Annotated in this window: 42 protein-coding genes and 2 pseudogenes (1 of these 44 running past the window's edge); 13 read left to right on the top strand and 31 right to left on the bottom strand. The window is 62.7% G+C overall.

All coding sequences use genetic code 11. The annotated features are described in order from the left end of the window. From BM416_RS23555 to gspG, 9 genes are all read right to left on the bottom strand, one after another. Positions 1–11097 carry the 5' portion of a filamentous hemagglutinin family protein gene (locus tag BM416_RS23555; RefSeq protein WP_092489626.1) on the bottom strand. 1152 nt of this gene lie to the left of the window's left edge, so the window shows 11097 of its 12249 coding nt (coding positions 1–11097); it begins with the start codon at positions 11095–11097; the stop codon falls past the left edge of the window. Between the two features lie 205 nt (positions 11098–11302). After that, entirely contained in the window at positions 11303–12487 is a 1185-nt protein-coding gene (locus BM416_RS23550; RefSeq protein ID WP_027607538.1) for a substrate-binding domain-containing protein, read from the bottom strand. Between the two features lie 489 nt (positions 12488–12976). Beyond that, positions 12977–14188, bottom strand: a complete 1212-nt coding sequence (gene gspF / locus BM416_RS23545) for a type II secretion system inner membrane protein GspF (RefSeq protein ID WP_092489625.1) — start codon at positions 14186–14188, stop codon at positions 12977–12979. Then, positions 14188–15606, bottom strand: coding sequence for a type II secretion system ATPase GspE (gspE, locus tag BM416_RS23540; protein WP_092489624.1), 1419 nt, complete (start codon positions 15604–15606; stop codon positions 14188–14190). Before gspE ends, gspF begins: the two co-directional genes overlap by 1 nt. 172 nt (positions 15607–15778) lie before the next feature. Then, complete coding sequence (gspD, locus tag BM416_RS23535) at positions 15779–18103, bottom strand: type II secretion system secretin GspD (protein ID WP_092489623.1); 2325 nt, start codon at positions 18101–18103, stop codon at positions 15779–15781. Beyond that, a complete protein-coding gene (gspM, locus tag BM416_RS23530) occupies positions 18100–18612 on the bottom strand; it encodes a type II secretion system protein GspM (protein ID WP_092489622.1) in 513 nt (170 codons plus the stop codon). Before gspM ends, gspD begins: the two co-directional genes overlap by 4 nt. Further along, positions 18605–19675 carry a type II secretion system protein GspL gene (gene gspL / locus BM416_RS23525; RefSeq protein ID WP_092489621.1) on the bottom strand — a complete coding sequence of 357 codons (1071 nt, stop codon included), beginning with the start codon at positions 19673–19675 and terminating at the stop codon, positions 18605–18607. Before gspL ends, gspM begins: the two co-directional genes overlap by 8 nt. Further along, positions 19672–20550, bottom strand: coding sequence for a type II secretion system minor pseudopilin GspK (gspK, locus tag BM416_RS23520; protein WP_175539093.1), 879 nt, complete (start codon positions 20548–20550; stop codon positions 19672–19674). Before gspK ends, gspL begins: the two co-directional genes overlap by 4 nt. Positions 20551–20558: 8 nt before the next feature. Further along, positions 20559–21008: a type II secretion system major pseudopilin GspG gene (gene gspG / locus BM416_RS23515; protein ID WP_053140795.1), complete on the bottom strand. Its 450-nt coding sequence runs from the start codon at positions 21006–21008 to the stop codon at positions 20559–20561. 148 nt (positions 21009–21156) lie between these two features. On the opposite strand from gspG, the gene gspI reads away from it, so the two are divergent. Further along, entirely contained in the window at positions 21157–21522 is a 366-nt protein-coding gene (gspI, locus tag BM416_RS23510; protein ID WP_092489620.1) for a type II secretion system minor pseudopilin GspI, read from the top strand. Here the strand turns inward: gspI and BM416_RS23505 are convergent. Further along, complete coding sequence (locus tag BM416_RS23505) at positions 21509–21940, bottom strand: type II secretion system protein N (RefSeq protein WP_027607547.1); 432 nt, start codon at positions 21938–21940, stop codon at positions 21509–21511. The genes gspI and BM416_RS23505 overlap by 14 nt on opposite strands. A gap of 93 nt (positions 21941–22033) precedes the next feature. Here BM416_RS23505 and gspH point away from each other — a divergent pair, with 93 nt between their 5' ends. Both gspH and BM416_RS23495 read left to right on the top strand, forming a co-directional pair. Next, positions 22034–22486, top strand: coding sequence for a type II secretion system minor pseudopilin GspH (gene gspH, locus BM416_RS23500; protein WP_092489619.1), 453 nt, complete (start codon positions 22034–22036; stop codon positions 22484–22486). Continuing rightward, on the top strand, positions 22483–23094 hold the full coding sequence (locus BM416_RS23495; protein ID WP_092489618.1) for a type II secretion system protein GspJ: 612 nt from the start codon (positions 22483–22485) through the stop codon (positions 23092–23094). Before gspH ends, BM416_RS23495 begins: the two co-directional genes overlap by 4 nt. Before the next feature lie 1458 nt (positions 23095–24552). On the opposite strand, the gene BM416_RS23485 is transcribed toward BM416_RS23495, so the two are convergent. From BM416_RS23485 to BM416_RS23450, 9 genes are all read right to left on the bottom strand, one after another. Next, complete coding sequence (locus tag BM416_RS23485) at positions 24553–25083, bottom strand: SMI1/KNR4 family protein (RefSeq protein WP_092489617.1); 531 nt, start codon at positions 25081–25083, stop codon at positions 24553–24555. Positions 25084–25409: 326 nt separating this feature from the next. Continuing rightward, positions 25410–25706: a DNA/RNA non-specific endonuclease gene (locus tag BM416_RS31255; protein WP_371856065.1), complete on the bottom strand. Its 297-nt coding sequence runs from the start codon at positions 25704–25706 to the stop codon at positions 25410–25412. A gap of 87 nt (positions 25707–25793) precedes the next feature. Beyond that, positions 25794–26153: a hypothetical protein gene (locus BM416_RS30455; protein WP_137213091.1), complete on the bottom strand. Its 360-nt coding sequence runs from the start codon at positions 26151–26153 to the stop codon at positions 25794–25796. A gap of 470 nt (positions 26154–26623) precedes the next feature. Continuing rightward, positions 26624–27415, bottom strand: a complete 792-nt coding sequence (locus tag BM416_RS23475; protein ID WP_092359756.1) for a hypothetical protein — start codon at positions 27413–27415, stop codon at positions 26624–26626. Positions 27416–27424: 9 nt separating this feature from the next. Beyond that, complete coding sequence (locus BM416_RS23470) at positions 27425–33613, bottom strand: two-partner secretion domain-containing protein (RefSeq protein ID WP_092489616.1); 6189 nt, start codon at positions 33611–33613, stop codon at positions 27425–27427. A gap of 21 nt (positions 33614–33634) precedes the next feature. After that, positions 33635–35329 carry a ShlB/FhaC/HecB family hemolysin secretion/activation protein gene (locus BM416_RS23465; protein WP_092489615.1) on the bottom strand — a complete coding sequence of 565 codons (1695 nt, stop codon included), beginning with the start codon at positions 35327–35329 and terminating at the stop codon, positions 33635–33637. Between the two features lie 423 nt (positions 35330–35752). Beyond that, entirely contained in the window at positions 35753–36679 is a 927-nt protein-coding gene (locus tag BM416_RS23460) for a FecR family protein (RefSeq protein WP_092489614.1), read from the bottom strand. Positions 36680–36716: 37 nt separating this feature from the next. Next, positions 36717–37262, bottom strand: coding sequence for an RNA polymerase sigma factor (locus BM416_RS23455; RefSeq protein WP_027607555.1), 546 nt, complete (start codon positions 37260–37262; stop codon positions 36717–36719). After that, positions 37259–37903: a secretin and TonB N-terminal domain-containing protein gene (locus BM416_RS23450; RefSeq protein ID WP_092489613.1), complete on the bottom strand. Its 645-nt coding sequence runs from the start codon at positions 37901–37903 to the stop codon at positions 37259–37261. The genes BM416_RS23455 and BM416_RS23450 overlap by 4 nt, the downstream gene beginning before the upstream one ends. Positions 37904–38119: 216 nt before the next feature. Here BM416_RS23450 and BM416_RS23445 point away from each other — a divergent pair, with 216 nt between their 5' ends. Next, positions 38120–38419: a hypothetical protein gene (locus BM416_RS23445; RefSeq protein ID WP_074846122.1), complete on the top strand. Its 300-nt coding sequence runs from the start codon at positions 38120–38122 to the stop codon at positions 38417–38419. 371 nt (positions 38420–38790) lie between these two features. Here the strand turns inward: BM416_RS23445 and BM416_RS23440 are convergent. After that, positions 38791–39000 (bottom strand): annotated as a pseudogene (locus tag BM416_RS23440) (NAD(P)-dependent alcohol dehydrogenase); the annotation flags it as partial. 213 nt (positions 39001–39213) lie between these two features. Between BM416_RS23440 and BM416_RS23435 the strand changes: the two are divergent. The 3 genes from BM416_RS23435 to BM416_RS23425 all read left to right on the top strand — a co-directional run bounded on the left by BM416_RS23435 (position 39214) and on the right by BM416_RS23425 (position 42406). Beyond that, positions 39214–40110 carry a VOC family protein gene (locus tag BM416_RS23435; RefSeq protein WP_092489612.1) on the top strand — a complete coding sequence of 299 codons (897 nt, stop codon included), beginning with the start codon at positions 39214–39216 and terminating at the stop codon, positions 40108–40110. Further along, positions 40107–41498, top strand: coding sequence for an alginate export family protein (locus BM416_RS23430; RefSeq protein WP_092489611.1), 1392 nt, complete (start codon positions 40107–40109; stop codon positions 41496–41498). The genes BM416_RS23435 and BM416_RS23430 overlap by 4 nt, the downstream gene beginning before the upstream one ends. An 89-nt stretch (positions 41499–41587) precedes the next feature. Then, a complete protein-coding gene (locus BM416_RS23425; RefSeq protein ID WP_092489610.1) occupies positions 41588–42406 on the top strand; it encodes an alpha/beta fold hydrolase in 819 nt (272 codons plus the stop codon). A 46-nt stretch (positions 42407–42452) separates the two neighbouring features. Here the strand turns inward: BM416_RS23425 and BM416_RS23420 are convergent, their stop codons facing one another. Beyond that, the gene (locus tag BM416_RS23420; protein WP_092489609.1) at positions 42453–42839 is read right to left on the bottom strand and encodes a DoxX family protein; all 387 of its coding nucleotides are present in this window, start codon (positions 42837–42839) and stop codon (positions 42453–42455) included. A gap of 79 nt (positions 42840–42918) precedes the next feature. After that, positions 42919–43794, bottom strand: coding sequence for a LysR family transcriptional regulator (locus BM416_RS23415; RefSeq protein WP_092489608.1), 876 nt, complete (start codon positions 43792–43794; stop codon positions 42919–42921). Between the two features lie 112 nt (positions 43795–43906). On the opposite strand from BM416_RS23415, the gene BM416_RS23410 reads away from it, so the two are divergent. Together BM416_RS23410 and BM416_RS23405 are read left to right on the top strand one after the other, a co-directional pair. After that, complete coding sequence (locus tag BM416_RS23410) at positions 43907–45139, top strand: YbfB/YjiJ family MFS transporter (protein WP_092489607.1); 1233 nt, start codon at positions 43907–43909, stop codon at positions 45137–45139. Beyond that, positions 45136–46134, top strand: a complete 999-nt coding sequence (locus BM416_RS23405) for an NAD(P)H-quinone oxidoreductase (protein ID WP_092489606.1) — start codon at positions 45136–45138, stop codon at positions 46132–46134. Before BM416_RS23410 ends, BM416_RS23405 begins: the two co-directional genes overlap by 4 nt. A 260-nt stretch (positions 46135–46394) precedes the next feature. On the opposite strand, the gene BM416_RS23400 is transcribed toward BM416_RS23405, so the two are convergent. The 3 genes and pseudogenes from BM416_RS23400 to BM416_RS23390 all read right to left on the bottom strand — a co-directional run bounded on the left by BM416_RS23400 (position 46395) and on the right by BM416_RS23390 (position 48899). Beyond that, positions 46395–47519 carry an alkene reductase gene (locus tag BM416_RS23400; protein ID WP_092489605.1) on the bottom strand — a complete coding sequence of 375 codons (1125 nt, stop codon included), beginning with the start codon at positions 47517–47519 and terminating at the stop codon, positions 46395–46397. Positions 47520–47597: 78 nt separating this feature from the next. Continuing rightward, the gene (locus BM416_RS23395) at positions 47598–48275 is read right to left on the bottom strand and encodes a type 1 glutamine amidotransferase domain-containing protein (RefSeq protein ID WP_027607567.1); all 678 of its coding nucleotides are present in this window, start codon (positions 48273–48275) and stop codon (positions 47598–47600) included. Next, a pseudogene (locus BM416_RS23390) lies at positions 48272–48899 on the bottom strand (TetR/AcrR family transcriptional regulator). The gene BM416_RS23395 and the pseudogene BM416_RS23390 overlap by 4 nt, the downstream one beginning before the upstream one ends. A 172-nt stretch (positions 48900–49071) precedes the next feature. Here BM416_RS23390 and BM416_RS23385 point away from each other — a divergent pair. After that, positions 49072–50016 (top strand): GlxA family transcriptional regulator, encoded by a 945-nt coding sequence (locus tag BM416_RS23385; RefSeq protein WP_027607569.1) that lies wholly within the window; start codon positions 49072–49074, stop codon positions 50014–50016. Here BM416_RS23385 and BM416_RS23380 read toward each other — a convergent pair. Then, entirely contained in the window at positions 49994–50500 is a 507-nt protein-coding gene (locus tag BM416_RS23380; protein WP_092489663.1) for a GNAT family N-acetyltransferase, read from the bottom strand. The two genes, BM416_RS23385 and BM416_RS23380, sit on opposite strands and share 23 nt — an antisense overlap. Positions 50501–50677: 177 nt before the next feature. Between BM416_RS23380 and BM416_RS23375 the strand changes: the two genes are divergently transcribed. Further along, on the top strand, positions 50678–51550 hold the full coding sequence (locus BM416_RS23375) for an undecaprenyl-diphosphate phosphatase (protein WP_027607571.1): 873 nt from the start codon (positions 50678–50680) through the stop codon (positions 51548–51550). A 128-nt stretch (positions 51551–51678) separates the two neighbouring features. Here BM416_RS23375 and BM416_RS23370 read toward each other — a convergent pair whose 3' ends face one another. The 5 genes from BM416_RS23370 to BM416_RS23350 are packed head-to-tail and all read right to left on the bottom strand — an operon-like array spanning position 51679 to position 56156. After that, positions 51679–52641: a Dyp-type peroxidase gene (locus tag BM416_RS23370; protein WP_092489603.1), complete on the bottom strand. Its 963-nt coding sequence runs from the start codon at positions 52639–52641 to the stop codon at positions 51679–51681. A 49-nt stretch (positions 52642–52690) separates the two neighbouring features. Next, the gene (locus BM416_RS23365) at positions 52691–53509 is read right to left on the bottom strand and encodes a sugar phosphate isomerase/epimerase family protein (protein ID WP_092489602.1); all 819 of its coding nucleotides are present in this window, start codon (positions 53507–53509) and stop codon (positions 52691–52693) included. 1 nt (position 53510) lies between these two features. Next, complete coding sequence (locus BM416_RS23360) at positions 53511–54710, bottom strand: NAD(P)/FAD-dependent oxidoreductase (RefSeq protein WP_092489601.1); 1200 nt, start codon at positions 54708–54710, stop codon at positions 53511–53513. A gap of 2 nt (positions 54711–54712) precedes the next feature. Then, a complete protein-coding gene (locus BM416_RS23355) occupies positions 54713–55033 on the bottom strand; it encodes a MocE family 2Fe-2S type ferredoxin (protein WP_092489600.1) in 321 nt (106 codons plus the stop codon). Between the two features lie 28 nt (positions 55034–55061). Beyond that, a complete protein-coding gene (locus BM416_RS23350; RefSeq protein WP_092489599.1) occupies positions 55062–56156 on the bottom strand; it encodes a fatty acid desaturase family protein in 1095 nt (364 codons plus the stop codon). Positions 56157–56318: 162 nt separating this feature from the next. Between BM416_RS23350 and BM416_RS23345 the strand changes: the two genes are divergently transcribed. Further along, positions 56319–57368, top strand: coding sequence for a LacI family DNA-binding transcriptional regulator (locus BM416_RS23345; protein WP_092489598.1), 1050 nt, complete (start codon positions 56319–56321; stop codon positions 57366–57368). 119 nt (positions 57369–57487) lie between these two features. Beyond that, positions 57488–57671, top strand: a 184-nt coding sequence (locus BM416_RS23340) for a helix-turn-helix domain-containing protein (RefSeq protein ID WP_092489597.1), incomplete at its 3' end; no start/stop codon positions are given.

Raw genomic sequence — 57671 nt, 5'->3', positions numbered from 1 at the left:
CAGGTTGGCGGGGTTCAGGTAGGCCTCGACGAAGCCGCGGTAATCCGGGCCATTGGGGCCCATGCCGGCTTGCATGACGATGCTTGCGCCAGGGCGGCTGTCGCCCGCCGCCACAGCACCCAGGCTGTTCACCGCGACTTTGTCTTCCATCTGGATGTTGCGCCCCGCCGTCAGCTCCAGGGTACCGGGGCCGGCAACGTTAAAGCTGCTGTAGAGGATGTCGCGGCCAGCGCTGGCGATGGAGATATCGGTGGGGCTGTTGTGCACGAACAGGTTGCCGGTAAAGGTGTATTGACCCGTATCCGTGACACCTGCGCTGGCACCGCTCAAGCGCGTGCCGCTGCCGACAATATCGCGTCCGGCTTGCATCCATACCGGGCCTGCGCCTTCGTAAAAGGTTTGCCCGAACCGAGCGTCACCCACCCCCGTGATCGTGAGGGCGCGCCCACTATTGACGCCCAGCAGGTCCCCGTTCAGCGCATAGAAACGCGCGGGCTCCAGGGCATCACCCCAGGCCATGCTGGCGGTGTTGGGGCCAAAGGCAAACAGCGGGGAAACCGTCAAGGTTGCAATGTTGCCATCGCTGGAAAGATTGCCACTGCCCACTATTGCCGTTTTTTGATCCGTCAGGAAACCGGCGAAGGCCGGACGCAGAATAGTCGCCAGGCTATTGGGTGCCGCACTGGAGCGGCTGATCGTCAGATCGCCGCCGGAGATCGAATCACCGGCCAGCAATTCCAGTTGCCCATTGGACGAAGGTGCGAGTACCAACGCCCTGAGCGGCTGCACGGTGCCAGGATTACTGGTCGAGGCGCTGCCGTAATAGAGACTGCCGTTAGCGGCAACCGCACGCAATGTCGCGGGATAGACCGCCGCCATATCGGTTTCCAGGGTCTGGGTCAGCGGCGTGAGGTTGCCCCCGGCAGAGAACAGGTCCACTGCTGTGCGGTCGGTCCACAAGCTGAACCAGCTTTGTCCGATCCCGTTGACCCCCTTATTGACGAAGGTCAAGGCGTTCATCTGCGGCGCGCGCCCAGGGTCGGCGACGTCCTGCAACACCAGGTCGCCACGGGTGGACAGGCTGAAAGTGGCGTCGCCCGGCAACAGGCTCAAACCACCCGAGGCCATGGCCGAAGTGGAACGCAAAGGATCGTAGGCGCGCACTTCGCTGGGGCTCTGGTCTGTGAACCGGTTGCCATAACGCAGCGTCAGGCTGCCCAGGGCGCCACCGGTCAATTGCACGTGCCCACGCAGGTTCACCAGCGCACCATTGAGGTGGTCTGCGAAGGTCTGGCTGGCGGGGTTAACCGCTCCGCCGACCCGCAGGTTCAGATCACCGCCACCCGTCAGTTGCACACTGCCATCGGCCCCGACCCGACCGGTGCTGCCGACTGCCAGTACCAGGCCTTGGCTGCGGCGACTGACGTTCAGAGCTGTTGACGAGACAGGGCTGATGAGTCCTGCATCGCCACCCACATCAACATTCAGGTTGCCGCCTCCCAGGGTGCCAAACCCGGTGAACCCGACCATCTGGTCCGAACGGTCGCTGGCAACGTAGGAACCAAAGTTGATCCACCAGGCGGTGGCTTGTGCCTGGCTCCCACTGAGCCCATTGCCCTGACGCCACAGCCAGTTGCCGACGTTGGCTGAATCCTGACCCTGGTCGCTGGGTACCGGACGACCAACGCCATTCTGCGCCGGGCTGGTGATATTGCCCGTCAGGTTGCCGCCCACTTTAAGCAGCAAGTTGCCGCCAGTGTCCGGATACCAGGCACGGTACAGGCTGCCCGTTCCCCCATCGACCAGCTTCTCGTTGCCCCCCGCGTTACCCAGCACCTTGTTGTTGCTGCCCACGGCGCGCTTGAGGTTATAAGGATCGTTGGCCGAGGTGCCGGTGGACGAACTGCCCGCGGTATAGACCCCGAACAGCGACTCCATGCTCAGGTTGCCGGCGGCCAGCAGGTCAAGGTCTGCAGCGCCGGTGCGGATTACGCTGAAGCGAGTGCTGCCGCCCACCAGCAGCGTGTAGGCCTCACCACTGATAGCGCAGTATTCCGGGAGATCGTCACAGAGGCCCGGGTAGTCTATTGCGACGAAGTCAATCGGTTGGCCCACCATGCTGTCATCGCCGAACCACCCCATGGAGCCCTCCTCGGTCCAGACCTGGGCTCCTTTCCCGAACGTCCCATAGTGACTGTCCGCCAAGCGCAGATTGCCGCTTACCGGATGCGGTTGCAGCAGGCGACTGTCGGCTGCCTCGGTATCGGCCCCCGCGACCAGGCGAATCGACCACGACTGCGCACCCTCCTCCAGCATGGGTGCAATGGCCCAGTTCTTGCCCGGATGGCCGGCGTCACGCAACGTCACCGACTCCACGCCGCCCGGCAGCTTCACGTCTGTCCCCGACGGCAACAGGGCGCCCCGGGGCAGCACTTGGCTGGCGGCCAGGGTCACCTTGGTGGCCAATGGCACGCCCTTGGGCCAGATCAAGCCGTCGACACTGGCTGACGTGCTCAACAGGCTGCCGGCATCCAGGACACTGCCGATGGCGACGGTCTGGCTCTGAGTCAGCAACGTGCCCGCCGCGAACAGCACATTGCCCGAGGCATCCCGAACAGCCGCCGCCAACACCGTACCCGCCGGGAGTACCAACGGTTGTTTGAGCGTAGCCGCGACGGGCAATCGGGTGCCCGGCGGCAGAAACAGGGGGTTGGTCAGTACATCGAAATTAAGCGCAGCGCCCGCGGGGAACACGGTGCCCACCTCCAGGGTCACGCCGCTGCCCGGCACCACCACGGTGCCGCCGGTGTAGTCGATACCGGCGCGCAGCACCCAGCCACTGTCATCGTCGGTGGGCGGTGGCGTGGCAAAGCCGTCGTTGATGCTGCCATAGATATTCAGGTCGCCACCGGCGCGCAGGGTCAGGCTGCCGGACTCCGTCTTGGCCGTTGATTTGAGGCTGGCGTAGCGATAGCCGGAGAGGTCCAGATCGCCCTGCACTACAAGGTCGCCATCCGGGGTTTTGCTGATGATCTCTACGCCGGGGCGCAGGTGGAACACATCGCCGTACGTGGCGTTGTTCAAGCCGGCGAGTTTGCGCAGCAAGTTGTCGTTAACGCGCGCAGCGTCGATGAATATCGTATTCGCGTCATTGACGCCCTGGAGGTAGGTCTGATCAATCACTTGGTACGGGCGCCCATTGGGCGTTTCATCGGTGTTGGTCGGGGCATCGTCGTAGGTTCTCATGCCATTGAGCGCAATCGAACGCGCGCCCTGGATAGTCAACGGCCCACGGGCGTCGATGGCGATGTCATTGCCGCCCACGCGCGGCGCGTTGAGTTCCAGCGTGCCACGGCTGCGCCCGTCATTGCCGGTCGCGGCCTCGGTGCCATGGCGCAGGTCGATGCGCGCCCCCTCGGCCAGGGTCAACTGGCCCTGGCCAGAGCCGAGGACCACGATGGCGCGGTTAGGCGAATCGATGATCTTGCCGTAGCTGTCCACCCGCAGTTGGCTGCCATGGGCATCGAGAACCGCCGTGCCGTCCAGGCTCAGGCCGTTCTTGGCAGCCAGGTTTATGCTGCCCACGCGCTCACCGCTGGCGTCTACCAGGCCGGTCACGCGCAGGCTGCCATTGTCGATCGAGACGTTGACGCTGTTGGCCTTGACGTCATTGCCGATGGTCAGGTCGCCCTGCTTGAGCTGGAAGCTGCGCGCACCGTAGACCTGGCCTTGGTTGAGGCGTTGGTTGAGCGCTGCGAACTGGTCGCTGAGCGTACCGCTGCCGCCCAGGCGCTGGGCCTGGATCTCCACCGCACCCGCGAGGTATGGCACCCGCGTGCCACCGGCATCGTAGTCACCGCTGCTGCCGGCGATGATCTTGCCTGCCAGGTCGACGATCCCCGCAGCGCCGTCCACCGCCACCGCGCGCAACTTGCCCGCCTGGTTGTGCTGCGCCGACAGGTCGATGGTCGAACCGGCGGCCTGCTGCACATTGCCGGCACGGCTCTCCAGCAAGACCTCGCCGCCTGCGCTGTATTTGGTCAAGTCATTGAAGGCAATGGCCCGGCCGGACACATCAATCGAGGCGGCATCGGTCAACACCACGTCGCCCCGCGCGCCCAAGGTGACCTTGCCGCTGGGCAGTACCACGGCAGTGGCCAGGCGAAGGCTATCGCCTTGCAATGACAATTCGCCGCCGATGCCGTCCACCTTGCCTACTGCGCCAGCCGAGGCGCTGACATCAATCGCGCCACCGGCGGTAATACGGTTGACCGAACCGGCCTCACCGGTCATCAGCGGCGTGAGGATATTCAGGTTGCCGCCGCTGTAGGCAAAGCCCTTGATCGCATCAAACGCACCCTGGCTCTGGTACACCGAGAGGCTGCCCTTGTGGTTGGCGGTGATGCGCTCACTGGCATTGAGGTTGACGTTGGCAAAGCCCAGGGCGAGGCGGTCGAAGGTATTGGTCGTGCTCGGCTGGGCAAAATCCCCATAGCCGAATTCGATACGCTCGGCATTGATGTCCAGGCGCCCGCTGCCGCTGCCGGCACCGCCGGTCACCGCCGCCACAGGCGGCGCGACGGCACCTTGCCAGATCAGGTTGGCGGTGTGGATAGTCGCCACGTCGTTCAAGCCGCCAGAGCCGTAGATCGCCGGCGCGGACAGCATCAGGTTGCTCAGCAACGACTTGCCGGTCACGGCGTCATAAGTATCCAGGGTGGTGGTGCCGTAGAAGTTAAAGCTGTCACGCGCCGACAGCTGCAGGGTTTCCAGGGCCGGGGCGCCGAATTGGGTGTCGCCGCGCAGCAGGCGTTCCAGCACTTGCTGGTTGAGGGTCATACCCACCGGCAGGCGATTGTTGGCGGCTGCAGCGGCCAGGGCTTCGGGGCTGCCGACGTTGATGCTGGACACGCCCAGGTTCAGGTGGCGGGTGCCATAGCGCACCTCATCGCCCATTTGCAGGGAGCTGTCGGTCAAGGTAACGATGCTGCCTTCGGAATACAGGGCTGTCTGGCCGCTGCAGGGCACGCTGTTGCACACGCCTAACTGGATGCCCCCACTGATGACTTCGCCCAATGACGGCGCGGCGATTACGTTGAGCAAACCATTGGACACCGCCAGCACATTGCTCAGGTTGTAGATAAAACCGTCACGTGCGTCGTAGCTGGCCTTGCCCTGGCCTATCGTGTTGATCGAGGCGCCTTGTTCGAGCGTAATTTTTCCGGTGGAGGTCACCAGTAATACCTCCGGTGCCGCCAGTTTCGCGCCGTCGCGCAGGATGATGGAACTGATGATGCTGCTGGGGAGCTTGATGTAGTTGCCACCCTGGCCGTACGTGACATAGGTCATTCCACCGATCAGCAGGCGAGCCGCGCCCATTGCATTCAGGCTGTCCGCATCCACCGTAATGCCTTTGAAATTGGCGGTAGCCGCGTTGCCTGCCGCGACAATTTCGATGTCCCTTCCCAGGCTGCCCTTTTCTTCGTTTATCAGCGATACGGTACCGCCGTAACCGCCGTCAGCGGCCTCGAAGCGACCGATCCCCTGGAACGAAAAGGCATCCGCACCTGCGCCTGGCCGCAGGGCCAGTTGCAGGGTCTTGGCATCCACCGGCAGCAGTGCCCGAGGTACACCAAGCCTGGTGGCGTCGGCCACGGCGAACTGTGCGTAGCCGGTTTCGTTGTATTGGGAGTAACGACGCAACATATCGGCCGACGTGAGAATCACCTGGCTGGCCGTACTGTTGCTGATCCCGGTATTGGCGATGGACAAGCGCCCTGCCGTGGCCCATGAGCCATTGCGCAACGCCTGGGTCGCACCGTCGGCGCCCATCCCGGCCAGGCCGTTGATCTCGAGCCGGAAAGCCCCAGGCATCAACGCATAGGTGGACGGCATCAGGGTATAGGTGCCGGCCGCCAGGCCCGGCACGCCGGCGCCGATTGTGATCTGCTGGCCGATCAACGGATCGACCGCGCCACCTTCCGGCGCCACCGGGGCATAGCCCGGTTGCACGCCCGGCACAATCGCATAGATCGGGTTGGTGCTCAGACCCGGCAGTACAAACCCGCCGTTGGCACCGAACTGTACCAACGGGTTGTAACGTGCATCCGTAGAGCCCCCGCGCCCGGAAATAAATCCGGCGCCGAGCAGTTCGCCACCGCCGGACAGATCCACCGTCGCCTGCGGCAGCACCGTCAACTGCTGGCCACCGAGAATCACCCCAACGTTCAGGCTGCCCGCACTGTTGCCGCCACCCTGGCCGATAAACGTCACTGTCTTGCCGTTGTACTTGTAGATCTGGCCATCCACGGTACCGCCGTAAGGCAATACCAGGCCCTTGCCACTCACCGACGTGAGGCTGCCCGGCAGCAGTTGCACGTTGGTAGAGCCCAGGTTGCCGATCTCGATCAGCCCCAGTGGCGCACGCACCACGCCGCCCTGCTTGATGGTGGGCCCGCCCAATTGCAGACGACCAAAGGCCGAGTAAGGCATGGCGGCATTGCTATTGGCGGTGCGTGCGATGGTCAGGGTGCGTGTCGGATCGTAATTGAAGCCTGTGTCATTGCTGGCAGCATTATTCAGATAGCCCGCCAGTACCCGGGCGCCGACTTCAGTCGCCGGATACAACTGCGCCGCGCGCAGGGTCATGTCACCACTGGTCACTAATTGCGTGCTGATGCCCTGGGCAATCACATCTGCACCCGCCCCCGCCAGGAAGCGCAAGTCGCCCTGGCTGGTCAGTTGCACATCATCAAACCCCCGCCGTTCGAGGCTGACCTGGCTGTTGTCGGGCCGCAACAGATAGCTCTTGTTGCCGAACACCACATTGCCACGCACGTCGATCAGGTTGGCGTTGGCGTTGAACTGCGCCGTGGTGGCCAGCGCGGAGGGATTGGGCAACACCGGCACCGCGCGGGTATAGGCTTCCTTGCCGGATTCTGCCGGCGCGAGGATGCCGGCCAACAGCAGGTATGGCGCCGACAGGTTGACCCGCGAACTGGCCGCCGCGTTTTCACTGAGGTTATAGCTGCCACCGTACAGACGCAGGCTCTGGCCCATGTTCAACGACACGTCACCGTCGAAACTCAGCAAGCCGTTGCTGAGCAGCGCCAGGTTGTCAAACCCACCGGCGCTGATCTGGTCCACGCCGAGGCGGCCATGGCCGTACTCGAGGCTGGAAGTCGGGCTGGCTTGATGGGTCTGGCTGAGCACCAGTTCACGCACCTTGAGCACACTGTCGTTGACGCCGGCCTTGAGGTAATACGGGCTTTCCAGGGCCAGGGCCAGGCTACCGCCCGCAGCACCTGCGCCACCCGCGCGGGCAACGAAGCTGCCGTCCAGGTACAGGCCGTTGTTCGACGCAAAGCTGATGCTGCCGCCATTGCTGGCCACCGGCACGCGGCCCTGGCCGGGCACGTCGAGCATCGCCTGGGCACCGGACGCGTCCAGGCGCGCGCCGTCGCGCACCACCACAAACAGGTCACTGGCCTTGGCGATACCGGTGGCCAGGTTGATGTCGCCGCCGATGCTGATGGTCCCCCCATTGCGCACCTGGCCGTAGACATTGCCACGGTTGCTCACCGCCGTGACCGCACGCGACGCCACGTCGATCAGCGCGTTTTCACCCACCCAGATCGAACGGCTATGGCCGGCGGCGTTGGCCGCTTCCGAGCCCGTCGCCGTCAGGCCGCCCAGGCTGACGCTGCCGCCCCAGGCGTTGAGGCTGCCGTTCATGGTCAACTGGCCGACGCTGCGCAGGTTGATGGCCTGGCCTGGGTCGACAGTGATCACCGCGCCCTGCCCCACGCTCAAGGCCGTGGTGGCCAGTTCAGCCGCCGTGGAATTTAGATTGCCGGCGGTCAAGGTCAGGCTGGCGCCACGGCGCTGGGTCAGTACGCCTTTGGCAGCGTCTTCCTGGTACAGCGCCGGCGTCCAGCGTTCAAGGACGGTGGCCGGGTCGCTGCCCGTGGGAGCGGCCGAGGTCTGCTCGCCAATACGGTAGACCGGCGTCGTGACGTCGACCTGGGTACCGTCCGTGACCAGCAGCCCTTCATTGCCGGTGATGTCATAGGCCGAGAAGCCCTTGTTGAAAAAATCCCCCGCCAGTTGCACGGTGCCAACATCGGGCGCCGTGGCGCTGTCGCCGATCTGTACTTTGCGCGCCTGCAACGCCAGGGTGCCGCCACCGCTCACGCCATAACCGCGAATCTCGCCGTCCAAACCCAGCGTACCGAGAGACGCCAAGGTCACGTCGCCGCCCTTGCCACCGTTGAGCTTGCCATCCAAGCCGAGGGTGCCACCGGAGGAGGTGTCCACCAGGCTGCCGGCCGCCAGGTTCACACCGCCAGTGCTGCGCAGCGACACCTTGCCGCCGTTCACATAGGCCAAGCCGCTGCTGTTGGCCGGATCCAGCAGCAGATTGTTCCAGCGCCCGGTGGCATCCAGCGTGACCCCGCTGGCCACGTTCAGCGTGCCGCCGCCGTTGAGGATGCTGTCGCCTACCGCACCGCCTTTAAGCGGGTCGACCTGGCTGAGGATATTGCCCGCGTTGAGGCTGCCGCCGTGGGCCGTGAGGTTGGCGTTGATGTCGACCCTTGGCCCGAACAGGGTGATATCGCCGCCATCGGCCACCTTGAGCGCTCCGTTGACGGTGACCTGCTGCTTGGCCGCGACCTTGATCGCGCCCAACTGATAGCCATTGAGCTGGTCGCTGTCGAGTACCATCTTGCCCTGGCGGTCCGCGGGCAGCGCGGTGGTGAGGTCCAGGCCATCGGCGATTTTTTGCGTACCGCCCTCGATCAATACCTCGTCCGCGTTTGCGCCCAAGGCATAGCGCAGGGTGCCGGTGGTCTTGTTGTAGATAGGCGTGTAGCCGCCAATGATCAATTGCGCGCGCTGGGCCATGGCCTTCTGCGACTGCTGGTAACCGTCGAGGTTGATGTTCGGCGTCTGGGTCTGGCGATCGCCCTGGAACACGTCACTGATCACCTGGCCCTCGAGCACCGCGCTGGTGGTACCGATCACCAGCTTGCCGGCATCGCGGCCCACCGTGTAACCGCTCTCATAACGACGCTGCTTGGCGATCATCGGGTTGTAGTAGTAATCGGTCTGGCCCCAGCGCTTGCTGGTGTCTTCATACCCCTTGTAGAACCCGGAATAGAGAATGTCCCCCGGCGCGTTGGACAGCTCATACAAGCGCCCATCCGGGCCCTTGAGCCAGGTCTGCTGGATATAACCGGCCTGCACATCCACAGTGCCGCCCGACAGGTTGATCTGCGCGTCCTTCTGGGTCACCACGTCCTTGCCGGTAAACGTCACGGTACCGCCCTGGGCCATCCACTCGCCCACCGAGTGGCCTTGGGTACCCAGGTAGCCGCCCACTTCCAGCAAGCCGCCAGCGGTGTACCAGCGATCCGTCGCATAGCCGTTGGTGCCTGCGGGCACAAACACCAGCTCGCGCAGGTCGACCCATACATCGTTATTGATCAACTGCCCATCGTCACGGTTGACCGGTGCGTCGCGCTGCTCGTTGCCCTGTACGTTGATCTTGATGTTGTTGGATTCCATCGACACCTTGACACCGACCGCCCCGGAGACATCGATCATCGCCCCGTCGCGTACCAGGCTGCGCCCGGTGGCACTGACCGCGACCTGCCCACCGGTAGCCAGGGTGATCGAGCCTTTCTGGAAGTCCACGGTGCCGCCGCTGACGATCTCGATGCGTGATTGGTCGGTGCGGTCGGCCACGGCGCTGAGGTTGTTGAACTGGCCGGTGATCAGGTTGGCAGGCGTGCCGTCGAGCTTGATCAGGCCGTTGTCCTTCTGGCCGTTGAGCGCGGTGCTGCCGCTGCTGTCGAGCAGGATCGCGGTGGTGCTGCCCTCCCCCAGGGTCACGCTGCCGGTGGTGTCGGTAGCGGAATTTAGCAAATGGATGGTGCCACGGGTGTCCACTGACGTGCTGGCCAAGGCCACGCCATTTTGCTGCACCTGGTGCCCGGTCAGGGTGATGTCACCGGTGGACGCCATGATCAGGCCCGTGTTGCTGACCTTGCCTGCGCTGCTGCCGGCCTTGAGGCTGGTGGCCACTTCATTGCCACGGGTGGTGGAGCGGTCATTGCCGGTGGTGCCGACACCCTTGCGGATGTAAAAGCTGTCGCCGGCGGCCAGGGTGGTCTGGCCCTTGGCGGTAGTGAGGGTACCGGCGTTTTCCACTTCCGAGCCCAGCAGCAAGGCATAGCCGCCGGCGTCGGTGGAGGTGGCGGGGTTGTGGGTCTGGATCAATGCGCCGCGCTGCACCTCGACCTTGCCGGCCGCGTCAGTGAAGGTCGGCTGGGTGCCGGTGGCGTCCACGTAGATACCGCGCTGGGTGAACTGCTCATCGGTGATGTTCGCCGCCGCCGCCACCAGATTGCGCACGTTGACCTGGCTGGTGCCACTGAACACCACGCCGTTGCGGTTCACGATCATCACCGTACCGGCGCCGTTGATCTGGCCCTGGATTTCGCTCGGGCGCGCATTCGGGTCGTTGACGCGGTTGAGCACGGCCCAGCTCGACTGCTGCTGGAAGTCGACGCTGGTGTTGCGCCCGACGTTGAAGGTTTCCCAATTGAGGATGGCCTTGTCGGCGGTCTGTTCGATGGTCACCGTGGTCTTGCCGCCGGCCTGGGTCTGCACCGGGCCCTTGGCGTTGGTCCAACCCTGGGTCAGGCTGTTATCCACCTGCAGGCCACCCTTGCCGAGGCCATCGGGAATAGTCGAGACCTGGCCGAACGCAGCCTGGCGCCCGGCGGCCTGCGCCGCCTGCTGCGCGGCAATCGCCGCCACACTGGTGTTCAAAGTGCTGATGGAACGCGCCAACTGCTGGTTGACCCGCGCCTGCTGGTTCAGCGAAGGAATCCCCTGCACCTGCCCGGCACTGATCCGCGCCGCCGTCGCCGCCTGGGTCGCACCTTTATCGGCAAACCAGCTGGAACTGAACGCCGTGGCCGCATGGGCATTGCCCGCCACCATCAACAAGGCGATGGCCTGGGCCAGGGGCTTGAGGCGCAGCACAGTTTCTTGGGCTTTCAGGTTAACCGGCGATTTGCAGCGGACCATCGGGGATCTTCCTTCTTTGTTATCACGCAGGGAGCAAGACAGGCTCACGTATGAGGGTTAGGCGGTTGGCGAGGGACGGGACTGAACTTCTGTCACGCAAAGTTCATATAGGGCTGTTAACGGGTCGAAAAACCGCACAAACGCAAAAATCAGCAACGGCACAGGCCGTTGCTGATCAGGTGGTGCAGGTCGTTGAAAGCGAGGGTTACAGCGGACGACCGATACCGTTGCAAACGTTGGTGTTGCCGATGCTCAGGGCGTTGCTCGCGGTCAGGAAGCTGGCGCGAACGGTGGCTTTCCAAGCGGTTGGCAGCGGAACGAAAGCGTTGGCAGTGATGGCTGCATCGTTGTTGTTGGAGGCGCCGTAGTGCTTGGTGAAGAAATCACGCACTTGGCTGGTCTGGGTGGCATCGGCGTAGCACTGGCTGAAGATCAGGTTGGTAAAGCCCAGGATCGGGTAGCCCGAGGTTGGGTAAGGCTGTACACCGGCGGTGTTGTCCGGACCGAAGACTGGAACCCAGGCGTCCGGGTTGGAACGATCAGCGGCAGCCGGTACCGGTACTGCGCCGATGGCGGCAGACACGTTGGCGGCGGCAGGCGAAACGCCCTGGGTGTTGGTGGCGACGTTTTTGCCCACGCGAGCCACTTTGGTGGCGTCGTCCAGGCCGGCCAATGTCGGGGCGGCGAAGTCCGGACTCATGTAGGTGATGCGGCCATCGCCGGCGGCCAGGGCAGTCATTACGCCTTGGCTGCCAGTAGCAGCAACGGCGCCGGCAGGCAAGCCGCCGGAGAAGCTGGTGCCGAAGGTGGTGGTGACGGCGAAGTTGCCTGTTTCTGCGTTGCACTTGGCATTCAGGAAACGGGTGAACAGCTCAGTGGTGCCGCTGCTTTCGCTGCGATAAACCACAACGATCGGACCGGTACGGCCAGAACCGGAAATCCCGTCCCAGGTATTGATACGGCCCGAGAACACGCCGCACAACTCTTGAACGCTCAGGTCTACAGCGGCGGAACCGCTTTTATTGAAAGGAATGGCAACCGAAGTCCCCACCGATGGCACCTGGATCAACTTGCCCCAGGTCGGTTGCTTGGCAGAGGCGTAGGTCGACAACTCAGTGGCGCTCAGCTTGGAGTCGCTGCCGGCCCAGTGCACGTTCTTGTTCGTCACGCCCGCCTGGAACTTGGTGTAGTCGTTGTTCAGGAAGGCTGCCTTGCCGTTGCCGCTGCCGACACCGATGTACTGGGCGAAACCGGCCGTCAACACGCCGGAGGTCTGGTACAGCGCTTGTGGCAGGGTGGCACCGCCGCCGTTGATGTCAGCCATTGCAGCCTGTGCCGAGCACAGTGCAGCGAGGGTCATGGATACCGCGAGAACGTTGCGCTTAAACATGAAGAATCTCCTTTCGTCGTGTTTGTACGTTGGGGTAGATGGCTCTTGCATGACGCCATGGCTTCGGTCCCAGGCCGTGTCTCGGGGGTGGCGAGGGGTGAGGCCATGGGTAGGAAATTTCGCAGTTTCCGATGACAGCAAAAGGAAAAAACCTCGGGAGGAAGGGCTTGATTTTTAAAAAGATTCTCGGGTGTTTTGGTCATGGTTTTGAGCGGTTTGGCGGCAGGTGACAGCGAGGTTTCAGCGTGGGGTTAGTCAAGGCGGCGCGGGCTGTGACGCGGGGCCTGGATGTGACGGAATGAGGAACCCGAGGTCGGGAGCCGGCGATATCGGCCCACCCCAAATCAACTGAACAGACAGGGTTCAATGTGGGAGGGGGCTTGCCCCCGATTGCGGTATGTCAGCAACAACTGAGGTGACTGACCCACCGCTATCGGGAGCAAGTCGAATCGTCGCACCGCCCCTCCCACATTTCTCAACCGCGTGAATTCAGGTAACGAGTTGGTTGATCTCGATGATCGGCAACAGCACCGCCATCACGATCACCAGCACCACCGCGCCCATCACCACGATCATCAATGGCTCCAGCAACGCGGTCATGCCCATGGCCCGCCGTTCGATATCCCGTGACAACGTCTGCGCCGCCCGCTCCAGCATCGGCGGCAACGAGCCGGTTTTTTCGCCGCTGGCGATCAGGTGGATCAGCACCGGCGGGAAGACTTTTTCCACCGCCAGTGCCGGGGCCAGGTTGACGCCTTCGCGCACCTTGGCCGTGGCATCGTTGACGCATTGGCTCAGGCGCTCGTTGGAGAGGGTTTGCCGCGCCGCTTCCAGCGCACGTAACAGTGGCACGCCGGCACCGCCGAGAATCGCCAGGGTCGAGGCGAAGCGCGCGGTGTTCAGGCCCAGCACAAAACGCCCGATCAGCGGCAGGCGCAGCACGCGGCTGTGCCAGTTCAAGCGCGCCACGGGGTTGCGCAGGTACAGGCGCCAGCTCCAGAACCCACCGACAATCCCGCCGAAACACAGCCAGCCCCAGGCGCGGATAAAGTCGCTGGCGTTGAGCATCGCCAATGTCAGCCCGGGCAGGTCCTGGCGCGCCTGGGAAAACGCGCTGACCACCTGGGGCACCACGTAGCTGAGCAAAAAAATCACGATACCGATGGACACCAGCCCGACCACACCGGGGTAGATAAACGCGGTGAGGATCTTGCCGCGCAGGTTGTTGCGCTCCTCGATGTAGTCGGCCAGGCGTTCCATCACCTGGGCCAGGTCGCCGGACTCCTCCCCCGCCGCGATCAGTGCGCGGTAGATCGACGGAAAGTCCCGTGGCCGCGCCGCCAGCGCATCCGCCAGACGCATGCCGCCGCGTACATCGGCACGCACGGCGGCCAGGGTCTGGGCGATGTGTTTTTTCTCCGCCTGTTCCACCGTGGCGCTTAATGCCGCCTCCAGGGGCAGGCTGGCGCCGAGCAGGCTCGCCAGTTGCCGCGTGGCCCAGGCCAGGTCGTTGTCCGACAGCTTGGCGCTGAACAGGCTGCTGCCGGCGGCGCTTTGCTGGCCGCCCTCGACCTGCACCAGCAGCGCGGTCAGGCCACGGCTGCGCAGCACGGCAAACGCCCCGCTCTGGCTGTCGGCCTCCAGGTGCCCGGCCTCGACTTTGCCGCTGGCATCGGCGGCTTCATAGCGGTAGCGATTCATCAGGCGTCCCGTGTCACGCGCAGGATTTCTTCCGGTGCGGTGGCGCCGCTGCGTACCCAGCGCTCGCCGTCTTCACGCATGCTGAACATCCCCGCACGGCGTGCCGCCACGCGCAGATCCTGCTCGCCGGCGCCCTGGTGGATCAGGCTGCGCACCTCGTCGTCGACGCAAAACAATTCATGGATACCGGTACGCCCGCTGTAGCCGATCTGGTTGCACTGCGCGCAGCCCACCGGGCGCCAGGTGCCGGGCGTGGCCGGGTCTTCCTGTTTGCAATGCGGGCACAGGCGGCGGACCAGGCGTTGCGCCAGCACGCCCAGCAGTGACGAGGCCAGCAGGAACGGCTCGACGCCCATATCGATCAGGCGGTTGACCGCCGACACCGCATCGTTGGTGTGCAGGGTCGCCAGCACCAGGTGCCCGGTGAGCGAGGCCTGCACCGCGATTTGCGCGGTCTCCAGGTCGCGGATTTCACCGATCATGATGATGTCCGGGTCCTGGCGCAGGATCGCCCGCAGCGCCAGGCCGAAGGTCATGTCGATCTTGGCGTTGACCTGGATCTGGCTGATGCCCGGCAGGTCGTACTCCACCGGGTCCTCCACGGTGAGGATATTGCTGGTGCTCGCATCCAGCCGCGCCAGGGCGGCGTAGAGGCTGGTGGTCTTGCCGCTGCCGGTGGGTCCGGTGACCAGCACGATGCCGTGGGGCTGGCGAATCAAGGTGTCGAGGCGCGCCAGCAGCTGCGGCTCCATGCCCAGGGTCTCCAGCTGCAAACGCCCGGCCTGCTTGTCCAGCAGGCGCATCACCACCCGTTCGCCATGCCCGGTGGGCACGGTCGACACACGAATATCAATCGGCCGACCCGCCACGCGCAGGGCGATACGCCCGTCCTGGGGCAAGCGTTTTTCGGCGATGTCGAGCTGGGCCATGATCTTGATCCGCGACACCAGCGCACCATGCAGCGCCTTGCGCGGCGACACCACATCCCGCAACGTGCCGTCGACGCGGTAGCGCACCACGGAGTGGGTTTCATAGGGCTCGATATGGATATCACTGGCCTCGTCCCGCGCCGCCTGGGTGAGCAAGGCGTTGATCATGCGGATCACCGGCGCGCCGTCCTGGGTGTCGAGCAGGTCGGTGATCTCGGGCATGTCCTGCATCAGGCGGTCGAGGTCGACCTCGTTTTCCGCTGCACCCACCACGGCGGCGGCGCTGCCCGTATCGGCATAAGCGCTGGCGAGGAGGCCGTCGAGTTCATCGTCGCGTACCTGCTCGAGGTGGGCCTGGCCGAACTGGCGCCGTACTTCGCTGATCGACCAGCCGGGGGTTGAGGGGCAGACGGTGAGCAGCATGCCGTCGGCGCCGGGACGCAGGAGGATGCGTTGGGATTTGGCCCAGGCGTAAGGGAGAAGGCTCACAAGACATCTTCCTGACCGAGCGCGGTCCAAATGTGGGAGGGGCGGTGCGACGATTCGACTTGCCCCCGATAGCGGTGGGTCAGTTTGTACATCTGTGGCTGACACACCCTCATCGGGGGCAAGTCGAATCGTCGCACCGCCCCTCCCACATTTGGTCCTGCGTACAGCAGGCTCATGGTCGTGCACCTACAGGCACCGCGCGAATGACCGCCCTCGGCCCCTGCTGCTGCCCGCCCGGAATCGCCTTCTCCACCGCCGGCAATTGCGGCGCCTGCACATCCGGCATCGCCCAGCTGTGTTCCGGCTGCAACCCACTCTGCGCCCGGCGCATAAACTCATAGCGGTTCAAGGTAATGCTGCGCCCCGCGCCACTGTCGCGAATAATGTAAGGCCGCAAAAACACCATCAGGTTGGTCTTGCTCACACTGCGCTTCTCGTTGCGAAACAACGCCCCCAACCCCGGAATATCCGAGAGCCACGGCACCGCGTCGTTGCTCTGGCTGTAGCCGTCCTGCAACAGCCCGCCCAGCACCATGATCTGCCCGTCGTCGAGCAGGATGCTGGTATCGATCGCGCGCTTGTTGGTCACCGTGCCCGCCGACACCGACGCCCGTGTGTCCACGGTGCTGACTTCCTGGTAGATATCCAGCTTCACCGTGCCGCCTTCGGAGATCTGCGGGCGTACATTCAGCTTGAGCCCCACCTCTTCGCGCTGCACGGTCTGGAACGGGTTATTGCTGGTGCCGCCGCCACCGGTCACATAACTGCCGGTGACGAATGGAATGGTCTGCCCGACGAAAATGCTCGCCGCTTCGTTGTCCAGGGTCAGCAGGTTCGGCGTGGACAGCACGTTGGTGCCGCCCTTGCTCTTCAAGGCACGGGCCAGGACCTTGAGGTCGAGCACCTTGCCGATCCCCGGAATATCCACGGTGCCGTTGACCACGCCGATATTCAGGCCCTTGGGCAGTACGTCGATGCTGGTGGGACTGGCGGGCGTGCCCACGACACCGCTGCCCCCCAGGTTCACCCCGCCGAAGCCACCTTTGCCCGCCAGGTTGCCGGCCTGCCATTGCACACCGAACTCGGTGGCATCGTCCTCGCCCACTTCCACGATCAGGCTTTCGATCACCACCTGGGCGCGGCGCTGGTCAAGCATGTCGATCACTTCCCGCAGGTTGCGGTACAGCGGGTCCGGCGCGGAGATCAGCAGGGTGTTGGTGGTGGCGTCGGCCTGGATGGTCACGCCGCCGGCGCTGAACGCGGTGTCCTGCTCGTTGGCGGTATTGCCGCTGCCAGTACTGGTGCCGGTGCTGGAGCCGGTGGCTTGCCCATAGCCCGACTGCACGCCACTGCCGGTGGGCGTGCCGCTGCTGTTCTGGGCATTACTCGTGCCCTGGCTGTTATTGCCATTGCCGCCCATGGCGCTGAGCTTGCCACGCCCATCATCGCTCACGCCGGAATCGCTCTCGCCGGTGAGCAGCCCGCGCAGCGACTGGGCCAGCTTGGCCGCCTGGGCGTTGCGCAGGTACACCACGTGCATATTGCTGGGGTTGCTCTGGGCATTGTCGAGCTTGTAGATGAGGTTGCGCGCCAGCTCCGTACGTTCGGGGCTGCCGGAACGGATGATGATCGAATTGGAGCGCGGGTCACCGACCACGTTGATCTTCTGGGTCTGGTCGGCGCCCTGGGTTTCCAGCAGCTCGGAAACCATGGCGGCGATGTCCACGGCAATGCCGTTCTGAATCTGCACCACATCGGTGTCGATGGCGCTGGGGGTGTCGATGCCGCTGATGATCTGGGCGACCCGCGCAAGGTTTTCCGCATAGTCGGTGATGACGATGCTGTTGTTGCCAGGGTAGGCGTTGATCGGGTTGTTCGGCGACACGATGGGGCGCAGCACCGGGATCAGGTTCACCGCATTTTCGTATTGCAGGCGGAAGGTGCGCGTCTGCATACCACTGCTGCCGGCACTGTAGATCGGCCCGCCGAGCAACTTGGCATCGGCCTCCGGCACCACCTGGGCCACGCCGCCCACATCCACCACACTGAAACCCTGCATGCGCAGCGCCGCCAGCAGCATGTCGTAGGCCTGATGGGCCGGCACCTGGCCTTCGCTGACCAGGGTGAGCTTGCCCTTTACCCGCGGGTCCACCAGGAACTGCTGGCCGGTGGCACGGGACAGCGCGCGCACCACGGCCTGGATATCGGCATCGACGAAATTGAGCTGCACCGGCTGGTCGCCCAGCGGGTTACGCGCCTTGACCGGCGCCGGGGCCTGGCCACGGACGCTGTTGGTCACCGGGTGCTGGACCCGCGGTTTCGGCGCTTCGTCGCGCTGGCGATCCAGCAGAGTATCGCCGCTGCGCCGGGTATCGGCCAGGGGTTGGCCAAGCTCACTGTCCACCAGTAACGGCGTGGTTGACGGGCTGCTGCACGCACTCAAGGCCAGCAACAGCAACGGCGCGGCCTTGCGAAAAGGGAGGACTGACCACTTCATGAAGCTTCCTTAGCGCCAGGCGCCTGATCCATGCGAACGGTCCCGGACACAGTGCCGGCCGAGTTATCGACGGCATCCGCAGCACGTTGCAAACGCGCCTCGGACACCTCCAGGGAAAATGAACGGGGATTGCCCAGCAGCCAGCCCACCACGGCGTCGGCCGGGGCGTTGTCGAAGGTCAGGCGCCAACCGCCGGCCTCCAGCGCCTGCACCTGGTAATGCCCTTGCAGGCCGGCACTGTCCAGGGCCTGGCGCAACGCGGCTTCGTCGGCCTGGCGCGGCGCGGCGACATCCTGCAACAGCACCTGCAAGGCTTCGGCCTGGGCGCGCAGCCTGGGGGTTTCGGCCTGCCAGTAGTCGATCTTTTTCAACGCCGGCTGCACCAGCACCAGCCAGGTCAGCAGGCTTGCCAACACCAGCCCGGCGCCGATCAGCAGGCGTTTCTCGCGCAGGGCCAGGCCGCTCCAGAACACCTGGGCCTGGGTGCGCAGGCGCAGCCACCTATTCATCGCCGGCCTCCGGTTTTTCCGTGGCCGGCGCCGGGCCGATGCTCCAGCCCTGCTCATCGCGCGTGGCGGCAAAACCGGCCTGGGCCAACGCGGCCTGCCACTCGCCCTCGGCCGCCGGGTTGCGGCTGTCGGCGAGTAACGCCAGGTGCAAGGTGCCCTGTTCAAAATTGAGGTTGTCGACGCTGCCCACCATAAAGGGCAGGTTGCTGCCTGCCAGTTGCAGCAGGCTGCTGAAGCGTTGGCCCGAATCGGCAGCCGCGCCGCTCTGACGTGCGGCCAACTGTTGACGGGCCTGCTGCAAGGGGTTGAGCACCACGGGTAATTCAGGAAACGCCTGGCGCACCTGTTGGTTCATCAACGCCTTGAGCCGTTGGCCTTCGTCGACCTGGCGCGCGGCATACAGGTTGAGGCCGACGGTCCAGATGGCAGCGGCCAGCGCCACACAGGCCAGCGCCCTGCCCCATCCGGCGCCGGAGGCTTGACCGAGGCGAGCGTGCAAGCCCCAGCCAGGCACCGCGCCGCTCCAACGCTGCGCCTCCGCCACCAGCGGCACGTCGAGCGCCTGCAACCCCAGCGGGTGCACAGCGCCCTGTTGCAGGCTGTCGCGGGTCAACAGATAGCCGTCGTCCAACGCCGCCGCCCCCACTGGCAACGCATAGGGCGCCGGGTACAGGCCGCGCAGCTTGAGCTGCACCTGGGCCAAGACCTGGCCCAGCCGCTCCAGCCCGGCCTTGGGCACCCAGCCCACCTGCACGCGCCCATCGCTTTCGCGCGGGCCGTGGGCCACGTGCATCTGTTCCACCGGCCCGAGGATCAGCGCCTGGGCCGCACACGCCACCGCCGCCTGGTTTTTTGCTGCGGGCAATGGCGGCAGCTCCAGGCTGGTGAGCAGGCTGTCATGCGGGTGCAGAAAGCAGTCCACCGCCTGCCGGCGCTTGCCCAATTGCGCCAGGCTTTCCTGCCCCTCGGCCACCACCACGCCACGCTCGAGCCAGGCAAATTTCACCTGGCTTTCAGCACAGACCTGATCCAGCGGCGGCAAGGCAATGCGCAAGCGTTTCATACGCCCACCCGCGACCAGATCACCCTGGGCTCACGGTCTTCGGGGCGGTGCAGCAACGCGTCGATCGTCACCCGCCGGCGCTCGCGTCGCGCCTGGCCCTGGAGGCGAAACCACTCGCTGGTAATGCCCACTTGCACCGCTTCCAACTCCACCTGGGGCAAGTGCAGACGGTTGACGAAATCCCCACGGTTGATGAACCAATGCCCGTTGTCGCGCTCGGCCACCAGCCCGTGGGCCTGGGACAGGCTGAGCTGCGGCACCACCGCGCTGAGCACTTCGGCGCTGGCGGTGTTGCCGTTGACCCAGGTATTGCCGGGCAGCACGCTGACGTACGCCTGCAGGCGCTGCAACACCTCCGGGGTCAGGCCTTCGAGGCCACTGAGGTCGTCGAGGCTGCGCAGCATCGGGTATTTGGCGGGCTGCCCGTTCTGTTCGTAGGAGGCAATCACCCGCTGGCTGATGCGCCGGCTCACGGCCGGGGCCACGCCCAGGGTGCGGCACAGGCGCTCGAAGCTCTGCAATTGCTCGGCGTCGGGCTGTTGGCGGTTAACCAGGTTGCGCAGGTTGAACTTGCCCTGTTCATCGTCGATCCGCCCCTCGAACACGCCGGCCTGGGCCCGCGCCCAGGGCTGGTCAAGGCGGGTCAGCACGTCCTTCTGGCGCGCCTCCCAGAGCATCTGCCGGCTGCGTTCAAGGCCACCGAGCAACAGCCATTGGCCCTGCACGCGCGACTGTTCGGCTTCCAGGCTGCGGGTGAATACGGTCTGGCGCGTGAGCATGCCGCCAGCGATCACCGCCACCACCGCCGCGATCAGCAAGGCACTGATAATCGCCATGCCGCGCTGCTTCGCCGCTGGGGGCGAATACCGTTTCATGGCGCGCCTTACAACTGCCAGGAGCCGATATCGGCATTGACGCCATCGCCATCCGGTTGGCCATCGGCACCCAGGGAGAACACATCGACCTCACCGTTGGCGCCCGGATTGAGGTAGTGATAAGGATGGCCCCAGGGGTCGTTGGGCAAGCGCTCTAGGTAGGCGCGCCAGTTGCTGTTCTTGGCATCCGCCGGGCGCTCCACCAGCACTTTCAGGCCCTGGTTCATGCTCGGGTAGGTGCCGTGGTCGAGACGATACAGCTTCAACGCCTGCATCAACCCGCCGATGTCCTGTTTCGCGGCGGTGGCCCGCGCCTGGTCCGGGCGATCGAGGACCTTGGGCACCACCATCGCCGCGAGGATCCCGAGGATGACCACCACCACCATGATCTCGATCAAGGTGAAGCCACGCTGGCCGCGAGGGCCTGGCAATGGGGATGTTAGGCGCGCGATATCCATCTCGACATTCCTTGGCTTGGGTACATTTCGTGGCGCAGTGTTGCAAGAACACATGTCAGTCGTATTGAAAATCCTCGGGAGTTTCGGTCGCCAATCGGTCAACTGCCGGCGCTAGTCTGCGGGCCTGTTTCCCGGCTTTGAGAACCCCATGTACGGCCGTCGCAAGGAGCAAGGTTTTACCCTGATCGAGGTGCTGGTGGCGCTGGCGATTATCGCTGTGGCGATGGCCGCTGCCATCCGCGTGGCGGGGTTGATGACCCAGGGCAACGGCCTGCTGCGGGACAAATCCATGGCGTTGCTGGCGGCGCAGAGTCGCCTGGCGGAGTTGCGCCTGGAGGGGCATTTGCGCGACGGCACAAAGACCTTCAGCTGTGACCAGGGGCGCTTGAAGCTGCGATGCGAACAGACCATCAGTCGCGATGGCCGCCTGTTTCAAGTCAACGTGCAGGTGCTGGACGCCAGCCGCGAGGCGCCGCCGCTGGCCCGCGTGGAGACACAGGTCAGGGCCGAGTGAGGCGCGGCAAGGCCGGCCCATCGGGCAACTTGTCGAGGTTGACGCGCAGCTTCTCGCCGCCGCGCTCGATCTCGACCCCGTCGCCTTCGATGGCCGTGAGCCGCACGCCCGGGCTGAGGCGCTCGCCCAGCAGGAAACTGCGCGGCGGGCCGTCGTTGAGACTGAGGATCGCCACCGCACCGCGCGCCCCGGCCAGCACCCCAGAGACCTTGACCTGCAACGCCGCCGGCGCATTGGAAAACCATTGCAGCGCCGGGTTATCGCTGCGCGCCGCCAGCACCTGGGGCGCGGCCTGGGGCGTATGGGACTCGGCGGACGTCAGCAGCAGCGGCGTCCAGACCGCCACACCGGCCAATGCCGCCAGCAACGCCACGATCTGCACACCGTGGGCCGGTGAGAAACGCAGGGTGAATGCCATGGGAAGGACCTCCTGTTTGTCCATGGCACCAGCCTACAGGCCAATTCGCACGTTTTTATTTCACAAGCTCACCAGCTTTCGAGGGGCCTACCGATGAAACAGCAAGGCTTCACCCTGATCGAGTTGATGGTGGTGCTGGTGATCATCGGCATCGCCAGCGCCGCCATCAGCCTGACCATCAAGCCCGACCCGCTGCACCTGCTGCGCAAGGACGCCGAGCGCCTGAGCCAACTGCTGCAAGTGGCCCAGGCCGAAGCCCGCGCGGACGGCCGCCCGATCACCTGGCGCGCCGACGCAAAGGGCTTTCGCTTCAACCGCCGCACCGACGATGGCAGCGGCGTCGAAGCGTTCCAGGGCGACACCCAACTGCGCCCGCGCCTGTGGGAAAGCACGCCGATGCACATCAATATCGAACCCCGGCAAACCCTGGTGCTCGACGCCGAATGGATCAACCCACCCGTGCGCATCGTGCTGTCCGACGGCCAACACAGCCTCAGCCTGCAACGCGACGCCGCCGGCCTGATGCGCGTGGTGAGCCAGCCATGAACCGATCCGAGCAAGGCTTCACCCTGATCGAAGTGATGGTCGCGATCATGCTCATGGCCGTAGTCAGCGTGATCGCCTGGCGCGGGCTGGACAGCGTCACCCGCGCCGACCAGCACCTGCAGGCGAGCAGCGAACAGACCGAAGTGCTGCTGCGCGCCCTCAACCAACTGCAGCGCGACATCAGCCTGCGCGCCAGCGTCGAACTGAACACCCCGGAGCCCTCAAAGAACAGTGCAGAAAAGCTCGATGGACTGGCGGCGGTCACCGTGCGCAGTTCCGACAGCAAAGGCTTTCGGCTGGACATCATTCGCAGCGCGCCCATCGCCGGCGATGGCCTGCAACGGGTGCGCTGGTGGCTCAAGGGCGACAGTTTGTATCGCGCTGCCGCACCCGCGCGGGATCGCTATCCGCTGCCGGCGGCGAAAGATGGGGTGGTGGTGTTGAGCGGGGTCCGTGACCTGCAGGTGCGGGTGTGGGAGGCGGATAAGGGCTGGCGGCAGTTGAGCGGGAATCGGCGTGAGGATCCATTGGGGTTGGAGATCAGTTTGGTGCGGGAGACGCCGCAGGGGGTGGAGAAGTATCGGCAGGTGGTGGGGCCACTGAGATAGCCGTCCCCCACTCGCGCTTCTCATGTAGCTGGCGAGCGCAAGACATTGCAAAGCAGTCGGTCCAAGAAGGCTTAACTATCCCGCTCCAGAATGTAACAAAGGATAATTTTTCTTTATAGTCACCACACCAAAATCAGAAGCACGTTTGAGTTTTTCATCGAGCTGCTTCTGGGTAGCTCTAGTTGATACCTCAGCATCACTTTCATATTTTGCGCCAACTTACTCTCGAGAAGCTAAATTCTTAGCCGCTTGATGCAAAGCAATCACAAGATCCTCAAGTTTCAAGTTCAATTTACCTCCCTCAATAGCGGAATAAATTTCTATTTCAATTGATCTTCCTGGCTCATGCGGTACCTCAGCCAACTGACTCGACCCCGCCCAAATTTCGACTACACAATTCTCTCGGTCTGGGGGGCTTGTTATCACAGTTGATAAAAGACTCATGGCTTCGGCGGCTCCAATAACCCAATAAATTTTCCATTCGAATCGTAGCGAAGCCGACGACCATCGGGGGCAATCACATCCATGACCTTCCCAAATCCACCGGCGTCTTTGTGGTCGCCGGGGATCACTCGGGGTCAGACCCCGTTTACCCTCTATTTCGCACGCCAATCTGGGTATTATGACCGAGGACCGACTCGCCACAGGTCTTCGGAAGTGTAGAAGCTGTTTAACCTCCAATCGTGGCTGTGACTTTTGCACCGCTTCAACCCAGTAACAGGACGTTGTTTTTCATTAAATCACACACTAGAAATCTTCCACAGTATCGCGTAAGGCAGCTCATCATCAACAATATCATGCAAGCGAAAATAATAAACAGCCAATGAACTTTCTAAGCCCTTATGAACAAATGCACCATCAGACATAACACGATAAGAGGCGTACTCCATAAACTTGTCAGAACCAAGAGAGCTAAGGGCATTTTTTATCTGACTATAGGTCTCCCCGCCCCAACTGGAAGCAATTCAGGCGGCGGCCGGCATACGGCCATGTCATCATTTTCAACATCCCTGTAGTAGGCTCTTCTAAATGCAGGCTCACTGCAGGCCCAGTAGAGGGATAGCAAACGAAGTTTTTCCTCTCCCTCATCAGAAGACTCGTCAGCTAAAAAATACTGATCGTCTGAAATTTTGTATGCACCGTCGTCCATAGCGATAACGCATTGCTCCCGTACATCAACGGCGCCCCCAACTTTTGATTTGCACAGCGATGACCATTCTTTCATCTTAAATACCTCAAGCCTATTGTGGCCATTTGAATATTCGGCCTTCGACCCTGCCAGCCTTAAGCGCACTCTCTGCGGCTGCGTTGGCCGATCCCTCCGGCATATTTTTAACGGAATTTATGATCTCTGACTGCCAGGCCTATAACTTTAAATCTGGCAAGGAAGTCGGATAGTACCGTGATCGACTAATTTCATTTCACCAGACGGCAAGCCGCTCGCAGTTCCTTTTGCATCTAATCAGCAGCTGTAAAAAAATGTTTATCTAGATCAACAGGAGGAAACTGACCAGGTAGAATTTTTGACGAAATATCTCTGCTAAGCAGCTTTAAAATAAACTCAACACAGCCGAAGTTGTAGATTTCCTCTTCCCCCTGATCCGAGCTATGAATAGCAACTTTCCATGAGTCTGGCTCCCCATCAACCAACCAAACAAAAGTTTCTCCATTATCCGTTACCGCCCAAGGAAGAAAAGAGCCTTCCGCAGGGTAATCTGGTCTTGGATAGTCCGATAAAAATTCCTGCCTCATTACAGCGTACGCATCTATAAAATATTGGCTTTTGTCAAAATTCAAATTTGAGTTTTCTGAAAATGGATCTAACACCCATACGAAATCGTCTACTGCTCCACATCCGTAAATTGATATGAACTGTTTAAAATCAGATGGTAATCGCAGACCTCCCTCAGATTCAAAGGTCGCCCAAACCGCATTATCAAAGATTCGCTGAGAGGGTGGTGAAAGGAGAGCAATCAGTTTATTTATCATTCTTACTTAACTCCACTCACGTTCGGAATTTATACATCAAGAGTAAAACCGCCTGCCCCACGAGCAGACAACATTACACCGGTTGGCATTGGGTTTGTACCTGTATAAATGGGCACAGCACTATAGCTTACTGTTTCACCACTGGTCCGGTCGATTGGTTACGAATGGCGCAGCTCGTTTGTAAACAGTCGGTAACGTGCCTCAACAAAAACGTGCTGACCCCACACCCGAGAGAAGTTGCACTGAGTTACTCTAAGTTGCTCTGACTGGCATTAATTTTCTTTAAATCGCACTAATTTGCAATAATCAAGAATTTTCACGCCAACCTATTTACCCCCTTTAAGTTCGAACGCCCATGCATTCACCATAGATTTCCAAGTATCTTCATTTAAGTTCCCATTCATGGGAAGAAGGTTCAATCTCTCCCAAGGTCCGTTGAACATACTAGCAATCAAGTGCCCACCCTCGCCCCCACTAACGCCGCACTTGCCTGCCACACATTGCTGATATGTACTCCGATCATATTTTATTAATGAAAGATTTGACTCGACCCTCTCAACGTGGCTCAAGCCATCTGTTGGGAAGTTTTTATTCACATAGACCTTATATACGGTATTCGGCACAGACTTATTCAACTCTTTATTCCACGCACCTTTACTGCCAGAAACAATCTCAACTTCCCGTAAATCTTGCCCTGTTCCTTTTGCACTTTATGAATTCCCAACATAAACAATATTATTCGGAAGAGTCATTACCCAAGGCTCGCAAACAGAAGAGCAAAATACATCAAGCCTTCTACCATCAGAAAGTGCAAGAGATGGATCTACGGGCTGATTCTGGGCGATCCACGAAACACTTCCAACTGAAAGACCTACCAACTCTTTAATACGCACACTTGCCTGATCATCCCTACATGCAAACAACATGTCGTCATCCTTAGACACCCTCCAGGCACTACTACTGCTAAAGCTCCAACCGTCTCCAGAAACGTTCAAAAAATCACCATCCCACTCAATACTATTAATACGAAGTGAGGAAAATGACATGACAAGCTTTAAAAAATCAAACATTAGTCCACCTGCTCAATATGCGTTCTTTCTCTAATCCACTGTTTTCTTTCGATTTTAGAAATACCTTTCGGTGGCTGTGGTGGCTTGCACGTTGTTGGATCTATTGGCCCACCATTAGCATTTTCAAACGAAGCCCTCTGAGGACTACGGCTATCTGCTTGCATGACACGGACACGCGAACCATCCGGCATCGTAGATTGCGTACCAACCAATTTTCCTACAGGTGTTGATGGATAACCCCCAGTCTCAAAACTGGCAATCATCTGAGATCACTCGGGGTCAGACTCCGTTTAACTTGAATCGAAAAATCTAGCGCTTCTTGACCATTAACCGGAGCTCGACCATTAACTGCATTCTCGACTTTTCCGTGGTAGGGAGCACCTTCATAGTCCAATCGGCGCATGGCGCCTGCACTTTCACCGGCACCACCTGTCGCTTTTGCCCCAAATCGATTCGACATTACAAAAAGATCATACTATTGAAACAAAATCCGGCCGAGGTACTTTAGGCATGTTTTCGTATGCTTTCAAAACAGTTTGTAACGGTGTCAGAGCTTCATCGTTGTGCCAGTAGACAATCTTGAGCCACGTAGCTGCACGAATATATTGCCCACCGCCCAACCAAGTTTTTTGCAAATTGGCCTGAAGCATTTTTCTACCAGCTTTAAAAAGTTCGTCTTCATTAAACTCCTGACGGGCCGTTCGATGAAGGCACAAAGCATAGCCAAAGTCTCGGGGCTTCAAAGTGCTGGATAGCAATATTTCTCTTTTGCCACTCCAACGTTGATACATCTCAATACCTGCCTCAAAGCCTTCGTCGTGTTCGCCGCTCTGATATGCAAAAGCCATGTAGTCATCTAAGCCAGTTTTGACAATATCATGCGTTGACCAAGGGCGTTTTTCGTAACGCCAGCGAGCTTCCTCATACACACGGGCCGCGCCCCATTCGCCTTCAGAATTCCAGCCCGTTTCCATCCATTCACCCAGAGCTTTTGCCCAGTGCAATATTGTCCTGTGAGCATTAATGTCTGGCCCGAATTCCTCGTCGTTTTCTATGGCCTTATCTATCCATTGCAGAGAGCGGGGAAGTACCGGTGCAATCTCGCCTTGGAGGCCAACTAGCCATGCTGAAATCACATCGGACAAATCAGACTTGGCAACATTCCCCATTGGCCGTTTTGGATCATACTGCGTATCCAATTGCCATTTAAGCATTGCCTCACTGAAACCATTAAATCTGGTTTTGACTGGGTCAAAGAGCATGAATTATCCTCAACAAGGGTTATTTCCGCAAAACCTAACAGGTGTTGAATTTTTCGCAGCACCCGAGCCCACTGTATTGGCATTGAAATTACCATCTCTCAAATTTTGAATGGCTTGCTGCTTTACTGAATCCGGCAAATTTGAATTTCTGATTGCTGTCTGCGCGTTGGAAACTGCTCCATCCAGCGCATTCGAACCAGGCGTAAACGTTGGAGAAGATGGCACACTTTGAGCACTGCTACGATACTTGTTATCCCACAAAGTGACTTCACCTGTAGCTGAGTTGACAGACACCAGATCTGCGCCGCGCGTACCTATAGCATCGCCGTACCGGACTACCGTTTGATTGGGCAAGGCGGCAACATCATTTGCCAATTTCAACTCGCCGACATAGCCGTTAACCTGGGAGTTAGCAATGTTAGGATTGGAGGAACTCAGCGTTTTTGGCGTGTACTCCAGGCCAGCCACTGGATCAGGTAGACGCGGATCAAGTGGAACACCGTTGCTCACTCGAGGTAAAGCGGCGCCGGTGTCACCTGTCAGGCCCTGCGAGACTTTTGTACCACGCGCCACAGCCCGCCTATAAGCCACCACCCCCGCCGCTGTCCCCACCCCAACCGCCAGCGCAATCTTCAAATTGTCCGCAATGTCCTGCGCCTGAGCGTCGCTCAGTTCCCATTTCGCCTTGAGCGAATCGACCATCGCACCCACCGAGTGCTCGGTCGTGGCGGTCGCTAACATTTCCTGGAATTCGTAGTTGCCGTTGATGAGGTTCTGTACTGCTGCCCGGGCCTCAGGCGAGGCGTCGTCAGCGATATCGCGGATGGCGTTGAGGTTCGCCTGGGTGTTGGCGACTTCCATGGAGCGTGCGGCGCAAGAGTCGGGGTCGGCCTGGCAGCTGACTATCGCGTCAATGTCCTGCTGCAGGCTCAGTTCTATGAATTTGCGCGTCGCGTCTTCGATGCAGGAGGCGTCGGTGCATCGCGTTATCTGCTTGGCGGCTCGCTCCAGTTGGTTGTGTGACAGGTAGTTGTATTGCGTGGCGTTCTTCGCCACCCAACTGCCGGTCTCCAGCTTGGCTGCGTCCGTATCGCTCTGCGCCGCAGCCGCGAGCACGCCGACGATCTGCGAGCTCATGGTGAGCAGGTTGTCGTTGCCCTTGACCAAGTCATCCAGGTGGCCAACCAGCGCTTCGCTCGCCGCCGCAGCCAATGCGCCGGTTTTGAAGTCGCCGCCGGTGGCTTCTGCCAGCAACCCACCGACCATGGCGTGAATCACCACCTTCGGGGCCGAGCCGTCCGCCAGGAGGTTTTTCGTGTAATCCCCGACCAGGTTGAAGCTGGCGGCCGCCAAGGTGTTGAACAAGGCATTTTTCAGCGCGTCACTGACACTGCCGCCCTGCCCCAGGGCTTTGTTCAGCAACACAGAGGTGCCGTTCTGCAGCGCCTGGTTGGCTGCGAACTGGCCGACACCGCTCCAGGTGCCCAGCGAGCCGGATGTAACAATTTTGCCTATGTCGGTATGGGTGTGGGCGCCGGTCCACCGATCGAAATGACCCACCGTCAGCCCGGCAGTGACCGCCGAAATCCCATAGCCCTTGATGGCATCGGACGCCGTCACATCCTTGAGAACCGCACCGAGATTGCCCCGGTTATTGACCACGCTGACGCCGGCATTGGTCGACGCGCCGGTGGCTACCGCACCGACCATGGCGCCGCCGACGCCGCCCCCCGCGGCTGCCGCTGCCATGGGTCCGATGACTGCCGACATCACAATGGCAATGATCATTTGCGAGGCGGGGCCCAGCCCGGAGTGGCTGTACTTGAAGCTGTCGTGGACTTCCCTGACCTGACGCCAGTCCACGTCCCCGCGTTGCTCTGCGTCCTTGAGCCAAGCCAATTGCGGGTCGGCCTTGACCATCGCATCGATGGACTGGGTGACGCTCTGCTGGTTGACCTGCTTGATGTCGATCTTCAAACCGTCGACGGCTTTGATCGCAATGGCGCCCCCGGCAACCAGCTGACTCTGGCGCAGCGTTTCGTCAGTGCTGCCCTTGCCCTTGGATGACACCCAGAATGCGTTGTTGTTGGTCTTCTCGTGGCTCTCCTGATGCAGGCCCTTCACCGCTTCGAAGGTCACCGCTCCACCACTGGTGATGGCGATGTCCGCAGCGCTTTCCAGCCTGGCCCCTTGATAAAGCTGGTCACCGCCGCTGATCAGGTTGAGGTTGCCGCCTGTGGTGACCTGGCTGCCCACCGCGCGCAGGTCGGTGACTTCGTCGCGTTGGGTCTTGAGTGCGCCGAAGCTGCCTTTTTTCTTGTAGTCATACAGGCTGTAGTCGCTGTCATTGGCACTCAGCAGCTGCAACTGCCCACCGGCCACCAGATACGCATCCTTGCCGCTGCGAACCTGACTGGCGTGCAGCACGATGTCTTGCCCCGCGCTGGCGGCGGTGAGCTGGCTGCCCACGTGGCGGACCTGGGTGGTTTGCTCATGGACCCTGGCGCCGTCGCGTTTGCTGTTGACCTCATGATCGGTTTCGTTGGCGGCGGCCAATAGGTGGAGGTTGCCACCGGCGGAGACGGTCAGGTCTTTGCCGGCGTTGGCCTGGCTGGCCAATAGCGTGATGTCGCGCCCGGCGTGCAGGCTCAGGTTACCGGCGGCGTTGAGGTTGGCGCCGAGCTGTTCAGTGCGGCTGTGTTGGGTGACGCGGTGGCCACCGTTTTCCGTGGTGCGGACCTGTTGGGTGTCGGTGACGGCGATGAGGTTGATGTCGCGCCCCGCACTCAGGCTGGCATCGCCAGCGCTGTTGATATCACCACGGTTGGTGATGTCGCGACCGGCATTAAGCGTGAGTTGCTGTCCGGCACTGATCCGGCTGGCGGTGTCGAGATGGGTGACGAGGGTGCCGTCGCCCTGATGCCTGGCGTGGGCGGTGCGTTCGTTGAGGATGTCGCCGCTCACACTGGTGAGATCGATGTGACTGCCACGGATCTCACCGGCCATCGCATTGCGGATACTGTCGCTGGCCAGCAGACTGATGCGTTCACCGGCGCTGATCGTGCCGCCATTGAGCAGGCTGCCATCGCTGATAGCGGTCAGATCCTGCGAGGCTTTCAAGGTGCCCACGCTGACGATATCGCCACCGCTGACCAGGTTGACATCCCGGCCTTGCACCAGGCTGCCGCCCCGCAGGTTATGGGCATCGACCGTTGCCAGGTACAGCACCGGAACCAGCACGTCTTCGCCCTGCACCTGGCGCTTTTCCATCCACACGATGTCGTGGGTCAGGGCCGCCACCTGCTGCGCGGTGAGGCCGACGCCGACACTCAGTTGCAGGCTGTCGCGGGCGCTGAGGCCGTTGTCCATCAGGTAGCGGAACTGTTCCTCGTCGCTCTCCAGCCCGGCGAGAAAGCGTTGCCCGGTCTTCGCCAGCACGGCGTCACGGATCAGGCGGCTTTCGTAGTAGCCGTCGCCCAGGCGTCGCCAGGCTTCGTCGTTGTTGTAGCCGATCTTGTCGAGCAGGTACTGGGAACTGAGAAAGCTGGCAAGGTGGGTGAAGAGTGGATTGGTTTCAATCAGGTAGGGGCTGCCCGGATTCCTGCTGGGGATAAACAGCCCGTATTCACCGCTGGGCAGTTGGAATTCCGGCGGTTGGGTCAGGTCTTCGCTGAGGCGATCAGGGCTCAGTTCGAGGTCGTTGGGGTTGTGGCCTGTTTCGCCCGTCAGTTGCGCCAGGGTGTTTTCACGCAGGGTGCCGTTTTGCAGGTACTCGCTGGCCTGCAGGTTGAGGCTGCCGCCGGCTTGCAGGGTGGCGGCATAGACTGCGCGGCCATCCTCGCGCCAGGTCGTGAGTGTGCCGGGGTTGCTGAAGCCCTCCCCTGTCGAGCGTGCCTTGAGTTCGGCAAAGCGCACCGGGTCGAACGGCGCGTTGTTGAAGGCCGGCAGGTCGTGGAACTCCATCTGGTCCCACAGGGCTTTGTCGATGCGCCCGGGGGTGCCGATGATGGTGCTGGAAGTACCGGTCTGGGAGGCCGCGCCCTGGTTGATAAGGCGGTGGGCGGCGAGGTGCATGTCGCCATTGGCGGCGAGCAGGCTGTAGCGGTTTTCCAGGGTATGCGCGTCGATACTCAGGTGTTTGCCGGCCACCAGTCGCGCGGCCTGGGTGGAGTTGGGCGCGGCGGTTTCGCGCCAGGTTTCGCTGATATAGATGGTGCCGCGCTTGAAGCTGTCGTCGCCGTCGCAGTGCTGGCCGCAGACCCACTGGATGCTGCCGCCGACCAGTTCGCGTTCGAGGGCAAGGTGGGTGCGGGCGTTTTCGAACTCACGGGCGTTGATGTGCAGGTTGCCTTCGGTTTCCACGCTGCCGGAGAGGTTACTGAAGCGCGTGCCAGTGAAACTGAAATCACCGACGCTGTAGAGATCACCTTCGAGGTTGCTGAAATGCTCGCCGCGCACGTGCAGGTCGCCGCCGCTGAACAGCAGGCCGGTGTTGGTGACGTTGGCAGTGAGCAGGAAATGACCTTGGCTGCCGACGCTCCCATGGTTATTCAACTGAGCGGCATTGATCTGCATATGCCGCGCTGCGCTGAGCACGCCGAGGTTGTGCAGTACATCGCGAACGCGCAGTTGGATGTCTTGACCGCTGAGGATCTGGCCGTGGTATTGGGTGAGGTTTGATGCGCTGATGACGGCATCGCCTTTGGCGGCGATGAGGCCGGTGTTCTTCAGATCGCCATCGATCTGCAGTTGCAGATGGTGGTCGCTGAGCAGTTCGCCAGCGTTGGTGAACGTGCCGGCCGCAATACTCAGCTCATTGCCCGCCCCCACGATCTTGCCGCTGTTGTCGACAGTGTCGGCGACCAGGCTCAGATCGCCTTCGGCATGAATCGTCCCGGCGTGGTTGACGGCCTGATGGGCGACAATATCCAGTTCGCGGGCGGTGACGACCTGGCCGTTGTTTCTCAGGGTCTGGCGTGCGTCAACCCTGGCGCTGCCGGCGGCGATCCGGCCGTTGTTATCGAGGCTGCCGCTGGTGATTTCCAGGTGGCCACTGGCGTTGAGTTCGCCCTGGTTATCCAGGCGCTGGGCCTGGATGGCCAGCTGTTTGCCCGCGATACGCCGATCTTCCAGGATGCCACTGACAACCTTGCCCTGGTTGCTGACCGAGGTGCCTTCCACGCTCACATTTGCGGCACTGGCCAGGGTTTGCCGCACCACCAGGTCGCCCCGGGCCTGCAGGTCGACATCCCCCATCGCAAAGGTCGGGCCCTGCAAGTCAATCGACTCGGCCCTGGCAGTGAGTGCGCCGACGCTGGTGGTGTGGGACAGGCTCAGGCCGCCATTGGCGTTGATCACAATGTCGCCGGCGGTGCTGGCCATATCGCCCGCCAGCCTTACGCCTACGCCCTGCTCAGTGCCCACCAGGCGAATCGTCCCGGCGTACATCCCGCCGAGTGCGCTGGCGTCGATGGCCAGTTGCGGTTTGTCCCGGCCATCCTCGGCATGGGCGTGGGCCTGCAAACTGTCGGCGCTGACATCGTTACGGCCGGTGATGACGGTGAGGTGGTCGGCATGCAACTGCGCATTCAGCTTGGCCGTACGGGTAATCAGGTCGAACTGGCTGACATTGCGTGCATTGAGCCCGGCGCCCTCCACTGCAATATCGCCGCCCTCTACGCGAAAGTGATCCAGCCGCCCACCCTCGATCACTGGCTTGCCGGTGGTCAATGTCGCGCGAGGCGTATTGATAAATCCGCAGCCATTGCAGGTGATGCCATGGGGATTGGCGACGATCACCCGCGCGGCCTGCCCGGCCACCTCGGTGTAGCCACCCAAGTGGCTGCGGTTGCCACCGGTGACTTCGTTGAGGATCACGCTGGCGGGTCGCCCTTGCAGGCCTGGGTTGCCGAGGATCACACCCCCCAGCTGGGTGTGTTGCGTGGCCTGGGTGGCGTTGTTGAGGATCAGCCCCTGGCTGCCGACGTTGTAGTCGGTGAACAGGTTATGGGACAGCCCGCTGCCATTGGGCCCGGCGATATTCACCACCGGCACGCCATTGGGTGCATGGCCGACGCTGGTGCCAGGGCTGGCCGGGTCCACGCTCAGCTCTGCGGCGGCGGCAACAATGGGGTTGAGGAAGATAATTCCCGCCAGGCTCAGGGCCAGGCACTGGTGAAACGGGCTGCGCACGTCCATAGGCAAGGTTCCTTGTTGTTATTAGAAAAACAGCTCGATTCGGGCGTAGATCGGGTGTTCGCGGCGCTCAACGATGGCCGGGCGCTCCAGGGAACGGGCGAGCACCAGCGACGCCGCAAGGTGAGTGCCGCGTGCGCTGAACTCCCAGGCATGGCCGGTAAGGCGCCCGGCGACCCCGGGGTTATGCGGGCCGCGGCTGATCACACCGACGTCGTAGCCAAAGCCCACGCCCACTTCGTGCACCCAGGGGCGCAGCGCATCCCAGGCAACCGGTTGGCGCCAGCGCACCTGGCTGCGCCAGTAGCCGCCGCTGTTGCCCGACAGGTTCTGTTGCTGAAACCCGCGCACGGCACCAAGGCCGCCGACGCTCAGGCGTTGTGGTCCATAGAGTTCGTCTTCGGCGTGTTGGCCGGTAGCAAGGCTGTCGACACTCCAGTACTGGCCCAGCCAGCGAAAGGACTGCAAATAGCTGAGGGTCAGGGTGTATTTCTGATAGCGCGAAGTAGGCGCGCCGCGCTGCCTGGAGAGATCGCGCTGGGCGTCCAGGGCACCGATGCCCTGTTGCCAACCGGCATCGAGATTGAGAAAGGCATTGCCGATTCGGCGGCCATGGTTGAAGCCCAGTTGACGCTCAGTGATGCGATGGCTGGAGGTGCGCAGCAACGCGTCTTCCAGGTAGTTGCGGGTGCGCAGGTGGCTCAGGCCCAGGTTAAATGCCGTCTTGCCCAGGTTATCGCGGTGCAGCACGCGTTCGGCGCGCAACTGCTGGCTGGAGGTTTCACCTGACAGCGCAAAGGCAAACCCGGAGAGGTCGTTACGCGTGCGGTAGTAGCTTTGGCCGTGGCTGAAATTGAAGGTCCACCAACCATACGGCAGGCTGTAGAACAGGTTCTGGCTGTGGGAATGGCGCCAGCGGTCGCTGACGGTGTCGCGGTTGGCCCGCAGGTTCAACTGATCCGCCAGGCCCAGGGGGCTGTCCCAGTCCAGGCCGATACCGGCCTGCTGGCGACCGGTGCTGGTATCGCCATGGTTGTTACGGTTGGCCGAGACGCGCCAGGGTTTGAAGCGCTCGCCTTTAAGCGTCACGCGACTGCCGCCCACCGCCTGCCCCGGCAGGACCTCAAGCTGCGGCTGGCGCGAGGGCAAGCGCGACAGCTGATCCACCCATTGCTCCAGCTCACGCAGGTCGAGCACCTCACCCACGGTGCCGGGGAAGGTCATGGCGGACTCCAGCGGGCTGGCCAGCGATGAGCTGTCGAGTCCTTCAAGGCGTCCTTCCACCACAATGATGGTCAGCTCGCCATTTTTCAGGTCCTGCTGCGGCAGGTAGGCGCGGGTGGTGACGTAGCCGCGATGCAGGTAATGATCAGTGAGGCTTTTGAGCACTGCGTTGAGTTGAGGCACCCCCATGCACCGCCCCTGCCAGGGTTCCAGCAGCGTCTGCCGCTGGGCCGCCGACAGCAACACAGCGCCTTCGACATTGATGCGCGTGAGGGTGATGCACTGGCCGTCGTCCAGCGGCGCGGGGGCGGTTGGTGCAGTGATCTGGCCCGGCAGGTGTTGCAGCTCTTCAAGGCGGCGACGCTGTTCCTCCAACACTTTTTGCTGACGTTCGCGGGCCAGTTCACGGTCGCCGGGCGACACGGTGGACGCGGCAAAAAGCGGACCTGAAAGCAGCGCCATCCCCAGCAGCGCAGGTCGGAAAACAGCTGGCATCCCTTCACCCTCACACAGGTACTCAAATGGAAAGAGCACCCATGCTGCCGAGGCTGAAACGCTTAAGGAAAAGAGGAAAAGTTACAAAAAGTTCGGCGTTTTTGACGGCGTCGCCCTGCCTGTCACACAGCCGTTCGAGGACTGTCAGAGGCTTCCGAACAATGTAAGTCGAAGGAAGAAATCGGATAGGCAGTGAGACTTGAAAAGCGTGTTTCCTGGTTTTTTCATACGTCAAAAATCCCTTCCCCTACAAACGAAAGAGAAAATTCAGAGAAGATACGAAAGGAGGTCTGTCAGAGGGGAAAGACCGGTCGCTCAGCCCATGAGCACACAGGCATACCTGAAAGCGACAGGCGTAGAACAACGGGTGATCGCGGCTCTTTTACAGCGTAAAAATCGGAGTTACCCGACGAGCGGCAGGCCTCAACTCAACAACACCACCCCACCCGGCAACTCCGTACACTTGGCCCCATACGCATCCCGAATCAACAACGCCACCCCCGCCAACTGCTGCAGGCTGAACCGCGCCTGGACGCGCCGTTGGCCAAGTTGCTTGTTGAGCAGCACCAGCATCCCTGGGCGGTAGCGGTTGATTTCGTCCACCACCGTGGCCAGGGTGGCGTTGTTGAAGACCAGCACCTGTTCGCGCCAGGCCACGACCGCCTGGGTGTCCACCACCACCGGTTCGCCCAGGCCGGACGCGTCGTAGCTCAGTTGCCGGCCGCTCTCCAGGCGCACGCTGCGCCCGGCCACGGCCACCGACAGCCAACCCTCGATACAGGTCACGCACACCGTGCGGTCGGTGTTGCGCAGATTGAAACGTGCCTGCGCCGCGCTCACCCAGCCTTCGCCCGCCAGCACCTTGAGCGGTTGTGCGGAATGGGCGATCACCTCGACTTCGCCTTCGAGCAATTCAAGCCCCTGGCCCACGCGGCTGACGCGCGTCTGGGTGTTGAGTTCCAGGCTGACGCCGTCGCTTAACAGCACTTGGCGCTGTTCGCCGACTTCGGTGCGATAGTCCGCCGTGAGGCCGGCAAAACCACCGGGGGAGCCGACCTGCACCATCACCACAGCGGCCGATGCGGCAATCGCGCCGCCCAGGAACGCCCGGCGCCCAAAGCTGCGCGGCTGCGAGACTTGCTCAAGCGCCGGGGCCAGTTGCTGCCACATCGCCTTGGCCTGCTCGAACGCCTGGGCATGCTCGGGGCTTTGCGCACACCAGGCCTTGAGCGCCTTGGCATCGGCCACGGTGGCGCGGCCCGAGGTCAGCAGGACCAGCCAGTCGCGGGCTTCATCGTGCAGGGGGCTGGCGGCGGAGTGCCGGGCGGCGGAGAGGCTAAAAATGTTCAAGCGCGCAAATACTCACGGATTTATCAGGGACTCGACTCTAAGACGGTTTTCCGGCCCCGGGACCGAACCGCTGGATCACTTTTCTTTCCAGGCGCTTGGCGCAGTGGCCCAGGGCGGCCTTGATTTCCTTCTCGACCATGCGCGTGGAAATGCCGAAACGCTGAGAGATTTCCAGGTGTGGCGCTTCTTCCAGGCGGGCGGCGATAAGGATCTTGCGGCGGCGGGCCGGCAGTTCGTAGAGCGCCTTGACCAGGGACTGGATTTCTTTCTGGCCGCCCACCACCCGTGACGGGTCCTGGGCTTCGTCGGCGCTTTGCAGCAGTTCTTCCACCTCGCTGCCGGTGAGCAGGCGCGCGTCGGCCTGGCGGCGGTCGGCGGCGATGTTCAAGGCCATGCGGTACAGGTAGGCATTGGGTTGCGCCAGGTTGGGCGGCACTTCCATGCGGTCGACCCGCAGGTAGGTTTCGTGCAGCACATCGTTGGCCAGGTCCTCCGAGCCCAGGCGCTTGCGCAAACGCACCTTGAAGTCGTCGTAGGAGGCCAGGAACAAGCCGACCATCGTACTGTGCCCGGTATTTTTCATCCGCCCCAGGCTCCGTTTGCTGCTGTGCATTCCATGCGCATTCCTGTGGTGTCGGGCATCAAAAGTAAAGTCACCGGTTGACGCAGCGAGCTCGGTGCCGGTCGTTCGACCCGCGTGGTGCCCAGGTTGCGTACCAGTGCTTCATCGCGTTGTTCGTCGCCGGTGGAGCTGACCAACCGACTGTGTTCGATCAGCCCTTGGGGGTTGACCCACACCTGCACCAGCGCGCGGAAACTACCGGGCCGGGTCAGCGGCGAGCGGCACAGGCTGGTCTCGATGGCCTGCTGCAAGGCCGTGGCGTAGCTGTTGTTGATCCGTACGGCGTTGCGTGCCGCCGCACCACGGGTGGCAGGCGGCTGGCTGACCGCGGGCAACTGCAAGGTGAACGCATCATCGCGTGCATAACGCGCCATCAGGCCACTCCCCGTCAGCAACATCGCCAGAGCCTCCTGCGCCGTAAAACGTCCGCGCACACTGATGGAACGCCGGCCCCGCGTCAGTTCGCGGTCGACCAGCACCGCCATTCCGGTGGCGCGGCTGTACGCTTGCAGTGCATGTTCCAGGTCCTGCGCCGGCAGGTTCAACAGCAGCAGCGGTGACTCCGCCTGCGCGACGCGACCACCGGCCAGCAGCAACAGCAAGACCAGGGCGCATACGGCGCGCCTCCAGCCCCCCTGTTCACCCCCTGCTCTGCATCGCTGCACGGCCGACGCGCCCTAGAAAACCGTCATCCTGAGGCCAATTTATGAACCTGATGTTACGGTGATAGCAAAAAAAACATCACGGTGACGAGAGGCCCGCTGCACTAGACTTGCACACCAACCGGCCCACCCCCTCGGGCCCGCCAGGAGGCCTTGATGAAACGCTTACCGCTCCTCGCCAGCCTGTTGCTGTGCGCGGCCCTGCCCTTGCACGCCCACGCCGGCAACTGCGCCGAAGTCTCGGTGGATGGCTACAAGGCGCCCGACTATGGCTGCCTGAGCCAGCAGATGGGCAACGACACGAATGCGGCCAAAGCCGCGAAGAAAAACCGCGAGGCGCAAGGCATTGCCGTGGAAAAACGCCAGCCGAACAAGGTCGGCCTGGCCACCCCGGCGGCGACCAGCGTGCGTATGGGCAATACCTTCGGCACCTCGGTGAAGCCGCAGCGGCCTTGAGTTGTTCGATGACCGTTTGAGCAACACAGCACCCATGTGGGAGGGGCATAGGTCTCTACACAACTTTGTCTAAACGCTGTCCCCCCGGCAGATAGAGCTGTTGTGGTGAGCGGGCTTGCCCAGCGCCGGGCTGCGAAGCAGCCCCAAAACCAGCCCCTACAGAGTGTCTGATATACCGCGTTCTTCTTTCCTGGGGCTGCTTCGCAGCCCAGCGCGGGCGGTGCGACGATTCGACAAGCCCGCTCACCACCACCACCACCACCACCACCACCACCACCACCACCACCACAGTTACAGTGTTCCTCCTTAACTGACTGGCATTAGGGCAAGCCCCCCTCCTACATTGCCCCCAGTGTTTCCCGGAGCAGTTTTCAAGCCGCGTGACTTTCCTTTTTCAAACTGTCCATATCGATCACGAACCGGTACTTCACATCGCCCTTGAGCATGCGCTCATACGCCTCGTTGATGCCCTGGACGTCGATCATCTCCACGTCCGAGACAATCCCGTGCCTGGCGCAGAAGTCGAGCATGTCCTGGGTCTCCTGGATCCCGCCGATCAGCGAACCGGCCAGGCTGCGGCGCTCGAAGGTAAAGGGCTTGAGGGCATCCGTGGCGTTCTGGGCGGCGTAGCTGTAGGTCTTGGCCATTTCGTCCACCTGTGTGATCTGACGGTAGAGGTCAGTGGGCCAGCATAGACGCTGAACCGTTCAACCGAGCACGCCTGTACAATTTCCATCGCCTGCCTGCCCCTAACCTCACGGCTTTCAATCCCGTAGAAGTGCTGGAGAGTGGGCATGGGCAGCAAAGCAATCAAGGTATCTGTGGCATTGACGCTGCTGGCGGGCGCAATGATGGGCAATGCCTTCGCGGCAACCCCGAGCGTGGCCGTGGCGCCGCAATACGACACCAGCCACGTGTATGTGGCCCCGGCGGATGTGGACCGTTTCGCCCAGAGTTTCCTCGCCACCTTTGGCGGCAAGAGCACGCCCCAGGTGGTGGTGAACGTGCTGCCGGTGCCGAGCAGCACCACCTCGCAACTGCTGCAGACGCCGGCGGGCACGGTGTCGCTGTTCGGCTTCACCACGCCGATCCCGCACCCCTTCGGCCAGGAACGCAACGGCTACCTGGTCAAGGACATGGACGCGGCGCTCAACGCCGCGCGGGAAAACGGCGCCGCCGTTATCGTCAGCGACTTCCCGGACCCGATCGGCCGAGACGCCGTGGTGCAATGGCCGGGTGGCGTGAACATGCAGCTCTACTGGCACACCAAGACCCCGGACTACGCGGCGTTCCAGACCGTGCCGGAAAACCGCGTGTACCTGTCCACCGATCGCGCTGACGCCTTTATCAAAGCGTTCCTGGGCTTCTCCCACGGCAAGGTCCTGGCCGATGACAAACACGCACCTGGCGTCGATGTGGGTCAGGCCACTGGCACCTACCGTCGCGTCGATATCGAGTCGCCATTCGGGCGCATGGCGGTGCTGGTCACCAACGGCCACCTGCCCTACCCCTTCGGCCACGAGACCACCGGTTACCAAGTGCCTGACCTGACGGCCACGCTGGGCAAGGCCACGGGCTCCGGCGCCAAGGTCTTGGTGCCGGCCTTTGACAGCAAGGGCCGGCGCAGCGCCGTGGTGGAATTCCCCGGCGGCTACGTCGCGGAAATTCACCAGCTCCACGCCGCAAAATGATTCGCCGCACAGGCTGGGGCCTGGCCGTGCTGTGGCCGCTGCTGGTCGGCAGCGCCCACGCCGACGATCAACCGGCACGCCCGGCCATCAAGACCAACCGCTGGCAGGAGGACTGGTCGGTGCTGCGTGACCCGGCGTTGCGCTCGCAGCCGCTGGACAGCTTGAAGTACATCCCGCTGTCCAGCGCCAACCCGTTCACCTATTTGTCATTGGGGGCGACGCTGCGTGAGCGCTTCGAGATGAACGATGCCAGTGGTTTTGGGGTGAAGGACGTGAAGCGAGATCGCTACCTGATCCAGCGCTTCCAGGTGCACGCCGACCTGCACTTGAACGAACACTGGCGGCTCTTCACCCAACTGGAAGATGTACGCGCCTACGACAAGACCACGGTCGGCGGCGCCGACCAGAACCGCGTCGATCTGCGCCTGGCCTTCGCCGAATACGTCAATGCCTTCGGCAGCGGCACGCTCAAGGCCCGTGTCGGGCGCCAGGACTTCGCCTTCGACTTGCAGCGTTTCATCTCATCGCGGGACGGCCCGAATGTGCGGCAATCCTTCGATGCGCTGTGGGCCGATTGGGAAACGTCCAACTGGCGCTTTATCGGGATTGCCAGCCAGCCGGTGCAGTATCAGGACGAGCGGCACTTCGATGACACATCCAACCGTGACGCGCGCTTCCACATGCTGCGGGTCGAGCGGCTGGTGGGCGGCAAGAATGAGCTGTCGGCCTACTACGGCGTGTACGAACGCAGTGCCGCGCACTATCTGGATGCGGACGGCGATGAAACCCGCCACCTGTTCGACGCACGTCTGGGCGGTGCGGCCCTGGGGTTCGACTGGGACATCGAAGCCATGCTGCAAAGCGGCTCGGTGGGCAGCAAGGATATTCGCGCCTGGGCCGGCGGCAGCCGCACGGGGTACACCTTCGAGAGCCTGGCGTGGAAACCGCGCATCGGCCTGCAACTGGACATTGCCTCGGGCGACCGCAAGACCGGGGACGGTACAGTCGGCACGTTCAACCCGCTGTTCCCCAACGGCTACTATTTTTCCCTGGCCGGCTATACGGGCTACAGCAACCTGATCCACGTCAAACCGTCGATCACCGTCAAGCCCATCGACAAGCTCAGCGTGCAGACCGCCGTCGGCCTGCTGTGGCGCCAGACCACCAGCGACGCGGTGTACACCCAGCCGAACCTGCCGGTCGCCGGCACCGCAGGCCAGGGTGAACGCTGGACCGGTGCCTACGGTCAGTTGCGTACCGACTACGTGTTTACGCCGAACCTCACCGGCGCGGTTGAAGCGGTGCACTACGCGGTCGGCCGCACCTTGCGCGATGCCGGCGGCGATGACAGCAATTACCTGGGGGTCGAGCTCAAGTTCAGTTGGTGACCCCAGGCAAGCACACCCGTACAAGCCCCCGGCCCGGTTTCGGGCAATAGTGAGGCTGGTTTTTCAGTCCCTCAATCAAGGAGTTTTCCATGAGCACATTCGTTGCCAAAGACGGTACCCAGATCTACTTCAAGGATTGGGGCAGCGGTAAGCCCGTGCTGTTCAGCCACGGCTGGCCGCTGGATGCCGACATGTGGGAATACCAGATGGAGTACCTCAGCAGCCGTGGCTTTCGCACCATCGCGTTCGACCGCCGTGGCTTTGGCCGCTCGGACCAGCCCTGGACCGGCAACGACTACGACACCTTCGCCGACGACATCGCGCAGTTGATCGAACACCTGGACCTCAAGGACGTGACCCTGGTGGGCTTCTCCATGGGCGGCGGCGACGTGGCCCGCTACATCGCACGCCACGGCAGCGCACGCGTGGCCGGCCTGGTGCTGTTGGGCGCAGTGACGCCGATCTTCGGCCAGCAGGCGGATTATCCGCAGGGCGTGCCGCTCGACGTATTCGCAGGCTTCAAGGCCGAGCTGCTGAAGGATCGCGCGCAATTCCTCAGCGATTTCAACACGCCGTTCTATGGCATCAACAAAGGCCAGAAGGTCTCCGCTGGCGTGCAGACCCAGACCCTGCAAGTCGCCCTGCTCGCCTCCCTCAAGTCCACGGTCGATTGCGTCACGGCGTTCTCGGAAACCGACTTCCGCCCGGACATGGCCAGGATCGACGTGCCGACCCTGGTGATCCACGGTGACGGCGACCAGATCGTGCCGTTCGAGACCACCGGCAAGGTGGCGGCCGAGATGATCAAGGGCGCCGAGCTGAAAGTGTACAAGGATGCGCCCCACGGTTTTGCCGTGACCCACGCTCAGGCCTTGAATGAAGACCTGCTGGCGTTCCTGAAACGCTGAAACACCCTCTCCTTATTTTGGCCGGGCTCGCCCGGCCTTTTTTTGCTCAGGAGAAACGCTGGCTCAGCACCAGGCGCCCCGGCCCGCTGATCAGCAGCGTGGTGAAAATGATCAACAGCAGCCAGCCGAATTGCCCTTCCAGCAACGTCCACTCCGGATGCACCACCACCATCGCAATCAACAGCACCGCCAGAATCGGCAGGCACGCCAGGCGCACCAGCACCCCGGCGATGATCAGCAGCGGGCACAGCACTTCGGCGAAAATCGCCAGCAGCAAGGTGACATGGGCGCCGAGGTGAAACGGGTCCTCGATCAACTTCAACTGCTCGCTGTAGTTGAGCAACTTGGGCAGCCCATGCACCCACAGCAGGAACAACGCCCCGCTGCCCCGCAGAAACAACAGCCCCAGGTCCTGGTGTCTTGATTCGTTCATATGCGCTCCGGTGGGTTGACACGTTATCGACGTCGATTGTGTCCACGGCGCGGTACGCACGCTTGCAAGCCTGTGCTGACTAATCCCCCGTTCCGGCAAACCCCGCGACGATTTCATCGATCACCGCCCGCACCCGTGCGGTGTGGCGCAGGTCGGCGTGGGTCACCAGCCAGACGTCGTAGGGCAACGGCCGCGTGCGCTCCGGCCACAGGCGCACCAACCCGTCGCGCTCACCGGTGAGGATCGGGATTTCGCCGATGCCGATCCCGGCGGCGATGGAGCGGCGCACCAACAGGCTGGAACTCAGGGCGGCGACGATGCGCCCACGGCCCAGGGGTTCCGAGACCAGGGTCATGTCCTTCTGGGTTTGCAGGTACGGTTGATAGACCACAAGATCATGCCCTTCAAACAGGCTGCCCGGCGCCGGCGTACCCTGGCGATCGATATAGGCCTGGGACGCAAACAACCCCACCGGCCAGCGCGCGAGACGCCGGGCGATCAGGTCGGGGCTGTCCGGGCGGGTGTTGCGCACGGCGATGTCGGTCTCGCGTTTGGCCAGGCTCAGGAACTGGGTAGAAGCGTCGAGCTGCACGCGCACATCCGGGTGCTGGACGTGCAGGCGCGCAATCGCCGGGATCAGGAAGTCGATGGCCAGGGAGTCGGTGGTACTGACCCGTACGGTGCCGGTCAGGCGGTCATCCAGGCCCTGGATCTGGCGCTCCAGATCGAGCGCCGAGCGTTCCATTTTTTCCACCGAGTGCAGGGCGGCCTCGCCGACGGCCGTCAGTGCGTAGCCTTCGGAGGTGCGCAGGAACAGCGTTGCACTCAGGGACTTTTCCAGGGCATTGACCCGCCGGCCCACGGTCGCCTGGTCGACCCCCAATGCCCGTGCGGCACCGCGCAGCGTCGACTCGCGGCAGACCGCCAGGAACACCCGTGCATCATCCCAATTCATGCTGACCCCTTGCGCTGCATATATGCATCACTATGACGTGTAATCGCTGCATTATTGCATCTATAAACCTGGATATGCTGGGCACCAGAGAAAAATACCCAGGACCGCCATCATGCTCGACACTCATGCCCCACCCCACCACTCCGTGTGGCTGCCGATCTTCGCCGGCCTGTGCGCCAGCCTGGTCAGCATCGGCCTGGCGCGCTTTGCGTACACGCCGTTGATTCCGTCGCTGATCCAGGCCCACTGGTTCAGCGCCAATGACGTGGTGTACCTCGGTGCCGCCAACCTGGTGGGTTACCTGATCGGCGCGCTGATCGGGCGGCCCATCGCCCAGCGCACCTCGAACAGGACTGCGCTGCGCATCATGATGGTGGCGGTGACCCTGGCGTTTTTCGCCTGCGGCTTCCCGCTGTCGGTGGTGTGGTTCTTCGCTTGGCGGCTGCTGTCGGGGATTGCCGGTGGCGCAATCATGGTGCTGGTGGCGGCGACCGTGTTGCCCCATGTTCCGGCAGCGCGCCGGGGCCTGGCCAGTGGCGCGATTTTCCTCGGTATCGGCCTGGGCATCGCCGGCTCCGGCACGCTGGTGCCGCCGCTGCTGAGCCTGGGTTTGCAGCAGACCTGGTTCGGCCTGGGCCTGCTGGCCGTGGTGTTGACCGCCGCCAGCTGGTTCGCCTGGCCGGCGGGCACGCTGCATGAAGACGCGCCGCCATCCGGCGCGGCCGTAGCAACGCCTTCCGGCGTGTACCTGCTGTTCGCCCAATACGCCTTCATGGCCGCGGGGCTGGTACCGGCGATGGTGTTCCTGGTGGATTACGTGGCCCGTGGCCTGGGGGCCGGGGCGCATATCGGCGCGATGATCTGGGTGATGTACGGCCTGGGGTCGATTGTGGGGCCGGTCACCTACGGGTTCCTGGCAGATAAACTGGGGGCGCGCTTGAGCATCCGCGTGGTGCTGGTGGTGCAGGCGATTGCCGTCGGTGCGTTGCCGTTTGCCGGCTCGTTGACTGGCCTGGCGGTCCTCGCGGTGATCCTCGGTTCTTTCCCGCCGGGCATCGTGCCGCTGGCGCTGGCGCGGGTGCACGAACTGATTCCCAACCATCATCAGCAGCAGGTCGCGTGGAGCCGTGCCACGGTGTCCTTTGCGACTTTCCAGGCGCTCTCGGGGTTTGCCTATTCCGCCCTGTTCAACGTCAGCGGAGGCCAGCATGCGCTGTTGTTCCTGATCGCCGCGGGGGCGATAGTGGTCGCCCTGGCCCTGGAACCGGGCATGCGCCTGCTGAACCGTCGGCCTTCCGACGCGGTCCCAACCCATACGCTCATCGCTGCAGGTAATCTAAAATGACGCTTCCCAAAGAAATGACCCTGATCGAAATCACCACCCCCGGTGGCCCCGAGGTGCTGCAACCACGCCGGGCAGATGTACCGGTGGCGGGCCCCGGCGAGATCTTGATTCGCGTGCATGCGGCCGGTGTCAATCGCCCCGACGCCCTGCAACGCGCCGGCAAGTACCCGATGAAACCCGGCATGAACCCGCTGCCTGGCCTGGAAGTGGCGGGCGAAGTCGCCGCGCTGGGCGACGGCGTGACCGAATACGCCGTGGGCGATAAGGTCTGTGCCCTGACCAATGGCGGCGGCTATGCGCAGTTCTGCACGGTGCCCGCCAGCCAGGCGCTGCCGATTCCTGAAGGCATGGACTGGATTCAAGCCGCCGCCGTGCCGGAAACCTTCTTCACCGTGTGGGCCAACCTGTTCGGCCTCGGCGATGCCCACACCGGCCAGCGCGTGCTGATCCACGGCGGCACCAGCGGCATCGGTACGACCGCGCTGATGCTGTGCCGCGAATTCGGCATCCAGGCCTTCGCCACCGCCGGCAGCGCCGACAAATGCGCGACCATCACCCAACTGGGCGGCGAGCCGATCAACTACCGGGAACAGGATTTTGCCGAGGTCATCGCGCAACAGACCGATGGCCAGGGCGTGGATGTGATCCTCGACATCATGGGGGCCTCGTATCTCAACAACAACCTCAAGGCCCTGGCCATGGACGGGCACCTGGTGATGCTGGGTTTCCTCGGCGGCGCCAAGGCCAACGACGTCGACCTGTTGAGCATCCTCGGCAAGCGCGCGGTGATTACCGGCTCGCTGTTGCGTGCGCGCAGCAAGGATGAAAAAGCCGCGATTGCCGCACAGTTGCGCGAGTACATCTGGCCGGTACTGGAGGCCGGGCGTTGCCTGCCGATCATCGACAAGGTGTACGAATACACCGACGCCGCCCAGGCCCATGCACGGATGGAAGGTGGGGACCATATCGGCAAGATTGTGTTGCGGGTGGAGTAACCAGCAGGCAACACAAAGCAAATGTGTGAGGGGCAAGCAGTAACCTGTAGTGAGCGGGCTTGCCCCGCGCTGGGTTGCGAAGCAGCCCCAATAAGAGCGCTGCAGTGTGTCAGGCAGCTCCGGGGCTGTGTTTGAGGCTGCTGCGCAGCCCAGCGCGGGGCAAGCCCGCTCACCACAAAAAGCCCGCTCACCACAGTTAATAGTGTTCCTTCTTAAATGGCTGGCATCAGGGCAAGCCCCCTCCCACATTGACCGCGTTCTTACTCGGAATAGGTGGGGTAGTCGATGTAGCCAACCTCCCCTCCACCATACATCCCCTCTTCCCGCAGCGGGTTCAACGGCCAGCCCTTGAATAGCCGTTGCGGCAGGTCCGGGTTGGCAATGAACGGCCGTCCGAACGCAATCAAATCCGCCAGCCCGGCGTCGACCAGTTTCGCGCCGCGTTCAGCGGTGTAGCGACCGGCGTAGATAATGCGACCGCTGAAGGTGCTGCGCACGGCTTCACGGAAGCTGTCGGGCAGCACGGGGGCGTTGTCCCAGTCGGCTTCGGCGATGGACACGTAGGCGATGCCCGACTGTTCCAGCACCTTGATCGCTTCGATGTAGGTGTGGTGCGGGTCTTCTTCTACCAGGCCGATGTACACACGGTCCTGGTCGGTGCCGCTGAACAACGGCGAGAACCGCACGCCCAGGCGCTCCGGCCCGACCACCTTGCTGACGGCTTCGACGATCTCGCGCAAAAAGCGCAGGCGATTGTGCAGCGAACCACCGTACTCATCGTCGCGCTGGTTGGCATGGGCCGAGATGAACTGGTTGACCAGGTAACCGTTGGCCGAATGAATTTCCACACCGTCAAACCCGGCGTCCAGGGCATTGCGTGCGGCCTGGGCGTAGTGCCCGACCAATTCTTCAATCTCGAGCACGCTCAAGGCGCGAGGCACCGGCGGTTGCTTCAATTCACCCGTGCCAGGCCCGGTCTCGATAAAGGCCTTGGCTTGCCGGGCTTGAATCGCCGACGGTGCCACCGGTGCGGCGCCGTCAGGCTGCAAGGCGTTGTGGGACACACGGCCCACATGCCACAGCTGGGCAAAGATCACCCCGCCTTCGGCATGCACCGCGTCGGTGACCTTGCGCCAGCCGTCGATCTGCGCCGGGGTGTAGATGCCCGGCGTCCAGGCATAACCCTGGCCACGGGGTTCGATCTGGGTGCCTTCGCTGACCATGAAACCGGCCTTAGCGCGCTGGCGGTAATACTCGGCCATCAGGTCGGTGGCGATATCGCCGGGCTGGGCGCTGCGCTGGCGCGTCAACGGTGGCAGCACGATACGGTTGTTCAAGGTGTGACGGCCCAGTTTGACCGGGGTACTTAAAACGCTGTTAGTCATTGGGGTATTCCAAATTCGAGACGAGCAAAAGCATTGGCGACTGTTGCAAGTCGCCAATGAATGAAAGGGTTAATTAACTTACGCGGTGAGTTTGAGCAGCGCCTTGGCCACGTCACTGGAACTGGCAGGGTTCTGCCCAGTGATCAGCAAACCATCTTCGAGCACGAAGGATTGCCAGTCGGCGCCCTTCTGATAGTTGCCGCCCAGTGCCTTGAAATCATCTTCAATCAGGAACGGCACCACCTCGGTCAGGCCCACCGCCGCTTCTTCCGAGTTGGAGAAGCCGGTGACGCGACGGCCCTTGACCAGCGGCTCGCCATTGACCGCCTTGACGTGGCGCAAGGCGCCCGGTGCGTGGCAGACAAAGCCGATGGGCTTTCCGGCACGTTCGAAGGACTCGATCAGGGCGATGGACACCGGCGACTCTGCCAGGTCCCACAGCGGGCCGTGGCCGCCTGGGTAGAACACGGTGTCGAAGTCGTCAGCGTTGACCGTGTCCAGCTTGACCGTGCTGGCCAGGGCCTGTTGCGCGGCAGGGTCGGCGGCAAAGCGGCGAGTCTGCTCGGTTTGCGCGTCGGGCGCGTCACTCACCGGGTCCAGGGGTGGCTGGCCACCGGCCGGGGACGCCAGCACCAGTTCGGCGCCGGCGTCCTTGAACACGTAATAGGGTGCGGCAAATTCTTCGAGCCAGAAGCCGGTCTTGCGGCCGGTGTCGCCAAGCTGGTCGTGAGAGGTCAGTACCATTAATACTTTCATTTTCCAGTGCCTCGATCAGTGAATGTCAGTGTGTCCAGGGCAACCCAACAGCTGTCGGGTCAGCAGCAACGCCTCCTCAAAAGGCGCGGATGTCCGGGTGATCTTGCTCATCACGCTGGTCCCCAGCCACAGCGCGTACAGGCGCCGGGCCAGGCTTGCAGGGGCTTGGTCGACGGCCAGGGAACCGTCCTCAAGGCCACGCTGTATGGCGATGGCGAGTAAATCGATGGTGCGCGACGTGCCACGTTCCAGCGCCAGGCGCATGGGCTCTGAAAGGTCTGACACCTCCGCACCCAGTTTGACGGCAAGGCATTTGCCCGCATCGGTGCAACCGGTCTGATTGTCGATCCAGGCCTGCCAATAACGCATCAACTTGGCGTGCTGGGATAAACCGGGTTGGTCGAACAGTTGCTGCATGCCGTGCACGTAGTTGTCGAAGTAGGTGTCGAGCAACACGACACCGAAGCCATCCTTGGAATTGAAGTAGTGATAGAACGAGCCTTTAGGCACCTCGGCGGCTTGCAGTATTTCGTTCAAGCCCACCGCAGAAAAACCTTTGCGGCCGACAATCAATCGCGCCGTATCAAGAATGGTCTGCCGTGCACTTTTAGTTTCGCTGCTCATGCTTCACTCCGTCCGATTAGACCAGTCGTCTAGTTCGTTGAGGGAATGTTAGGGGCCGCGCCAACCCCTCACAATGTCATATGCGCAAGGATTCCGGACATGACCCGAAGTCGGTTGCCGTTTTCCCGGCAGCCGCCGACAATCCACCCTCCCACGCCCCTGGAGACATGCGATGCACAGCGTTGCGCTGATGGTTTACCCGAACTTCCAATCCCTGAGCCTCAGCCTGGGCTCGGTGTTCGAGTGCGCGAACCTGCTGCGTGGAGAGCCTGCCTATGAGTTTCACCTGGTGTCGGAAAGCGGCGGCGCGGTGATGACGTCCCAGGGCTTTTCGGTGAACACCTCGCCCCTGCGGCCCCAAGGCTACGACACGCTGATCGTCAGCGGTTACCTGGAGTTTCGCCTGCCGGAGGCCAACCTGCTGGCACTGGTCAAGGCCGCCTCGGCCCAATCGCGGCGTGTCGCCTCGTTGTGCATGGGCATCTTCGTGCTGGCCGAGGCCGGCTTGCTCGACGGCAAGCGCACCACCACCCACTGGATCCACGCGCCGGCCTTTCGCAAGCGCTACCCGGACATCCGCCTGGAAGAAGACAAGCTGTTTATCGTTGACGGCCAGGTATGGACCGGCGCCGGCATGAGTGCCGGGGTGGACATGGCGCTGGCCATGGTGGAGAACGACCTGGGCAGCGACCTCGCCCGGCGCATTGCGCGCAAGCTGGTGATCGCCCAGCGCCGGGGCAGCGAGCAATCGCAGTTGTCTGCACTGTTGGAGCTGGACCCCAAGTCCGACCGTGTGCAACTGGCCCTGGCCTACGCCCGCGAAAACCTCACCCATGACCTGTCGGTGGACGCCCTGGCCGAGGTGGCCCGGCTGAGCCCACGTCAATTCAGCCGGGTATTTCGCGAAGAAACCGGGCAGACGCCGGCCAAGGCCATCGAATCCCTGCGGGTTGAAGCCGCACGGGCGATGATGGAAACCAGCCGTCATCCGGTGGAAGTGGTGGCCCGCGAAACCGGGTTCGGTGATCGCGAGCGCATGCGCCAGGCGTTTCTAAGGGCGTTCGGGCAGCCGCCCCAGGCGATGCAGCACACCTTTAATGCAACACCGCCCGCGTAACCAGGTAACTCATCAACTGCGGGTCATCCGCCAGTTCAAGGGCGTGCACCGGGCGCGGCAGGTTATCCAGCACCGTACGCCAGAACGCCTGGGACACTTCGTCCTGGTCATAAAACCGCACCAGCCAATCCGCCTCGCCGCTGCACAACACCTGGGTGGCGATGGCGCGGCCGATGCCTTTGCGGCGATAGCGCTTGAGGATAAACAGGTCGGCCAGTTCCAGGGCGTCGATGCCCGGCAACTCGCTGCCCTCGATCAGCAGGAAGCCGGCGATATAGCCGTCCACCAACAACAGGTTGGCGCTCCAGTGCGGGTCTTGCCAGTAGCGGTTCAGGTGCTGGTCATGGATGTAGAAACGGCCGTCCGCCTCGACATCTTCCTGCTCCCAGTCCGACGATTCATAGGCGTAGTACTGGTAGAGATTGCGGATCAGCTCGGCTTCTTCGGGGCCGGTCTGGATCAGTTCCACGGTGGTTTCAGGCATGGGGCTCTCGGTCAAAAAACGCAGGGCGCCATTGTTCACAAAACCTCGGCGCAGTCCAATAGCGCCGCGAACCTTTCTACTTGCTGAACCGATTGCAAATAGCGACGAGCCCTGCCGAAGCGCTGAAACATTTCGAATAAACTCCGCCGGCTCGCCACTTTTTCAAGGACACGCACTTTGACCAACGTCTGTACCGCCGGCCTGGATGTGGGCTTCGCCTCCCTGGATTACCTGCAGATCTTTATCCTGGGCGTGATCCAGGGCATTACCGAATTGCTGCCGGTCTCCTCCACCGCCCATATGCGTGTGGTGCCCGCCCTGCTCGGCTGGCAAGACCCCGGCTCGGCGTTTTCGGCGGCCATGCAGCTGGCGGCACTGGCGGCGGTGGTCAGTTACTTCTGGCGCGATGTGCGCCAAGTGACCACGGGCAGCATCGACGCGGTGCGCCGGGGCGACTACAACGATCCATGGTTCAAGCTGGCCGTGGCGATTGTGTTGGCGACCATTCCGATCGGGATCGCCGGGCTGGCCTTGTCGTCGACCCTGAACGCCTGCAATTCGCCGCTGCGCGGGCTGCTGGTGATCGGTATTTCCTGCGTGGTAATGGCGGTGCTGCTGGCGGCGGCCGAGCTGCGTGCCCGGCATACCCGCGAGGTCAGCCAGATGCGCCTGCGGGATGCGCTGATCGTCGGGGTCGCGCAGATCGGCGCGTTGATTCCGGGCGTATCGCGTTCCGGCTCGACCCTCACCGCGGCCCTGTTCCTCAACTTCAAACGCGAAGAAGCCGCGCGCTTTTCCTTCCTGCTGGGCCTGCCCGCCATCGCCCTCGCCGGCTTGAAGGAGCTGTGGGTGTTGCTGCATGCCGATATGCCCGCCCATGCCTGGCCGCATTTGTTGTTCGGGCTGGTGGTGGCCAGCGTCTCGGCGTTCTTCGCGATCTGGGGCCTGATGAAGTTCCTCGAGCGGTTCTCCACCTGGCCGTTTGTGATCTATCGCGCGCTGCTGGGGGTGTTCCTGATTGTGGCCGTCAGTACCGGGCTGCTGGGTTGATATAACACCCGGCATCAATCTCATGTGGGAGGGGGCTTGCCCCCGATGAGGGCGTGTCAGTTGATGCAACTTTAACTGACCCAATGCTATCGGGAGCAAGCCCCCTCCCACATTTGAACTGCTTTGCTTTACAGCCCGCCCGTACGCTCCGCCAGTGTTTCGAGCAGGTCAGCCGACGGCACGAAAAACAACCCGCCGGTGACCGCTGTGCTGAAGTCGAGCAAGCGGTCGTAGTTGCCTGCCGGGCGGCCGACGAACATGTTTTCCAGCATCTGCTCCAGCGGCTGCGGCGAGCGTGCGTAGCCGATGAAGTAGGTGCCGAACTCCCCGGCCCCCGGGCGGCCGAAGGGCATGTTGTCGCGCAGGATTTTGACTTCTTCGCCGTTCTCGTCGGTGATCACGGTCAGGGCGCTGTGGGCATTGCTCGGCTTGGCGTCTTCGCCTAACTCGATATCCGACAGCTTGGTACGCCCGATCACCTTCTCCTGGGCTTCCACCGTCAGGCTGTTCCAGGCGGTCATGTTGTGCAGGTATTTCTGCACCAGCACGTAGCTGCCGCCTTCGAATCCGGGGTCTTCGTCGCCGACGATAGTGAAGCCCACGGCCTTGCGCCCCACCGGGTTCTCGGTGCCGTCGACAAAGCCAATGATGCTGCGCATGTCGAAGTAGCGGAAACCCTGGACTTCATCCACCACCTTCACGCTATCGCCCAGGGCGGTCATCAGTTGGGTGGCGAGTTCAAAGCACAGGTCCATCTGCTCGGCGCGGATATGCAGGAGGATGTCGCCGGGCGTCGACACCGCCATGCGCCCTTCCACACCGAACTCCCGAAACGGGTGCAACGCCGCCGGGCGCGGTGCGCCGAACAAGCGGTCCCAGGCCTGCGAGCCAAAGCCGCAGACGCAGGTGAGGTTGCCCGCCGGCACGCGTTTGCCCACCGAACGCACCAGCCCGGCGATGTCTGCGCACCAGGCGCGCACGCCGTCTTCACTGCCGGGGGCGACGGTGGCGACCATAAAGATCGCGCTGCTGGTAATCGGGTGGCAGACGGACTGCGGTTCAAGAGGCGGCTGAACGGAGGAAGTCGGCATGGGGCAAATCCAGGCTAGGGGCGGAAGTGAACCCGCGCAGGTTAGCAGATCATTTCCGACACGCCTGCCACACGTCGCGAATCAAGGCCTTGAGCTGCAACGCCTCGGCCCAGCGATCACTGATTTCACGCCCATCGGCGCCGGTGATGGCATAGGGCGGCGGGCCCAGTTCGCAGGTGAAGGACAGGCTGTGCGGGGTGTCGGGGCGGGCCAGCCAGTCCTCGATCCCGTAGCGCCACCACTGGGTAAAGCGCTGCACCCAGGCCTGGTGCTGAGGGAACGCCAGCGACACCTGCACCTGTTCACTGCTGGCCACACGGCCATGAAAGCCCCAGCTGTGGCGCAGGATCGTGCGGATCTGCTCGTCGTCTTCGGCGGCGCCGGGCTCGGGCAGCTCGCGGCCGACCACGTAGTGAGACAGGTCGGCCAGCAGCTTCAAATCGGGCATCTGCGCCAGCAAGTCGAGGGTGAACAACAGGTCGCTGGTGAGGCGATAGCGGTGGGTTTCCAGCAGCACCGGAAAATCCACCTGCTCGGCCAGGCGTTGCCAGCCTTCGATCAAGCGGGCGGCTTCGGTTTGGGTGCGCGGGCGCACATCGGCTTGCAGGGTGAGGTGGTGGCAGCCGTGGCGGCTGATCACATCCAGTGCCGCCGCCAGGTCGTCGACGCTTTGCGGGAACAACTGGCCTTCGATCTGCAGGCCCCGCGCCGTGGCGGCTGCGTGCAGGCGCGCGACATTGGCGGCGTGCCAGTAGTGATCGGTAATGCCGTCGAAACCGGCGGCCTTGATGCGGTCGAGTTGGGCCTCCATGGGGCCGGGCTCGGTGTGCATCGCCCAGAGGGATTGGAATACCAGGAATTGGCGCATATCAGCCTCGCAGCAGGTGTTTGAGGGACACGTCGGGGTCGGCCAGGCTGGCCGCGTTCAGGGCGATGCGCGCGCTGATCAGGCGTTCGCACAGCTTGACGTCCTTGGCCACGCTGTTGCCGGGGCCCCAGCCGCAGGCGCCTTGCAAACGTTGGTCGGCGTCGAGGTAGAACAGCAACAGCCCCGCGCCCGGCAAGGCACGGCTGACGGTCAGCGGCGTGATCACGCCCACGGTCTGCAAGCCCCAGTCGTACTGGTCGGACCAGAAGCCGGGCAGCGCTTCGAACGGCTCATCACGCCCGAGCATGTTCAGTGCGGCATGCCGCCCTTGGGCCTCGGCATTGCGCCAGGTTTCCTGGCGCTGGTACTCACCGCCGAGGCGAAACTCGCACACGTCACCTGCCGCGTAGATGTCCGGCGCGCTGGTGCGCAGGTGCGCGTCGACGCGAATGCCCTGCCCCACCTCCAGCCCCGCCGCCACGGCCAGCTCGATATTCGGTTGCATGCCGATGCCGACCACCACCCGGTCGCAGGGCAGTAACTGCCCGTCCACCAGTTGCACCGCCTCTGCATGGATCGACTCCAACGCCACATTCAAGCGCACGTCGACACCCTGTTGGCGATGCACCTGCAGCAGCGCTTCGGAGATGACCGGCGCCAGCACCCGGCCCGCCAAGCGCGGCCCGGCTTCGAGCACCGTCACCTCACAGCCCAGGCCACGGGCGGTCGCCGCGACTTCCAGGCCGATAAACCCGCCGCCGACAATCACCAGCCGCGCTCCGGGCCGCAATGCGGATTTCAGCGCCAGCGCTTCATCATGGGTGCGCAGGTACAACACGTTGGCCCGCGCCTGGGGCAAGCGTCGCGCCCTGCCGCCGGTGGCCAGCAACAGCCCGGAGTAGCTCAACCACTGGCCGTCGGCCAATTGCAGGCGGTGTTGCGACGGGTCCAATTGGCTGACCGGGTTACCGGCGATATGTTCGATGCCTAACTCGGCGAGCCGGGCGCTGTCGCACAGGCTGCAGCCGGCCAGGTCCATGCTGCCCTGCAACAGGCCCTTGGAAAGGGGCGGCCGCTCGTAGGGCACGTGCGGTTCGTCGCCGATCAGGATGAGGCGCCCGCTGTAGCCTTCTTCACGCAGGGTCAATGCCGCGCGGCCACCGGCATGGCCGGCGCCGACGATGATCAGGGCGGCGTTCATCATCAAGCCATGACGGCGAGCAACACCCGCCCCGCTTCGACCCGCACCGGATAGGTCTTGAGGTTGACGCACACCGGCGCGCCCAGGGCCTTGCCCGAGCGGTAATCGAAGCGCCCGTTGTGCTTGGGGCACTCGATCACATGGTCCATCACCAGGCCGTCGGCGAGGTGGATTTTCTCGTGGGTGCACAGGCCGGCGGTGGCGAAAAACTCATTGTCCGCCGAGCGGAACACCGCGTAGGTGTGCGCCCCGTGGTCGAAGCGCAGCACGTCTTCCGCGTCTATTTCGCCCACGGCGCAGACGTCGATCCATTGATCGTTCATGGCGTTTTCTCTTGTTCTTGGGTGGGATTCAGCCGGCAGTGGCTTCTGCATGCATCGGGGCCCTGGCGGCCGGTTCAGCGCTGGGGCGGATGGGACGCTGGACGAAGTAAGTCGGATCCCTGCGCTGCTTCCAGATCGTCGGAAGGATCTCCTTGTACGCCTCGAACAGGTTGGCGTACGGCGGCGGGCAGTCGCTGCGGATCTCTTCGTGCAATTGCGCCAAGGCGTGGTACGGCACCATCGGGTACATGTGGTGTTCGAGGTGGTAGTTCATGTCCATGTAGATAAAGCGCAGCACGCGGTTCATGTAGATGGTGCGGCAGTTGCTGCGGTGGTCGAGCACATCTTCGGCCAGGCCCACATGCTGGGTGAGGCCGAACACGTAGCCGAGCCAGGCGCCGTAGATACTTGGCAGCCCAACCAGCATCAGCGGCAACCAGCTGTGCAGGTACAACGCGGTGCCGATCACCAGCGCATAAATACCGACCCAGATACGCGCGGCGCGGAACACCTTGGGCCACTCGGATTCGGGGATGAAATCCGCCTCCTGGGCACTCATCTGGCCGATGGCATGGCGCGCCACACCGCTGAAGGTCTTCCAGGCCAGGGGCAGGTTGAACAGGCTGAGAAACATCATCGGCAGGCTCGGCGGGCGAGGCTCGACGATCTCCGGGTCGCGGCCGACGACGATGGTGTCGGTGTGGTGCCGGGCATGGCTCCAGCGCCACACGTGGGGTTCGAAGATGCACATGAAGCTTGCGACCTGATACAGCACGTCGTTCATCCAGCGGGTCTTGAACGCGGTGCCGTGGCCGGTTTCGTGCCAGCGCGGGTTGGACGCGGTGCCGTACAGCACGCCATAGACGAGGAAGAACGGCACGCAGGCCCACGTGCCCCAGAACCAGTAGCCGCCGAAGCCGGTGACGAACAGCGCGACCACCCACATAGCGGTGTCGAGCAAGGCCGGGCCGTCGCGGCGTTGCATCAGTTCTTTCATGCGTTTACGGGAAATCGGCGATTGGTACCAACTGGCCGAGACCAGGCCTTTTTCCGCCGCGCGGGCGGCTTCGGGGCCGGTGAGGCTGTAGTCGCGCCGAGCGGTGTGAGCGGTGTGTTCAGGCATTGTTATTGTTCTCCGCAAGCGAGAGGTTTCAGGTGCTTTGCGAAACCAACGATAGAGCGCGGCTAAATCACCCTCAAGGCCTTGAATCCATTCCCTATCAAGCTATCATCCAGGCCCAGCGGGGCTTGATAGTTTTCTATCAAGACGCTCAAGGGGGCTGTCATGAACAACAATAAACGCCCGACCATCGCCACCGTCGCCGCCCATGCGGGCCTCAGCGTGGCCACCGTCGACCGCGTGCTGAATGCGCGCGCGCCGGTCAATCCGCAAACGGCCGAGCAGGTGTTCCAGGCTGCCGAAGCGGTGGGCTATTTTGCTGCACGGTTGATCGGCCAGCGCATACGCGAACGCCGGCCCACCTATCGCTTCGGCATCCTGCTGCTGGGCACCGCCCAGGCGTTCTATGCCCACCTGGCGCAGTCGATCAGCGAGGCGGCGCAGCATCACGCCAGCGCCAACCTGACCTGCCAATTCGACTACATCAACGACCGCACACCCAGCGCCATCGTCGCGCAGATCGAACAACTGGCCGTGCAGTGCGATGGCCTCGCCGTGGTCAGCTTCGCCCACCCGCTGATCAACGCCTGCCTGGCGCAGATCCGCGAGGCCGGCGTGCCGGTGGTGGCCCTGCTCTCGGATATTCATGAGCAAGCCCTTGAACCCTACGTGGGCCAGGACAACCACGTGGTCGGCCGCACCATGGGCTGGCTGCTCGCCCGCACCTGCGGCGCACGCAAAGGCAGCGTGGGGATCCTGCTCGGCGGCCATCGCTTCCTCGGTCACCAGGCACGGGTCGAAGGCCTGTACAGCTACCTCGCCGAACACGCCCCCGGCCTCAAGCCGCTGGAGCCACTGATCAACCTGGACAACTGCGACATCACCGAAGAAGCCACCCTCGACCTGCTCACCCGCCACACCGACCTGCGCGGCCTGTGCGTGGTGGGCGGCGGCGGCGACGGCATCATCAGCGCCCTCGCGCAACTGCCCAAACGCCCGGCGTTGTGCTGCATTTTGCAGGAGTCCACGGCGCTGTCACGCCAGGCACTGAGCCAGGGGTTGATCGATGTGGTGATGGACTCACAGCCCAGGCAGACGGCGAACGCGCTGGTGCAGTTGCTGGTGGAATTGCAGGGTGCCGAGGGGTTTGATCCGGGGCGGCATCGGGTGCATATCGCGCCGCAGATTGTGACGTCGGAGAACATGTGTACCTGATACATGGAGATCAAAATGTGGGAGGGGGCTTGCCCCGGTACAAACCGGGGACATCGTTTACATTTCTAACCGGGGACATGGTTTACAGGCTAATACGCATGATCAGGAGGTAACTGATCATGCCCTGGAACCAAGAGTCCCCCATGAATCAAAGAATCAAGCTGGTAGCTGATTGGCTTTCTGGCAACTTCACCAAAAGCCAGTTGGCACGCCGCTTTGACGTTAGCCGACCTACCGTCGATAAGTGGATTGCCCGGCACGACGGCGACTTGAGGTCTTTATCCGAACTGTCCCGGCGACCTC

Origin of the sequence: Pseudomonas sp. NFACC42-2, assembly GCF_900116055.1 — a bacterium.
In the GTDB taxonomy this organism is placed as follows: Bacteria; Pseudomonadota; Gammaproteobacteria; order Pseudomonadales; family Pseudomonadaceae; genus Aquipseudomonas; species Aquipseudomonas marginalis.
The sequence above is the reverse complement of the archived record's forward strand: the minus strand, read 5'-3'. Positions and strand labels throughout refer to the sequence as shown.

What these genes read in the sequence shown, in the direction of transcription:
- BM416_RS23380 (WP_092489663.1), bottom strand. Translation starts at nt 50,500, where the DNA reads ATGCCTGAAACCACCGTGGAACTGATCCAGACCGGCCCCGAAGAAGCC.
- BM416_RS23395 (WP_027607567.1), bottom strand. Translation starts at nt 48,275, where the DNA reads ATGAAAGTATTAATGGTACTGACCTCTCACGACCAGCTTGGCGACACC.
- gspL (WP_092489621.1), bottom strand. Translation starts at nt 19,675, where the DNA reads ATGAAACGCTTGCGCATTGCCTTGCCGCCGCTGGATCAGGTCTGTGCT.
- BM416_RS23455 (WP_027607555.1), bottom strand. Translation starts at nt 37,262, where the DNA reads ATGAAAAATACCGGGCACAGTACGATGGTCGGCTTGTTCCTGGCCTCC.
- BM416_RS23415 (WP_092489608.1), bottom strand. Translation starts at nt 43,794, where the DNA reads ATGAATTGGGATGATGCACGGGTGTTCCTGGCGGTCTGCCGCGAGTCG.
- BM416_RS23475 (WP_092359756.1), bottom strand. Translation starts at nt 27,415, where the DNA reads ATGCTCTTTGACCCAGTCAAAACCAGATTTAATGGTTTCAGTGAGGCA.
- BM416_RS23365 (WP_092489602.1), bottom strand. Translation starts at nt 53,509, where the DNA reads ATGCGCCAATTCCTGGTATTCCAATCCCTCTGGGCGATGCACACCGAG.
- gspM (WP_092489622.1), bottom strand. Translation starts at nt 18,612, where the DNA reads ATGAATAGGTGGCTGCGCCTGCGCACCCAGGCCCAGGTGTTCTGGAGC.
- BM416_RS23435 (WP_092489612.1), top strand. Translation starts at nt 39,214, where the DNA reads ATGGGCAGCAAAGCAATCAAGGTATCTGTGGCATTGACGCTGCTGGCG.
- BM416_RS23410 (WP_092489607.1), top strand. Translation starts at nt 43,907, where the DNA reads ATGCTCGACACTCATGCCCCACCCCACCACTCCGTGTGGCTGCCGATC.
- BM416_RS23405 (WP_092489606.1), top strand. Translation starts at nt 45,136, where the DNA reads ATGACGCTTCCCAAAGAAATGACCCTGATCGAAATCACCACCCCCGGT.
- BM416_RS23495 (WP_092489618.1), top strand. Translation starts at nt 22,483, where the DNA reads ATGAACCGATCCGAGCAAGGCTTCACCCTGATCGAAGTGATGGTCGCG.
- BM416_RS23550 (WP_027607538.1), bottom strand. Translation starts at nt 12,487, where the DNA reads ATGTTTAAGCGCAACGTTCTCGCGGTATCCATGACCCTCGCTGCACTG.
- BM416_RS23430 (WP_092489611.1), top strand. Translation starts at nt 40,107, where the DNA reads ATGATTCGCCGCACAGGCTGGGGCCTGGCCGTGCTGTGGCCGCTGCTG.
- BM416_RS23445 (WP_074846122.1), top strand. Translation starts at nt 38,120, where the DNA reads ATGAAACGCTTACCGCTCCTCGCCAGCCTGTTGCTGTGCGCGGCCCTG.
- gspH (WP_092489619.1), top strand. Translation starts at nt 22,034, where the DNA reads ATGAAACAGCAAGGCTTCACCCTGATCGAGTTGATGGTGGTGCTGGTG.
- BM416_RS23385 (WP_027607569.1), top strand. Translation starts at nt 49,072, where the DNA reads ATGCACAGCGTTGCGCTGATGGTTTACCCGAACTTCCAATCCCTGAGC.
- gspK (WP_175539093.1), bottom strand. Translation starts at nt 20,550, where the DNA reads ATGAAACGGTATTCGCCCCCAGCGGCGAAGCAGCGCGGCATGGCGATT.
- BM416_RS30455 (WP_137213091.1), bottom strand. Translation starts at nt 26,153, where the DNA reads ATGTTTGATTTTTTAAAGCTTGTCATGTCATTTTCCTCACTTCGTATT.
- BM416_RS23505 (WP_027607547.1), bottom strand. Translation starts at nt 21,940, where the DNA reads ATGGCATTCACCCTGCGTTTCTCACCGGCCCACGGTGTGCAGATCGTG.
- BM416_RS23425 (WP_092489610.1), top strand. Translation starts at nt 41,588, where the DNA reads ATGAGCACATTCGTTGCCAAAGACGGTACCCAGATCTACTTCAAGGAT.
- BM416_RS23355 (WP_092489600.1), bottom strand. Translation starts at nt 55,033, where the DNA reads ATGAACGATCAATGGATCGACGTCTGCGCCGTGGGCGAAATAGACGCG.
- BM416_RS23465 (WP_092489615.1), bottom strand. Translation starts at nt 35,329, where the DNA reads ATGCCAGCTGTTTTCCGACCTGCGCTGCTGGGGATGGCGCTGCTTTCA.
- BM416_RS23470 (WP_092489616.1), bottom strand. Translation starts at nt 33,613, where the DNA reads ATGGACGTGCGCAGCCCGTTTCACCAGTGCCTGGCCCTGAGCCTGGCG.
- BM416_RS23345 (WP_092489598.1), top strand. Translation starts at nt 56,319, where the DNA reads ATGAACAACAATAAACGCCCGACCATCGCCACCGTCGCCGCCCATGCG.
- BM416_RS23400 (WP_092489605.1), bottom strand. Translation starts at nt 47,519, where the DNA reads ATGACTAACAGCGTTTTAAGTACCCCGGTCAAACTGGGCCGTCACACC.
- BM416_RS23485 (WP_092489617.1), bottom strand. Translation starts at nt 25,083, where the DNA reads ATGATAAATAAACTGATTGCTCTCCTTTCACCACCCTCTCAGCGAATC.
- gspD (WP_092489623.1), bottom strand. Translation starts at nt 18,103, where the DNA reads ATGAAGTGGTCAGTCCTCCCTTTTCGCAAGGCCGCGCCGTTGCTGTTG.
- BM416_RS23350 (WP_092489599.1), bottom strand. Translation starts at nt 56,156, where the DNA reads ATGCCTGAACACACCGCTCACACCGCTCGGCGCGACTACAGCCTCACC.
- gspF (WP_092489625.1), bottom strand. Translation starts at nt 14,188, where the DNA reads ATGAATCGCTACCGCTATGAAGCCGCCGATGCCAGCGGCAAAGTCGAG.
- BM416_RS23420 (WP_092489609.1), bottom strand. Translation starts at nt 42,839, where the DNA reads ATGAACGAATCAAGACACCAGGACCTGGGGCTGTTGTTTCTGCGGGGC.
- BM416_RS23370 (WP_092489603.1), bottom strand. Translation starts at nt 52,641, where the DNA reads ATGCCGACTTCCTCCGTTCAGCCGCCTCTTGAACCGCAGTCCGTCTGC.
- gspG (WP_053140795.1), bottom strand. Translation starts at nt 21,008, where the DNA reads ATGGATATCGCGCGCCTAACATCCCCATTGCCAGGCCCTCGCGGCCAG.
- gspI (WP_092489620.1), top strand. Translation starts at nt 21,157, where the DNA reads ATGTACGGCCGTCGCAAGGAGCAAGGTTTTACCCTGATCGAGGTGCTG.
- BM416_RS23360 (WP_092489601.1), bottom strand. Translation starts at nt 54,710, where the DNA reads ATGAACGCCGCCCTGATCATCGTCGGCGCCGGCCATGCCGGTGGCCGC.